Origin of the sequence: Pseudomonas sp. LjRoot277 (genome assembly GCF_964253845.1) — a bacterium.
Lineage (GTDB): Bacteria > Pseudomonadota > Gammaproteobacteria > Pseudomonadales > Pseudomonadaceae > Aquipseudomonas.
This window is the reverse complement of sequence record NZ_CAXURI020000001.1, coordinates 2,602,836-2,658,721: the sequence shown is the minus strand read 5'-3', so window position 1 is coordinate 2,658,721 and position 55,886 is coordinate 2,602,836. Positions and strand designations below refer to the sequence as shown.

The following is a 55,886-nucleotide window of genomic DNA, read 5'->3' as shown; positions in this document are numbered from 1 at the left end:
TGGAAGACGTGATCGAGCATTGCTACAAGAAGCTGCGCGATTCCGCCAATCAAAGTCAGATGGTGGCCTCTGGATGGATCGCAATTCCGGAGTCCTTGTCGCTCGACGAAGCTCATGCCGCGCGGATCTTTGAAGCGGTCGGGGCCTGGAATCAGGTCAAGGTAGCAGCGTGAGACGTTTCCGCACCCAACAACGAAAACGACAAACCTGGCTGGCGCTTCCGGCCAGTGGCATAGCCGAGGTAGACCATGGCAGCCGCGCAGAAAGACCGATCGGCAAAGACTGCGGCGAGGCGAAAGACTCGCGGCGAGGAAGAAATCAGGCTGCATTGCATGGCCGGCACACGACAAGCGCTGGCTGAGCTGATGGCCTGGAGCGGCATCGAGGAACAGGGCGAGGCGATCACACTGATGATTCACCATCTTCATGCGTTAGGGCCTCAAAAGTCCGCCCCGCTATTGGCCCCGCCGCGACACGAATACATCATCCCCGAAAACGTGTCGCGGAAGTTGGAGCTGGCGTATAGGCGCGAAGAGTTACGAATGATTGGCAGTGAGTGAAGCTTGTCTACGCCATCACTACCTTTGAGCTTTTGTTCCTGCGCTTCTCTATGACGACCCAATTCTCGTCAGTCAGGTGGACGTGAAAGGTGTCAATGCGAGGCACTCCGTTTACGTCTTCGTACATGATCACGAATTCACCTTCTTGAGGTTCCGAGAGAGGGGCGTGGGGTAGAACCAACTCCAACTCCACCTCAGCCCCTGCTCTCAGCGTTCCGTGCTTATTCTTTTGATTAAAGGGGAGGCGGCCGCTTATCTCGCTGGTTACTTTGTAAGCGACGTTCCGGTTATTTATTATTTTTATCCTATTTCGGAACCCTTCTGACCCGCCGCTTTTAGAAATAGCCCTGACTTCGAAATCGGCTATCAGTGCTCTCTCGGACTCCTGCATTTGCAGTTCAAGAGCTTGCCTTGCTGCGTCGATCTGGCGCACCGCCGCATCGGCCATTATCGACTGTTGCTCTACCGAATGTTTCAGCTCTTCCGCTTGAAGCTGTAAGGCATCGGTGCTCAATCTTAGCTCTCGGCCTTGCTGCAGAAAGCCGAGTACCAGCCAAAGGAAGGCGATCGGCCCGAATGCTCCTGCAAGGAAGTCGCCAAGTTCATTAAGTTCAAGAGCTAGAAACTTTTCAAACTTAAAGGCAACGGTTGCGGCAATGATTACCAGGTAAACGACTGTCCCTAGAATCCCCCAGAACTCTAATTTCTTCGCCACAGCTCACTCCCCTCCGGCCCCATGCCGGGCCGAACACAAATACCCCACTTCAACGCAGCAAGCCAGTTTTGCGACGCTTTGTCGCGCACGCCAAAATCACACACATCACTGCCGCATCCGGTCACGGAGGGCGGCGCCTGACTGGAGAACTCAAACGCCGACGACAAACATGGCTGGATCTACCGGTCCACGGAATTGAAGAGGCAGGCCATGGCTGAGGAACATCAGGAGCCGACGGAGGAAGCCATCAAGCAGAAGAAAAAGCGCGTCGATGCACAGAAGGCAGCGATCTGAGGCGGAGGCTGAGGCCACAGATAATGGAGAGAGTATAAAAATAAATTTAGTTGACCTTAAGCGCGAGACTATTAATAAGGCATCGCGCCAGACCACTTGCTATCTTAATGACCGCTTGACATTAGATAATCATCGACTGAAGTTATAAAATCCGCTCTAGAATTGTAAGGCCGCAAACTAATACTATTCTCAACAAATTTATAAAAAGGTTCATTACCTATCAAATCAACATTATTACCCGCCCATCCAAAGTTATGCTTATACATTTGAACCGCAGAATTTATATCATCAAACTTTTCATCACCTAATGTTATTTTTCTAGAATTGCTGGAATACGCAGCTCGCTTGAGTCTCGACACATCGCGTGATATATCCTGTAACATATCCAGCATTACCTGATCTGGAGTGCCTTCCGTTTGGTTCAAAGCGGCAACTTTGAAACTTCCAAAATTCTTTAGAAACGTAGAATGACTCGGGTCATTTACAGAAGCATGATAAGTAGCATAGAGTTTTTCCGCTAACGACTTCTTAAAACTAACAATACGAGAAAATCGTAGATCTCGTGGATACACAAGATGTTCTATTACACCAGTATCAAATGAGAAGTCTGTTTTATCATCTTTTATCAAGATTGTTGGCTTATCAAACGCCAACCGCATACCCAGTTCAAACATTACATTGGGATTTTTGCAGCTAACATCACATACAACTATATCCGAGGAGTAAATATTCTGAACAATCCTCTTCTGTATAACACCGACATCATCTTGCTCGCTCACCAACTTAGGAATAAAGGTTAACCCTTCAATCCCACCAACAGCGTCACAGATAATATTTTTCACTTCAACCCAATGCTCAGCACTGCATCCATCAATCATTGAGATAGGCATCACTAAACCACACGTCAGAGCTGCAGGCTCTGAAATTTCTTCGTTTTTCTTCGCCATGTAACTGCCGTCCTAGCCAACCAATAAAATGGCATAACGCCACCCCTGACCAAAAAATACCCCACATCAACGAATCACGCCAGCCGGCGAGGATCCCCTATGTTCACAGCAATTGATTTGTTCTCCGGTTTTGGCGGCTGGACCCGCGGCGGTGTCGATGCCGGTATGAAGGTCCTTTGGGCTGCGAACCACTGGGCCGACGCGGTCGAGTGGCACACCCGCAACAACCCGGACACGATCCACGCCTGCCAGGATCTGCACCAAGCGAATTGGGCGGATGTTCCCAAGCATGACGTAATGCTGGCCTCTCCCTGCTGCCAAGGCCACACGAGGGCGCGGGGAAAGGAGTCCGGCAACCCTCAGCATGACAACTCCCGCTCGACCGCCTGGGCACCGGTGGCGAATGCCGAGGTCAATCGTCCTGACTTTGCTGTGATTGAGAATGTGCCTGAGTTCATGAACTGGATTCTTTACCCGGCCTGGGCAGACGCCATGCGTTGTTTGGGTTACCAGTTGGCACCACACATCGTTGACTGCGCCGACCTCGGCGTGCCGCAGCACCGCGTGCGCCTGTTCATGGTCTGCTCCCGCAGCAAAGCGCCACTTCATTTGCAGCTGCCCCGCTACCAACACGTACCGGCCAGCCAGATAATCGACTTCGATGCCGGCAATTGGTCGCCGATCATCAAACCAGGCCGCGCAGAATCAACTCTGACCAGAGTGAAGAATGGTCGCGAGCGCTTTGGGGAGCGGTTCGTAATGCCCTATTACGGTTCGGGTTCGGGCCTTACAGGCCGCAGCCTAGATCGTCCAATCGGCACCATCACCACCCTAGACCGCTGGGCCGTAGTCGACGGCGACCGGATGCGCATGATCACCGCCAACGAGGCGATGACCGCACAGTCCTTCCCAGCCGACACCCTTCGCCCGGACAACCACCGGCTGACCATGCACATGACCGGCAACGCAGTGCCACCACTGGCAGGGCAACGTATCATTGAAGCGTTGTTACAAGCCGCGTGAGATCACCTCATTTTTGCGTCAAGCTTATCGTTAATCGGTGAAAATAATCTTTCCACATATTGTTCGGCATCCGCCCGTGTAAACAGTTTTGTTTCTGCAGCCCTCTCTCGAAACTTGATCAACGAGAAACGTGCGGCGATAGCAGTCACCGGATTAGTACTAGGATTAATAATCATCAGGTAGGTTTTCACGCAATTTGAACATGAATATTCAAATGCGATAGCCTTAGATAAATCATCATCAATTCCGTTGCGCCATATTGCCCGACACTCGACCAAAAGGTCTTGCATTTCCGAGCGAAGTTTTTGCGCTACATCGAGACGAGCCTCAACAGTGAACGTCACGATTTTTTTCATTCGGTCATCCATTGACTCGCCGCTTTTTTCTTGGAGCAAGCAGTTATCCGATGCCTCCCAAACATCAACAACGCTTTCTTTGTATTTCAACGCGACTACTGCTGCTTTCCGCGCATGCTCATAATCTCTTGACGAACCTAACTGTTTCTTCCAAGTGGCCGCAATGTAAACCGCGACAGATGTTGCAACGGCACCAACTATATCGAACAAGTCGTGCAAGTTAGATATTTTAAGAAAATCAATATTAATAGTTAGCCCGCCCCAAACAACGCCCGAAAAGAACAGCGCCACACAGCCGACCCAAACAACTCGATCCTTAAACATCCGACATCAACTCCTTAAGATTTATGGCGAACTATAGCCGCGAGGTATCCTCATGCCCACAGAAAACAAAATCGCTGAGCCTGCACCGAGCCTGGCAGCCGGCAACGGCCTCGACGCCGCGACTTGGGCCGACTTCATCCAGCGCCTGCGCTATGACTGCATCGGCCCACGGGTCTCTGACCACTGCACCAGCGCCGCGCTGTTCAAGGTCGAGAACCGCAAGATCATTTACGGCCTGGACATGGACTACACCGACAAGCTCGTCGTCTATTGCGATGACTGGAAGTGGTTTAGCCCACAGGAATACTGGAAAGATTGCGATCACCGCACCAAAACCAGATTGAACAAGCTCATGCAGGAATGGGCCAGCTGTCAGTTCATGAAGGCAGAGCTTAGTGATCAATGGCATTTGCTCGGCGAGTTGCCCCAACACACCGTCACCGGCTGGGAAGAGGAATGGGAGTACGTCAACTGCCACTTCACCTATGCCGCCGCCGAGGCGTTCCTCAAGCGCAAGAAGCACGACTACCGCGAACTTCGGATTTACGTCGATTCGCAGTACTGGTGCTGGGAGTTCGAAGCCATCAAGGCGGCAATTCTCGACGGCACGCTGACCTACACGCCGAAAGTGTCCTCATGCAGCGCATCTACCTCAGAGGCCCATGAATTCCCTGCCCAGCCGCAATAGTCACGCTCTCGCAATCAAGTATTAATTCTCGAATTTAAAGTAGCTCCAAACTCCATCAGATAAGTTACAAATTCCTCACTCCAGTCATTAAGCGTACAGTAAGCTTTTGTGAGCTCTAAATCTTGAGATCTGGCAACAATCACTTGGAGAAGGAAAAACACACATACGCCCCGACCAATATCCGAAAATGGCAACTCTGCTCTGGATTCCGCAACAATCTCAGCTCGCTGTAGTACAGCCGTTCGATTCTCGATTAAGTGTCGCCCCAAAACACCAAGCGTTGATATTTCCAACAAAGCGCAAACTGCTAAACACTTCTCAGTTTCAATAATCTCCACGAGATTATACCTGCAAGTCTTCGCTACCACTTCATCTAGGGCGCGACAATCGTCATTATTTAATACGTAGCTGGTATAAGTAATCTTATCAAGAAGAGCATCATCAGAACTCTCTTCAGCCTGAACACTGCTCTCATAAACATCCAAATCCGTTCGTATCGATACAAACTCCTGGTCAGCAAGTTCTAGCAGACCTGCAAGCCTGGAAAACTTTCTTCGAATATGACGCGGAACTTGAACTGTACTTTTATAACCTATATCGTGCTCAATTTCCGCCCAGGTATGTTGAAGAATGGATCTGACCTGAATCTCAACTTTTAGGTCCCTAAATGCAGAGTATTCTCTGAGCTTAGATCTGTCCGCATTCATAGACGCCACGTAATGTAGGGACAAGTAACCAAATCGATCTGGATCCAGCGCAATTCGTTTATCTATTGAGTTTTCAGCATCAATCGAAAACTCAGACTCAACCAATAATGCAACTCGATCTACATCATCTGAGTAGTGAGTTATAACTCGAACCCCTGCTAAATCGGTAATATGCGCGAGTGATGGATATGATGGTTTGGCAGTAATTTTTTTTTCGAGACTCGCAACCTCCTTACAGCGAAAAGATATCGAATGGACGCCTATTTCTTCTGCCTTTAGCAATCGTTCAAGCAGACCGCTAACGGTAGCAGCGAACGACTCATAACGCGCCCTATCGAGCTCAAAATCCTTTACCAGCCCCCCATCTTTCAGATCCATTTACTGCTCCAACGCTCCAGTCAAGTTCACAAATCATACAACAGCCGCGTACAAAGCTGCATTGATTGCAAAAACAGCGCGAAGGCTGTATTTGGCACAAAGCCGCCAGCCATGAGCGGTGGTTTGCCGCTTCACCCCGGGCGTCTGTCAAACTTTGGAATTAAACCGGCGAAGACTGGGATTCAAACCTGCCAAGGCATCGAATTCAAAGAGGTGACGCCATGATCCTGCTCACAGCGCCCGCCCTCGCCTACATGGCCTGGCTCATCTACTCGGGGCCACGGTGATGAAAGCCCGCATCGAGAAAAAGCTCAGCAAGCGCCTGGTAGATATTGCCTCATCGGTTTTCGTTGGCGTCTGGATCGACAAAGACGAGCCGAGCGAGCTTGCGTACAAGCAGCGCACCCGCGTTAGCCACGTATGGAGTGTCGGCGGCGGCACCGACTATTGGGGTGAAGGTCAGGACGCATACACCGTTTGGGCGGACTGGAAGAGTAATTGGCCCTGGCATGGTCCGTTCAATTCGTTCCCGGAAGGTCATGAATTTGAATGTTACCCGGACACCGGCAGCTTCAGGCCGACCACCCGCAGCCTTCTGAAGCTTGCCGCTGACTGCGAGCTGATCTCCAAAGCAACAGCCTAACCCCTCTTCCACCTACCAGCCTGCCGGTGAACGGCCAATAGTCATCGGCACCACTGCGTCTCACAGGGTATTCCGTCGTTGTCGCCGTCCATTTCCATTCCTGGACAATTTTGCAGAAACGTTTTGGCCTCCGCGCACGAGGTCATCTGCGAGCAATATTTGCGCCCATCACATTTGAATGGAGCCGCAACGGGCTTCTTCGCAATCACGACTGTGGAGGTTCTTTTCGGATTCGATAGCTGAGTCTCTGCCCAGGACTGTAATTCAGGGGAAAGCGCCCAAGCCAACAGACCAACAACAAGCACAACCAAAATCAGCTTCATTTTGATCCATCCATGATGAGAGACCGTTTGCACACTCACGTTGCCTGCTTTCCAGCGTAACCCACTAATCCACATACAGCCTGCCGGTGAACGGCGGGCGAGGAATTCTGTATGCCCGAAGAAATTGAAGTGCTGTACGCCGTGCACGCCCAGGGCCCCGACGATCTCTATGCGGTTGCCAGCAAAGAAGAGGCCGAGACGTTGGCTGCCAAGCAAAACGAATTGGTGCCGATGGCAAAGTGCATCGTGATCGTCAGCCCCTGGGCCCCGGTCGAGCACTGGAAAACCATGGCCGAGCAGAACGCTGAAGACGCCAAGTATCTGCGCTGCGGCTGGCAAGCGGACTTAAACCGCCTGAATGCCGCGAAAGCCGAAATCACCGCTCTCAGCAAAAACGTGATCGACATGACCCGCGAAGACTTCGACGCGACCCTCAACAACCTTCGCCGGATGGGCGCCAGCATCGACGGCGACAACGCCTACAAGCGTGACCTGTGCGATTCCATTGTCGGGGCGATGGTGTTCGGCGCGCAGAACAGCAGCCCGCCACCACCCGGGCAGTGGCAGCAACGCTTCTGGGACATCGCCCGAGGTGAAGCCGAGGCCCGCGAAGAACTGGTCGCCGCGCTGAGACTCACTCGCGAAAACCTCCGGGCCTGCCAAGCAACCATCCACCTGTGCGGCGGGTTTGATCCGGCCTATGTGAACGATGCCCAGGCAGCGATGAAAATCGCAGACACCGCACTCGCCAAGTTCGCCCGATAACCACCTTCTGCCGCCACGCGCGGCATGGAGTACCTCTATGGAAACTGAAATTCTCTCGGACGAAGAGCTGGCGGACCTCACCGGCTACAAGGCCCGGGCCTACCAGCGGCGCTGGCTGACAGATCGCCATTGGGTGTTCGTTGAAAGCCGAGGCAAGCGTCCACTGGTTGGGCGGATGTATGCCCGCATGAAGCTGGGCATGATCTCCCCCGCCATCGCTGACCCCAACCCACCGCCGGCAGCTCCGGCATGGACGCCCGACTTCTCGCGAGTGAACTGATATGCGCCCCCGCAAGACCGAAACACGTAATTTGCCGCCCCGGATGTACCAGTGGACGCGGCCACGGAAAAGCGGAAAGGACTGGATTGCCTATTACTACCTGGACCTGACCGGCAAGGCGATCCCATTGGGCAAAGACCTGGACCTGGCCAGGATCAAATGGGCAGAACTCGAAGCCAAGGAAAAGCCGCTCGATCTGCGCACCATGAAGGGCATCTTTGATAGGTACATCCGCGACATCGTCTCAAAGAAAGCGCCGCGCACCCAAAAGGACAATCTGTCGGAGATCAAGCAGCTGCGGCCGATGTTCGACAGCGCCCCAATCGACTCAATTACACCAGCTACGATTGCCGGGTACCGGGATGCGCGGACAGCAAAGGTTCGGGCGAATCGCGAGATCGCGACCCTCTCGCACGTGTTCAACATAGCGAGGGAGTGGGGCCTGACGACGAAGGAAAATCCCTGTCAGGGTGTTCGCAAAAACAAGGAAACGCCGAGAGACTATTACGCGAATGACGTGGTGTGGGATGCGGTTTACAAGAAGGCAGCTCAAGAGCTGAAAGACGCGATGGACCTGGCTTATCTGACCGGGCAACGGCCGGCAGATGTTCTGGTCATGAGGAAGGATGATGTCGAGGGCAAATATTTGGGTGTGCAGCAGAACAAGACGCACAAGAAGCTACGAATCCAGATGACCGATGGTGACGAGGCAAACAGCCTGGGGCTGCTGATCACGAAAATGGCTGAGCGCAATGCTCAGCACATCTGCAGCTACCTAATTGTGAGTGCGCGCGGTAAGCGCATGACCGCGAAGATGCTCCGCGATCGGTGGGATAAGGCTAGGGAAAAAGCCAAGAAAGAGGCTGATGAGAAAGGCGACACTCTGTTGGCTGAAAAAATCGGCAGTTTCCAGTTTCGTGACATCAGGCCAAAGGCTGCGTCGGAAATCATCGATGTCGCCGACGCGAGCCTGCTTCTGGGGCACACCAAGGGCGACATCACGGAACGCGTTTACCGCCGCATCGGCGCCATTGCAAAGCCGTCAAAATAGGCCAAAAACCTGTTACAAAACTCAAACTTGGCCCCTTGTAGAATGCGGCCTACAGAGGAGCCAAAAAACCAAAGTACTGTAACGAAAAAGGGCTACAGGCCCCGGTTTCAGCGGCTTTGAATATCGGTCTTGAAAACCGTCGACTGTAACAGGTCCATGAGTTCGAATCCCATCGCCTCCGCCATCTTTTTATACGACAAAGCCCTGATTTTTCAGGGCTTTGTCGTTTCTTGTTTCTGTAAAAAACCTCCCAGCCCATACCTTAGCCCTTGGCTTTTCGTAGTTCTACGTGGAACGGAAAAGCCAAAATATTTCATAACTAACTGCTTTTTAAACTATTTTTCGAGCTGAGCAGAATACTGAGTGCGACCACGATGCAAGCCTTGCGTCAGCCTGGACGTCATCGAACGCTGCCAAGAACTCTCAAATCGGTCATCTATACCATCATGGGTATAAAGGCCATGCCCTTTTTTGGTTGTTGCCTCCAACTCTGAAAGGGTTTGAGGACCACCTGGTGAAGCAAGCATCTCGGCAAATGCGAACGACATTGTGCCGTAATACAGATTGAGTACACGTTGACTGACATTTCTTCGATCAATGGCACTGAAATAATCGGTGGCATTTCGGAGCGCGAAAGCAACGCCCTCTCCCTTTGACACAATGGTCGACGGCTCAAGACTTAGGCTTTCAAGTTGAGCGCGACGGTCGACCATCTTTCGAGCAAGAGTCGCACTTTTTAACTGAGCAAGCCTCGCCCAGACTGCTTCTATCGGAGTTTCTGAAAGCAGCACTCGCCGCGGTGCCTGCAACTCTTCAATGCATCGCCGCCGCTTACGCTCTGCACCGCTTCGGAGCATCGGTACTGCTTAGCGTGATGTGCGGGTTTCTGTTGCTGTGCTTCGTCGCCACTTGGCGCCTGCCAAGTACGCAAAAAGGACAGTAATTACGATGTTCCGGTAGACGCAGTGTTGAGCGGAAAAAAAATCGATACCCGGCATCAAGCGAACACGGGGTGCGATGCATCGTGAATGAAGCGCATCAAGCTAGGGATGATGTGAGAAGCATCTGGCCCAACGCCTCTAAGGGTGGCCGAAGCAAAGTTGCGCTGCTTCGGTAATCCCACAAAATACAAACCCGGTACGTGCTCCGCCTTCCCGTTGCGCCGGGTCAGGCTTTCATTGCCTTGCGCTCAAAAATCCCCTGCTTTATAGCTCGACGATAGGTGCCATCATCCAGTACAGGGGTACTTTGGTCATTCAGCCAACGAGTCTTCTCCATCCATGTCCACTTGAGCCAAGCATGAAAATCCACACCGAGGATCTTTTGCGGAAAAAACCGAATCGATTCCCTTGTCGCCAATACGACGCTGCTGACTTGAGCCAACTCATGGGCAATTTGTACCGCTGAGTTGGCCGCACCTATGACCACTACTCGTTGATCACTGAAACCGTCAACATTTCGGAAATCAGCACTGTGTAAACGTTGCCCGTGAAAACTCTCCAGCCCCTGAATGTAAGGGATGAACGGCTGATTGAATCCGCCAGATGCCTGAAGCAAAAATAGTCCATCCTCCCTATACACTTTCCGGACTCGTATGTTCTGCCGAATGGGTAGCTGGAAAGCGTCCGCGTACTGCTCCAAATAACGTACGACTTCATCGCGTAGCGGATAGTGCTTAGCTTCAGCTGGAAACGGCATCCCAGGTATGGCTAAAGCTTTGTGGTCAGGTGAACGGCGAGAGGACGGGGTGGCGCCCTATCCACTAGGCTTGCTTGCTTATTCGCTGTTTCAGTTTGACCCGTATTGTCAGGACGGATCTTGAACCAGATGGAGTACATCGCGGGCAGGAACACCAGCGTCATGATGGTTCCGACGAACGTGCCTCCGATCAGCGTATAGGCCAGCGTCCCCCAGAAGACGGAGTGTGTCAGCGGAATGAACGCCAGGATTGCCGCCAGCGCTGTCAGCAGTACCGGGCGGGCACGTTGTACCGTGGCTTCGACCACTGCGTGAAACGGGTCCAGCCCTTCTTGCGCGTTGTGATGGATTTGCCCAATCAGAATCAGCGTATTGCGCATCAAAATGCCCGAAAGGGCGATTAGACCGACCAGAGCGTTGATACCAAACGGCTGCTGGAAGATAAGCAGTGTCGGCACCACACCAATCAACCCCAATGGCGAGGTGAGGAACACCATGATCATCGCCGAGATCGAACGGACCTGCAGAATGATGACCAGCAGCGTCATGGCAATCATGATCGGGAATAACGGCAACATCGCTTTACCGGCCTTGCCCGACTCCTCGATTGCACCTGCCTGCTCAATCCGGTACCCGCCAGGCAGCTTGTCTATGACCGGCTGCAGCTCCTTCATAATCACGCTCGAGACGTCCGGTGGCTGCAAGCCTTCGGCAATGTCGCCGCGCACGGTAATGGTCGGCGTGCGGTCACGACGTCGGAGGATCGGATCCTCCATACGAACATCGACCTCTCCCACCTGAGACAGCGGAATCCGCTGACCCGCCGTGCCTACCAGCGTAAAACCTTCTATCTTGGCGGGATCGAGCCTGATATCACCCGCTGCGCGACCAACAACCTGCACCGAGCGAATGTCCTCACGAACTGCGGTGATCGGTACTCCGGCCAGCAGGAACTGCAGTTGCTGCGCGACTGAGTTTGACGTCAACCCCACCGCCTCCAAGCGATCCTGATCCAGAGCGAAATGCAGCGTCGGCGTCAGCGGTCCCCAATCGGTGTTGACGGTTCTCATCATCGGGCTCGACTGCAACACGTCCTGTACCTGGCCCGCAATCTCGCGCAACGTTGACGGATCAGGCCCCATTACCCGGTAGGCAACAGGGAATGGCGAGTACGGCCCGAAAACAAGCTGAGTCACCCTGACACGCGCTTCTGGGGCAAGTCCCTCAGCCGCCGCTTCGCGGATACGGAACTTGAGGGTCTCGCGCTCCTCCTGGCTGTCCGTCAGCACCACAATCTTCGCGAACGACGGATCAGGGAGTTCCGGTGCCATCGCTAGATAGAAGCGCGGCGCGCCTTGCCCGATATAGGCCGTGACGATCTTTGCCTCATCCTGCTTTTGCAGCCAGGTCTCTATCTTGGCGGTGGTCGCGCTGGTCTGCTCAATGGAGGCTCCATAAGGCATTTGCACTTCAATCAATACCTCGGGACGGTCCGAGGTAGGGAAGAACTGCTTCTTGACCAGGCTCATACCGAGGATCGCCACGACAAACGAAGCGATGACAGTGCCAGCCACCAGCCATTTGCGAGCGATGACCCGCGTCAAAATCCGGCGGAAGCGGTTGTAGTTAGGGGTGTTGTAGATGGCCGCGTGACCACCCTCTACCTTCTTGATGTTCGGCAACATCTTCACCCCCAGGTACGGGGTAAAAGCGACCGCAACCACCCAGGAGGAAATCAGGGCAATGCCCACGATCCAGAACATGTTGCTGGTGTATTCGCCGGCGGTCGATTGCGCGAAGCCGTTGGGCATAAAGCCGATAGCGGTCACCAGCGTACCGGAGAGCATCGGCGCAGCGGTATGACTCCAGGCGTACGCGGAAGCTTTGATGCGGTCGTAGCCCTCCTCCATTTTCACCACCATCATTTCGATGGCAATGATGGCGTCGTCCACCAGCAGTCCGAGCGCCAGAATCAACGAGCCGAGGGTAATACGGTCAAAGTTCTTTCCAGTGGCCGCCATCACCACAAACACCACGGCCAACGTCAACGGCACAGCCGCGGCGACCACAACACCTACACGCCAGCCCATGCTGAGAAAGCAGACAAGCATTACCACAAGCAGCGCGACGAAGAACTTGACCATAAACTCGCCGACGGCCGAATCGATATTTACAGATTGATCGGTGACTTTGGAGAGCGTCATACCCAGCGGCATGCCTTCATTTATTTTGACTGTCTCCGCGTCCAACGCCTTGCCAAGGTCAAGACCGTTCCAGCCCTCACGCATCACGATCCCCAGCAACAAGGCCTCTTCACCGTTGTTACGCACGAGAAAGGTTGCTGGATCTTCATAACCACGTTCGATCGTCGCCACGTCAGAGAGTTTTAGCGTGCGCCCCTGGACCGCAATGGGTGTGTCACGAATCTTCTGCACTTTATCGAAGGCGCCATCCAAGCGGAGGAAGACCTGCGGCCCATTGGTTTCGATCGAACCGGCGGGCGTGAGCACGTTTTGATTATTCAGCGCGGCAAAGATGTCCTGAGGAGAGATGCCCAAGGTGGCCAACCGATCATGGGAAAAGGAAACAAAGATACGTTCGGGCTGCTCCCCAATAATGTTGACCTTCTTCACGCCCGGCACATGCAACAGTTGTTGGCGCAGCGACTCTGCATCACGTACCAACAGTCGCTGCGGCTCGCCTTTGGCTTTCAGGGCGAAAAGCGCAAATGTCACGTCCGAAAACTCGTCGTTGACCATCGGCCCGATGACACCCGCCGGCAGCTTCCTGGCCTCGTCGTCGAGCTTTTTACGCGCCTGATAGAACTCCTCCTGCACTTGCGAGGGCGGCGTGCTATCGAGCAGTGACACCATCGTGAAGGCGAGGCCAGGACGGGTGTAGGTTTCCGTGCGGTCGTACCATTTCAGTTCTTGCAGTCGTTTTTCAAGTGGCTCTGCTACCTGATCCTGCATCTCCTGCGCCGTGGCGCCCGGCCACGCGGTAATGACCGTCAACTGCTTGACCGTAAACGGAGGATCTTCCGCACGCCCCAGCTGAAAGAACGACAAGATGCCCGCAACGGCAATCAGGAAGATCAGAAACACCGTGATAGAGCGCTCTCGAACGGCGATCGCGGAAAGATTGAAGCGACCCTCGCTCATGGACGACCCCCGGCAACTTTGGCGTCATCCTGTTGAGGCAATCTTACCTCTTCACCCTCGCGCAACAGATGTGCGCCTAACGCTACGATCGGCTCACCGACCTTGAGATCGCCAGCGACTCGCGCTGAGTCGTCGCTCAAGCCCAGGACTTGAACAGGTCGCCAGGCCACCTTCGCCGGTGTACCGGCGATGACCCACACGCCAGCGCCTTGACCTGGGTCATAAACGGCAGCGATCGGTACTTGCAGCCCCTGCCCTTGCGTGGTGCTTTCAGCGATCCGAAGCGTGACGGTCGAACCTATCGGTGCATTGGCCAGCGCGCCCTCAAGCACATACCGCGCCTCGAAGGTGCGTGTCATTCGGTCGGCCGAGTCAGAAAGCAGCCTCAGCTTCGCTGTAACTGCACCCGTGGTATTGCCATAAAGCGTCGCCTGCGCGGTGGATCCTGCTGCGGGGCGCAACGTCTCGGGCAGGTGCACGATCGCTTCGCGCTGCCCTGCCCGCGCCAGTCGAACCACGGGCTGTCCCGGGCTGACAACTTGTCCGGGCTCGGCGAGCGTCTCCACCACAACGCCGTCGGAATCCGCAAACAACACCGCATAACCAGAAGCATTGCGGGCTACATCAGCCTGCGCTTCAGCGGCGCTAAGCTGCGCCTTTGCGGTATCCGCTGCGGCTTTGATCTGGTCATAGGCCGATGCAGAAATAGCGCCTGCGGCAACCAGACTGCGGTATCGCGCCTCGTCATCTGCTGTCTGCTTGGCTCGGGCTCGCGCGGCTGTGACCGACTCTTGCTGTGCTCGCGCCTGCAACCCTAGATCGATTGGGTCGAGGCGCATGAGCGGCTGACCACGTTTAACGGTTTGACCGGTATCAACCAGACGCTCAAGCACCTTGCCTGATACCCGAAAACCCAGGTCGCCCTGGACGCGGGCAGCCACTACACCAGTGAAGGAACGCGAGACGTCGGACGAAGCCTGAACAGCAGCGGACCTCACCAAAGGGGCATGCGTGCGCGGATCTTCAGCGATGGATGAATCACCGCACGCTGTCAGGACGAGAGGCAACAAGCAAGCGGCAATGGGGAAAGGTCGAAGCCGGCGCATAGGTTCCCTTACTTAAAAATAGGACGAGCGTCATATTCTCTGCCCAGTGACTATATGTGTCAATGGTCACAAACCATGAAACATCCAACTTCTCAAGCTCAACACAGAAACCACCGTTATCAATGAGGAAAACCAAAAATTCGCTCAAAACACCTCAATTGACAGGGTGTGACTATTGAGTAATATGGTCACAAATATCCTCTATTGAAGGAATCTCAATGCCTCCCCTCCGTCCAATTGCTCTCTTGGTCAGCGCCGGCTTATTGGCAGGTTGCGCGGTCGGTCCGGACTACCATCGTCCAGACGCTCCGCTTTCGGATCGTTACTTGGGTCAGCCTTCTGTCGAACAGCGGCGTGTAGCGACGCCGACCAGCCTTGTAGCTTGGTGGGAAGGCTTTGGCGATCCAGTGCTAACCGACTTCATCTCCAAGGCGCTTGAGCAGAATCTGGACCTGGCACAGGCGTCGGCGCGAGTCACACAGGCGCGGGCCGGACTAGGTGCTGCAAATGCCGCTTTACTCCCCTCAGGGAACATCAGCGGACAGGCCGTGCGCTCCTACCAGTCAATCGAGACGCCGCTCGGCCAGGTGTTGAACTCAACGCCTGGCTATGATCGGTACGGAAGTTCCTACGAGGCCAACATCGATGCCAGCTGGGAGGCAGATGTCTTTGGCGGCATGCGCCGTGGACGCGAGGCAGCTCTGGCCGAGTATCAAGCATCCCGGGCGGGCGTCGCGGCCACACGATTGGCTATCGCAGCGCAGACCGCCGATATCTACATCACTGTCCGCGGATTGCAGGCCCGGCTGGACATAGCGAATCGACAAGTCAAAACGCAGCAGGAGCTACTAGAGAAAGTCCAATTGCTCTACAGCAAGGGGCTCGCCGCCAACTATCAGGTTCGTCAGACCGAGGGGACCTTGGCGCAGGTCCAAGCGACAGTACCGGCCCTGCAGACCGGTCTGGATGCGGCCATGAATGCACTGGATGTCATGCTCGGCACACCACCAGGCACTCACCGCACGCAACTGGCAAGTGCGGGGAGCATTCCTGTAGCGCCGCAGTTGAAGGCGATGGGAACTCCGGCTGATTTGCTGCGCCGCAGACCGGATCTGATTGTGGCTGAGCGCCGTCTTGCGGCCTCAAACGCACGCATCGGGGAGGCTATTGCCGAGTATTACCCGAAGTTCTCCCTTAGCGCATTGCTGGGGAGTGCCACCGCTGTATCCGCAGGCAATCTTTTTACCAGTGGCGCCAGCCAGTCGGCGGGCGTACTGGGACTGCGCTGGAGACTCTTCGACTTCGGTCGCATAAACGCCCAGATCGACCAGGCCAAGGGGCAGGAAGCCGAAACCCTGGCCGCTTACCGTCAATCTGTATTGCGCGCCACCGAGGATGTCGAGAACGCGCTCTCCTCACTGGTGAATCGCGAAGCTCAAGCAACCACCCTCGCTGGGGGAGAAGCGTCTCTGACACAGGCTCGACAATCGTCGTTCATCGCTTATGAGAAAGGCACGGCCAGCCTGATCGATGTCCTGCACGCTGACGAGACACTGCTGCAGGCTTCCGATGCGCGGGCACAAGCACGAACGGAATCTGCACGAGCAGCGGTAGCGGCATTCAAATCACTCGGTGGTGGCTGGCAACCTTGGGATGTCACGGTGACGACTCGATGAAGCTTGAGGGGGAAAGGTCCGAGATGTGTTCTTAAAGGTCGGGAGGCAACGCGTACTCCCGACCGGACATCTATCGTGTAACAGCACTCAATTAGAAGCGGTAACTCACAGAAGTCCCAAGCCCGCTCGCACTGTTTTTATAGTTGGCACTGTATGCACCTCTGGTCGCCGAGGTGTCGTTGATCTGAACGCTCTCCTCCCACAGGTAGGAATAGGCAACATCGATCGTGACATTGTCCGCCGGCGTCCAGCCAGCACCGAAGCTGACAACCTTCCGGTCGCCCGTGGGAATACGTGGTCCCCGGTTGGTGTTGTTGGCGGGCGACTGATCAACCGACAGGCCTGCGCGAAGTACCCATTGGTTATTCAGTTGATACGCCGCACCGATAGCGTGAGCCCACGTATCGTGCCAATTCTGCTCTTCGGTAATGGTGCCCAGCGCGCCGCTCAACACAGGGGGTAAACCGGTGTTCTCGATGGTTAACTCTTTGAAGCGACTCCAGCGAGTCCAGGTGCTCCCCACGTAAAGGGTCCAGTCATCATCAAGCTGATGAGTCACCGAGAAATCCACTGACTCTGGGGTATCCACATCCAGCGAAGCGTCATAACTCCGGCCACTGACCCCCAACACGCTAAAGGTGCCGTCAGTGACCTTGGTCTTGGCATCCAATTGATAACTGACCTTGGAATGGTAGGTCATGCCCAAACGGGTTCGGTCTGTAGCCTGCACCAGGATACCGGCGTTGAAACCGAGGGCCGTGTCGTCACCAGTGCTTTTGAGTTTTCCGTCATTGCGACCAGGACTGAGTGGATTGGGCACCATTCCTGATATCTCACCGCTGATACGGTTGATGGTCGGACCGAACCCGATCGAAACTTTTTCGTTAAAGGCATAGCTGATGGTGGGTTGAAACGTAAGGGTCGTGACCTCGCTTTTGTTGGCGTAGTAACGCCCGGCAAAACCACTGCCATAGTCCGTCATCAGACCGAAAGGTACATAAAAACCCACACCGAACGCCCAATGCTCATCGATCGGTTTGACGTAGTAACCCATAGGCACAGTGGTGGTGGGCACCATGTCGCCGTCTTCCTGGCCTCCGAATGTACTGCGGGTGTGGCTTATGTCGGACTTGGCGAAAAGAGTCGCCGCCCCCACGCTGACCTGCTCCCTTTTCAAGCGAGACATTCCCGCGGGATTACCGAAGACCGTGCTTGCATCTTCAGCGGAGGAGGAACGACCGGCAAACCCGGATCCCATCCCACTGATGCTTTGTTCATTAAGAGCGAAGCCGCTTGCAAAAACGTTTGAGGATGCGAGCACGACAGCAAGGCCAAATGGGCTCTTGAGCACTATTTTTTTCATTGTTTGAACTCTATGGGTATCACTGAGATGAAACAGTAGAAGCGACACCGCCATATTTATTCATGTGACCATTTCAGTCAACAGTCACTAAGCAGATAAATAAAATGCCCTTCGACGGATGGGAAGAAGGGCAAAGTGAAAAGCCGTTTTGGTGATCTGGTGCTTACCCGGGTATGCCGTAAACCTTTAAGCCGAAGGTCAAGGCATGAGGCTACGCAAGATGAGGTTGGAGGTAAGCGTGGGCGCCTCCTCGACGAAATCGAGGTTGTACTGCAGCAGCAAAGGATTGACGAATGGCCGCAGCGCGAGATGTATCGATTCTACTGTCTCGTCCAGTGGAGTCTTGCGTTCAAATTCGCCAATCTCTCGCCCTTCCCGCACGATTTGTAACACGAAGCCTTTGATCTGTGCGTCATAAGCCTGCGTACTGGGCCAGCTTTCCGACGCCGCGAACGCTGCAATGTCATAGAGTTTTCGGTCGTTAAAGAACAGATTCACACCTGTGGCGATCACCGTTTTGACCAGACGTCGAAAGCGCTCCGTCGGCGACAGGTCTTCTACATTGATAGCCTGCGCCACCGCAGCGACGATTTCTGCCAGACAATTTGCGCAGATGGCTTCACCGATCGCCTGCTTGGAATCAAAAAATTTGTAGATGTAGGCCTTGGAAAACCCGATGGCCTTGGCCAGGTCGGAAACCGTGGTTTTGGCGTAGCCGTACTGACTGAAATGTTCATTGGCCGCCGCGACAATCTGGTCTCGAATGTCGTGATCGACTGGGCCACGTGGGCCGGGCGAAGATATTGATGGCTGATTCATGGGAATAGCTTACTCACCCTATCGAGGACTTACAAATTGTGACCAATGATATATATAGTCACAAATCAAACATTTGGAAACCACAGTTGATCAGATTTGAAACGGGCTGACTTTTTGAGTACGTCCAACATGGCGCATTAGCGTTCCAAAAGTTCATTGTCGCTAACGCTAGACCGTTCCATCCCCTTTGCCTCGTGCTGGTGACGAAGCTCAGCCCAGTCTATAAGGGCCGTCATAGCCGGGCCGAGTGCATGACCCAGCGCCGTCAGCGCGTACTCCACTCGCGGCGGTACCTCTGGGTATACGGTGCGCTGAACGATGTCGTCCTGCTGAAGCCCTTTCAACTGCTGAATGAGCATCTTCTGCGTGACATCGGGAATGAGCTTCTCCAGTTCGGAGAACCGAAGCGGTCGGCCTTTAGCGGCCATCAGCTCATTGATGATCACAATTTTCCATTTGCCCTCCAGAACGCGAAGCGTAGCGTTTATAGCGGCAGACCAGGCCTGCCGTCGTAAAGGGTTCTCACATTCCCACTCGCGCTCCATCGACACTTACCTTTTGGTGGGTTACAGACTAAAACGTCGGTTCTTGCGGATATTGCAGTGCTGATACTAACGTATTCGGACTTTGAATCCCTGGAGGCATTATGAAAATTGCGATCGTTGGTATTGGATCTATCGGCGGAACCCTTGCCCGCCGGCTTGTCACTGCTGGCCATGAAGTCAGTGTGGCCAACTCTCGTGGAAAAGAGGCGGTGAGTGCCTTTGCCAAGGAAGCAGGTGCCGTTCCTTGTGACTTGAAAGATGTCTTCGACGGCACCGATGCTGTGATTGTTTCCATTCCCCAGCCGGCTATGGCGGCTCTCCCAAAGAACCTGTTGGCCGCACTGCCATCCTCGGCTCCAGTGGTCGACACCAGTAACTATTACCCAGGTCTGAGAGACGAGCGCATCGCCGCTTTGGAAAATGGTCAAACGGAGAGCGTCTGGGTTAGCGAGCAGCTTGGCCGACCGGTAATCAAGGCCTTCAACAATATTCTTGCTTATTCGCTAGAGAATCTTGGTAAGCCAAAAGACGCCGAAGGCCGCCTGGGCGTAGCCGTTGCGGGGGACGATGAAAATCATAAACGTCTCGTAATGCAACTTGTCGATGAAGTTGGATTCGAGCCGGTCGACAGCGGCAGCCTGGAAGACTCGTGGCGTCAACAACCCTGCACGCCAGCGTACTGCTGCGATTACACCGCTGAAGAGATGCGCCCGGCGCTGAATGCCGCAGTCAGGGGTGCCGCCGCGCAGAAGAGAGAGGCGTTCAATGCGCAACTCCCTGCACTATTCGCCAAAAACCCTACTCATCATGACGTCGTTGAATTTAATCGAAGCTTCAACGCAGCCAGTTGAACTCCTCGTCCTACCCCTGCCCTCGCAACGCCGAAATATCCCGTTTGGGGGGGACGCCAAACAGACGGCTGTATTCACGGCTGAACTGAGACGGGCTTTCATATCCGACCTTGAAAGCCGCACTGGATACGTCCAGGTGTTCATTGAGCATCAATCGCCTTGCCTCATTCAGTCGCAGCCACTTTTGGTACTGCAACGGGCTCATTGTTGTGAGTTGACGGAAGTGGTGATGGAAGGTCGGAGTGCTCATCTGCACTCGGGCCGCCAGTTCATCGACGCGAAGCGCCAAGGCGTAATTCAACTTCAGCCAATCGATGGCTTTGGCGATCCGATAGCCTTGGCCATCGACAGACGTAATTTGTCGAAGTCGGCTCGCCTGATCACTCTGCAAGAGACGGTAGTGAATCTCGCGCTGGATCAACGGGGCAAGAACAGGGATGGACTCCGGCTCATCGAGCAGTGCCAATAAGCGCTCGAAAGACGCCAACAGTGCAGGGGTTACTGAACCAATTCCTACCCCCTTCGCAACTGTTCGATCACGGGTTGGCGGCAGGTCACTTTGCGCTATCAGCTCAGCCAGCATGCGCAGATCGAGTTTCAACGTCAGCCCCAGGCATGGCTGTTCCGGGCTTGCCGCTAGCACTTCTGAATTGGCAGGTAAGTCCAACGAGGTGATCAGAAATCGCGACGTGTCGTAGGGGTAGCCCTCGCCACCTACCCAGAGCTGTTTCTTACCTCGGGCGATGAGGATGATGCTTGGCTCGACCATGCAGACGATGGGCGGTGCTGGATGTTCGCGCCTGAAGAAGCCGAGGCCTGTAATGGCCGTTGTGGAATCACCTGGTTTCGAGATCTGCGCGCCGATGATCTGCGCAAGCCTTTCTTGTGGCGATGTCTGTTGAGGATTGGTGTTGGGTTTGTTCGTCATATTCGTCTTGTACCTCTTCACTGAACTCTAACTCGCCAACTCCCAACCGTCCTGCCAAAAAACAGAGACTCATAGAATCAGGCAAGTAATCCAGCGAAATGCACTACAGAGAGCCTTGGCAGACAGGGAAAATGTCCATCCGACAAATCCTTTGAGGTCTCTCCCATGCTTGTACAAGCCTATGGCGCTCACGCTGGCGACAAACCCCTTGAGCCGATGCAGATCAATCGCCGCGAGCCGGCAGCCCATGATGTTCAGATCGATATCGCCTTCTGTGGCATCTGCCATTCAGATTTGCACCAAGTGCGCGCCGAGTGGGCAGGCACGCAGTTTCCCTGCGTACCAGGTCACGAAATTGTCGGCCGTGTATCGAAGGTGGGCTCGCATGTTGCGGATTTCAAAGTCGGCGATCTGGTCGGTGTCGGCTGCGTCGTCGACAGCTGTAAACACTGTGACGACTGTGAGACAGGCCTGGAAAACTACTGCGACGGAATGGTCGGCACCTACAACTTTCCGACACCGGACGCACCCGGCTGGACGCTGGGCGGCTACTCGCAAAACATCGTGGTGCATGAGCGCTACGTGTTGCGCATCCGCCATCCCGAGTCACAGCTGGCTGCCGTCGCTCCGCTGCTTTGCGCGGGCATCACTACCTACTCCCCTCTGCGCCACTGGAACGCCGGTCCAGGCAAGAAAATAGGCGTGGTCGGCATCGGTGGCCTAGGCCACATGGGCATCAAGCTGGCTCATGCGATGGGCGCCCACGTCGTGGCGTTCACCACCTCTGAATCCAAGCGCGAGGCGGCAAAGGCATTAGGCGCCGATGAGGTCGTCGTATCGCGCAACCCTGAAGAAATGGCTGCACATACCAAAAGTTTCGACTTCATTCTCAACACCGTCGCAGCCCCCCACGATCTTGATGCGTTTCTGGTGCTGCTCAAGCGTGATGGGGCGTTGACGCTGGTCGGGGCACCGGCCTCGCCGCATCCCTCACCCAACGTTTTCAACCTGATCATGAAACGCCGAACGATTGCTGGCTCGATGATCGGTGGCATCCCGGAAACACAGGAGATGCTGGATTTCTGCGCCGAGCACGGCATCGTCGCCGACATCGAACTGGTTCGAGCAGGCCAGATAAATGAATCCTACGAGCGAATGCTCAAGGGTGACGTCAAGTACCGCTTTGTGATCGACAACTCCACATTGGTTGATTGAGCGCCTCAGATTCAAGAACGCAAATGGACACCATCCAAAAGTAAGGAATATCGAATGAACAGATTCTTTCTTGCCCTGGGGCTGCTTATCGCCTCTTTCTCATCAATGGGGGCTGACATGTCTAACGGTGCTGACAACTTCTACAAAAGCGAAAAGGTAATCGCAGAAAAGATCACCTTTAAAAATCAATACAAGATGAACGTTGTAGGGAACCTCTACATTCCTAAAGGAATGGATCCCAAGACCAAGAGCCCCGCGATCATCGTAGGGCACCCAATGGGCGCGGTGAAGGAGCAAAGCTCCAACCTGTATGCCCAGAAGCTCGCCGAGCAAGGTTTCGTGACATTGGCGATTGATCTTTCGTTCTGGGGTGAAAGCGAAGGGCAGCCCCGTCAAGCGGTGTCGCCGGACATCTATGCAGAGGACTTCAGCGCAGCGGTGGATTTCCTGGGCACACGGCCTTTCGTTAACCGTGAGCGCATTGGCATCATCGGCATTTGCGGCAGCGGCGCCTTTGTTATCAGCGCGGCCAAGATCGACCCTCGACTGAAGGCAATTGCAACAGTCAGCATGTACAACCACGGCGACCTCTATCGCAAAGGTTTGGGTAATTCGACGACCCCAGAGCAGAAACGCACGGCACTCGCAGAAGCTGCAGAACAACGCTATGTGGAATTCACGGGCGGCGCTACCAAATACACCGCCGGTGCCCCGTTGAAGCTGACAGGCAATGCGATAGGCGATGAGTTTTATGATTTCTACCGCACTCCTCGCGGCGAAGTAACCCCTGCCGGCGCATCGCCGCAGACTTCCACCATGCCGACGCTGGCCACCAATGCGAAGTTCTACAATTTCTACCCATTCGAAGACATCGAGACCATTTCGCCACGTCCGCTTCTGTTTATCACCGGCTCCGAGGCTCACTCCCGTGAATACAGTGAAGATGCATACAAGCGTGCAGCGGAGCCTAAAGAACTGGTCATCATCCCTGGCGCTAACCACGTCGATCTCTACGACCGGGTCAACCTCATTCCTTTCGCCAAGTTGACTACCTTCTTCAAAAGCAACCTGAAGTAGCCTGATCGGTGTCCTGACAGGGCATCGCTTCTCTCGTAGCCTCGTTCTCGGGGCTACGAAGCTTCGCGCAATACAGGATTCAAACAATGACTGATCACACCCTCCCAGTGCCCCATAAATCATGGGGCGCCGTATTTGCCATGTCGCTCGCCGCCTTCGTGCTGGTGGCATCAGAGTTCATGCCTGTAAGCCTGCTTACACCGATTGCCGCAGATCTGCATATCACTGAGGGGCAAGCCGGTCAGGGAATCTCCATCTCGGGACTGTTTGCCTTGTTCACCAGTCTTCTGATCGCATCGGTGGCTGCGCGGGTCGACCGCAAACCGCTGCTTCTTACACTGACACTGCTTATGATCCTTTCTGGAACAGTGGTCGCGTTCGCCCCGAACTACTGGGTGTTCATGATCGGGCGCGCGCTGATCGGTGTTGCGATTGGTGGCTTCTGGTCACTGTCGGCGGCAACCGCCATGCGCCTTGTGCCTGATGACCAGGTCACACGCGCCATGGCAATCGTCAACGGCGGCAACGCTTTGGCGACTGTGATTGCAGCACCATTGGGCAGTTTTCTCGGCGCCCTGATTGGCTGGCGCGGCGCATTTTTGTGCGTCATTCCAGTCGCGATAGTTGCTTGTGTCTGGCTGTTGTTAAGCCTTCCAGCGATGAAATCGCAAAACGATTCAGGCACTGGCAACGTCTTCAAGCTAATGAAAAGCACGCCGGTTGCGTTAGGCATGGTGGCGGTCAGCGTATTTTTCATGGGCCAGTTCATGCTGTTTACCTATTTGCGCCCGTTTCTTGAAACGGTCACGCACGTCAATGTTTCCATGCTGTCGTTGATGTTGCTCGTCCTGGGCCTGGCGGGCCTCGCAGGAACCTTCCTGATTGAAGCGTTCTTGAAAAATGGCCTGCATCGAACCCTCATCGTCATCCCGATCTTGATGGCAGTAATTGCACTGGCGCTCGTTTCATTCGGTAGCTCGGCGGCAACCACGACTGTCTTGCTTGGCCTGTGGGGACTGGTAGCCACTGCAGCGCCCGTGGGATGGTGGACATGGCTGGCGAGAACGCTGCCAGACGCTGCTGAAGCGGGAGGCGGCTTAATGGTGGCGATCATCCAACTCGCTATTGCGTCTGGCGCAACCGTTGGCGGGCTGGTCTTCGACTCGAGCGGCTATCAAGCGACCTTCGAATTGAGCGCCACTTTGCTAGGCGTGGCGGCCGTCCTTGCCTTCCTGGCTGCACGCGCAGCATCGCGGGAGCCTGTTGCATCGGTAAGCATTGCTTGAAAATAACCACAAGACACGCCAAGGCATGTCTTGTGGTTTCGGTGGAGAATACACTCGGAAGTGGGACGTGACCGTCAGCGTGCGCTGTCGATGATTTGGCCACCGTCCGGTGTCAGGCTGTACCCCGTCAGGAACTGTGCATCCTTACTGGCGAGGAACAGCACGACCGACGCAATATCCTCTTCGGGCGATCCATAACGGCCAAGTGCGTTGGTAGGCGCTGGCACATCTGCCGCAGCCCCCCAAGTGTCTGCCACCGGCATGACGTTGTTTACCGTGATCTTGTCAGCGCCCCACTCCCTTGCCGCCGAGCGAGTCAAGGCACGCACCGCCTCCTTTGCCATGTTGTAAGGGGCATAACCCTGCAAGCCGATGACACCGGCCAACGATGCAAAGTTGATGACTCTACCCTCCCCGCTGGCTTTCAGGTGTGGGTAGCAGGCTTGCATCGTCCGCAGATAGGCAATTGGCCCCATTTCCAGATTGCGTTGCAATTGCTCGGCTGACAGATCGAGAACCGATGAGAAGACGGCGGAGGGATCAAAGGCATTGTTCACCAGAATGTCGATCCGGCCATATTCAGCAACGACCTTTTCCACCGCGCTTTTGATCTGATCCGGGTCGGCGATATCACACACCACTCCGAAAGCGATGCCGCCCGCTGCCTGGATCTCAGCGACGACACCGGCGACATTTTCAGCCGTCCGTGAAACAACGGCCACTTTCGCGCCTTCTCCTGCAAAAAGCTTGGCAGTAGCGCGGCCGATGCCACGGCCGGCGCCAGTGACGATGGCTACTTTTCCATTGAGTCGGGACATGTTGATCTCCAATTATCGACCTAGGCCAACGATGGAGGCACTCGCGTTATGGTGGAGCGAGTATGGGAAAAGCGTTCCGGTGAAGCCAAGCTCGCGTGGTCGTAAACCCAGAAGCGGTTAAGCATTGAATGTTGTTGCCCGATTAATCGCTCCCGAGCAGGCGACAACTATCCTGACACCGGGGGCTATCACGCAAAAAAATAGCGGGTGATGACGTTTCAGAATGACCCGATGCGCAGATGTCATTACCCATACTTGAGGGATGTTTTTCGAGCCTGGGAGCTTAGATCAACTGGCTGTTTTGCCATGGAGATCGCGGGAAGCGCCTTCGAGGGTTTTCCATAAGTTGCGCATCGTAGGGTTCTCATTGGTGATGGAGCAGTAGGAGCGTATCTCCAATCGCGTGCTCCATTCATCACCACCCGTTTTCACCAACTGACCTCGTTGAAGCTCGTCAATGACAGCGCTTTGTGGCAACCATGCCACCCCATAACCCTCGACTGCCATTCGCATCAGTAACATTGTCATATCCGCCTCGTAGCACCGCTCCAACATGCATGCAGTCGGGCCATTCTTTATTACGATGTCGGCAACACGACCTAAAAAAGTCGTAGCTGTATAAGCGAGGTGAGGAACTGTTTTACTGGAGGTGCCCGGTAAGGGATACAGCGGATTCCCATCGCTGTCAGGTGCGCACACAGGAATAAACGCGTCATGACCCAATGTCAAACTCCCGAACTTTTCCGAATCGAGAAGAATGGGTGCCAAGGGGTGATGATAGACAATCATCAGATCACAACTCCCCTCCTCCAGAGATATGACCGCGTCGTGGATGTTGGCGGCAACGACCCGCGCATTGAATTGCTCATTGTGCTGCTGAAATTGCTTCAGCCATTTCGGCAGGAATGTCATCGACAGACTGTGGCCGGCAGTGACCTGGATGGATCGCCCGGGCATCCGCTCTACCTCGCGAAGGCTTGAGCGCAGCATCATTAGCCCCGCCAAAGCTTCGCGGCTTTCTTCACAAAATGTGCGGCCAGCAGAGGTCAGTTGGACAGGATAGGTGCCACGATCCACCAACTCTGCACCTACCCATTCTTCAAGTGACTTTATACGCCTCGACAAAGCCGACTGGGTCACACAGCGAACCTCCGCAGCCCGAGAAAAATTCTTCCACTCCGCGACCGCCAGAAGATCATCCAGCCATTTGATTTGCATACCGACACCTCATGTCCCGAATGAGCAGTTTACTGCGCCTCAGTCGGGATGAAGCAGCAGTTTCGAAAACTATTCCAAAAGCGCATGACGCTATCGGGATTACTCATCACGACCTTTCAAACCCGCCCCTAGAATCGAAAACGTTGGAGCGAGGCCACAGCGCTTCGACCGAATGACACTTGTCTCCTGCCAAGTAAAAAAAGCAAAAAAACCACTTGAGGAAAGCTCCGTGAAGAAAAATAAACTTCCGCGTCGGATCGCAATGGGCATCGCCTTGGGCGTGCTTGTCGGTTGGGCGTGCCATCACTTCGCAGGGAGCGAACAAAGCGCCAAAGAGATCGCGTCTTACTTCTCGATGGTCACCGACATTTTTTTACGCATGATCAAGATGATCATCGCGCCCCTGGTATTCGCGACACTGGTCGGTGGCATTGCCAGCATGGGAAACTCCCGCTCCGTTGGACGCATTGGCCTGCGAGCCATGGCCTGGTTCGTCACCGCGTCGGTAATCTCGCTGGCAATCGGCATGGGCCTGGTCAACCTGTTCCAACCCGGTGCGGGACTGAATATGGAGGTCGTCCAGCATGCGGCGAGCCCCGTGGTGAACACCGGGGATTTCAGCCTCAAGGTTTTCATCAGTCACGTGTTTCCCCGCAGCATTGCTGAAGCCATGGCCAACAACGAAATCCTGCAAATCGTGGTGTTCTCGTTGTTCTTCGGGTTTGCCCTTGCAGGTGTGAAGCGAGCGGGTTACACAACGATTGTCGATGGCATCGAAGAGCTGGCCAAGGTGATGTTCAAGGTCACTGACTTCGTCATGGCCTTCGCGCCAATCGGCGTTTTCGCAGCCATCGCATCGGCGATCACCACCCAAGGTCTTGGCTTGATAGTCGATTACGGAAAGCTGATTGCCGAGTTCTACTTGGGCATTGTGATTCTGTGGTGCGTGTTATTCGGTGCCGGCTATCTGTTCCTCGGCCGCTCGGTGTTTACCTTGGGCAAGCTGATCCGCGAACCTGTTCTGTTGGCATTCTCCACTGCCAGCAGCGAGTCCGCGTATCCGAAAACCATGGAGGCACTGGAGAAATTTGGTGCGCCGAAACGCGTATCCAGCTTCGTTCTACCGTTGGGGTACTCATTCAACCTTGATGGCTCGATGATGTATCAAGCGTTCGCCATCATGTTCATTGCACAGGCCTACAACGTCGACTTGAGCTTCACACAGCAACTGCTGATCTTGCTGACGCTGATGATCACCAGCAAGGGAATGGCGGGTGTAGCCCGAGCATCGGTGGTTGTGGTGGCGGCTACGTTACCCATGTTCAATATTCCCGAAGCCGGTATTTTGCTGATCCTTGGCATTGACCAATTCCTTGATATGGCCAGGACTGCCACCAACGTGGTTGGCAATAGCATCGCGACGGCTGTGGTGGCCAAATCAGAACCACATGAAGAAGCTGAAGACGCGCCCGGCACTGAGTCTCCGCTCCCAAATCACACTCTGACACCAGCCTGAGAACCTAATCATGAAAGGTAAATCGAAGCCGTCCAGCGGGTCATCGTTTGCTCGCAAACTAGGTATCGTCGGCGGGCTTGGCTCACTGGCCGGCGGCGATCTTTTCTACAAGTTGGTGAAGTCCAGAGCTGTTCTGGAGGATCAAGGTCGCTATCACTTCCTGTTTGAACAACACCCCTTCAAAGACGTCCTGATGCCCCTGGATCGGGGTGCCAATATGACCTCCAGGAAGTTCTATGTTTTCCAGGTTTGTCAGACATTCGAGGCCAGCGAAGTCAATGCAGTCTTACTGCCTTGTTTTGCCAGTCACACCTTTCGTGACGAGATCCAGGAGGAAATTGGCATACCCGTTCTGGATATGATGGCGGCGTTACGCAAGCACATTGATCATGTCGCTGAACGCGGCAGTACGTTGGGAATCATTGCGTCTGACTATGTTCGGCACTCAGGACTGTTTGAGCGCTATTTCGGCACTGATTTCAAGATCGTTTATCCAAACGATAACGAGCAATCTGGGTTGATGGACGCCATGTACGGGGTTAACGGTATCAAAGATGGATTCCTTGACGGTGTACCGCTCGAATGTGTTTATCAAGCCTGCCTTTCGCTTCAGGATCAGGGGGCCACAATCATCCTGCCTGGCATGACTGAGCTCTCGTTGGTCTGTGGTGATCTGCAACGGCGTGGCGTCACTGTCCTGGATATCAATGAGATCTATGCCGCTTTCGCTACCTTGGAGAAAGGTCAGTCGACCCGTCCGCCATTCAAGCTTGGGATAGTGGGTGGAGTTGGGCCAGCGGCAACGGTCGACTTCATGGGTAAAGTCGTTGCGCATACACCGGCAGGTCGCGATCAAGAGCACATCAAAATGGTGGTGGAACAAAACCCGCAGATCCCTGATCGCACAGCCAACTTGCTGAATGACGAAACTGATCCGACGATGGCGATGTACGCAACGTGCAGGCGACTGGAAAGCGCCGGCGCCAATGCCATAGCGATCCCGTGCAATACAGCTCACGCATTTGTTGAGCGCATCCAGCCGCACCTGCGTGTACCTATTGTGAATATGCTGACTGAGACGGTAGAGGCTATCGTGCAGAGGTATGGCGCTGGCAAAACCGTCGGGCTGCTAGCGACCTCCGGCACAATAAAAAGTCAGGTGTATCACGAGGCAGCTCGCCGAGCTGGGCTGCAGATAATTGCTCCCGGTATGGATTACCAGACGTTGGTGATGGAGTCGATTTATGGAGACCACGGAATTAAAGCGGGTTTCACAGACGGCATCTGTAAAGACCAGCTCTTGATCGCAGCAGAGCACTTGTGTGAACTGGGTGCAGATGTGCTCATCCTGGGGTGCACAGAACTACCCCTGGTGCTAGAGCATAGCGAATCCTACATGATCAAAAATCATGAGGTCGCATTGGTCGATCCAACAACCATTTTGGCATTGAAATGCATTGAGCTAGCCCGGCGTTTTTCAAGGTAGTTGTCGCGTCTACCGTCTCGCTACGCGACTTTTACCACTACGGTCATAAGCCCAAACACCGTATCAAGCCTGCTGGGGTAAAACCCTCGCAGGGAATGCTTCCTCTTTGAGCTTCTCCATTACCAATCCAATGAATGCTGATACCGCCAACGGCAAATGTTGCCGACTAGGGTAAAGCACATGCAAGCCGTAACCAGTGCGATGGTAATTCGGTAGCACAGGCACAAGGCGGCCAGCCTGAAGATCGAATTTAGTGATAGTGGGCGGCAGCAACGCAATGCCCAACCCAGCCAACGTAGCCTTGCGCAAAGCCTGAGCGGTGTTGCCATTAAATCGGCTGGTAATCTGCACCTCTTCCTCAGCGCCGTTTGGCCCATAAAGACGCCATGTGGTAACGCCGCTAGGATGACCGAAACTCACACAGTCGTGATTGACCAGATCCTCTAGCGTAGTGGGCACACCTCGTTTACTCAGGTATTTAGGGCTGGCGACCAACCCTTCATTACCTGCGCCAATGAGTTGGCGACCGACGTATCCGGAGTCTTGTAAAGTGCCGCCTCGAAACGCGATGTCGATCCGATCAGCGATCAAATCGGCACGTGCATCACTCAGCACGAAGTCAAGCTGCACCCGTGGATACTCGGCTAGAAAATCGGCCACCCACTCCATAGGGAAAAAGTCGAAAAAATCAGCCATCGCCGCAATACGCACGATGCCACTCGGCTCCTGACTTCCCGTCATTAACTGTTGCCCGGCATCGATCAGGCCTTCTACGGCGCCAGAGCACCTGTCATGAAAAGCCTGACCTGAATGGGTAAGTGTGAGCTTGCGTGTGGAGCGCTGCAGTAACCGCGTGCCGAGCTGAGCCTCGAGTTGTTGAACGCGCCTGCTTAAGGTGTTGGAGGGCATTCCAAGCTGCCGCGCCGCTTCGGCAAAGCTGCCATTGCGCACCACTTGTACAAACAAAGCGACGTCGTTCAGGTCAAGCATGGTATCGCCACCACATCGTAAAATGGATTAGTCCAATCCAATTATGCCATCTAATAAAGCAATGAATGGGCGCATATCATTCAGGCATAGCTGCAGTGACCTGCAATCTGCCGGAACAACCTATGACCTCCCCCCTCACCCTCACCCTCATCGGCATCGTAATCAGCTCGACCCGTGAAGCTCGCTTCGGTGAAAAGCACGGGGTCTGGATCCACGAGATAGCAAAGCAGCGCAAAGATCTCACCATCGAATTGATCAACCTGCGGGATCACTCGCAGCTCTTCTTCGACGAACCGCAATCTCCAACCTCGCCTGACATTAAAAGTCTGAAGGGGCAACGCTGGGCCGACAGGCTCGCACCGATCGACGGCCTGATCGTGGTCACACCAGAGTACGACCAGGGTACAAGCGACGAGCTGAAAATAGCCTTCGATAGCGCTGGCCAGAAGCTCAGCCGCAAGCCGGTCGGCTTCGTTGGTTATGGCGGCACTGGTCGCGTCATCGAACAGTTACAGCTGGTAGCCATTGAGTTGCAGATGGCCCCGCTAAGCAATGCCGTGCACATAGACATCGCTGAATTCATCGGTATCTGGCAACAGGGAAAGAACTTCAACGATTACCCGCATCTGGCCCAGGCAGCCACAAAACTGCTCGACGATATTGTCTGGTGGGCCCAAGCACTCAAAAAACCGAGAGCAAAGATATGACCACCGCCGTCGCTATTCTGCAACGCGCCATAGTTCATCGCACCAAGGGCAGCACACATGGCCCGATAACGCGGCTTATGAGCCCGGGCGATCTGGGCGAGCTTTTGAAACCTTTTATTTTCCTGGATATTTTCAGTTTGAACGCCAGTCGAGGTAAGTCGAATTTCGGCATGCACCCGCACTCAGGGATAGCGACGGTTACCTTCATGAGCAAAGGCGACGTCGCCTATGAGGACACCACTGGCGCGACAGGTGTATTGCTTGCCGGTGGCGTTGAGTGGATGCGCGCCGGCAATGGGGTGTGGCACGACGCTACGCTGGCCAACGAGTCCTCAATGCAGGGATTCCAGCTCTGGGTAGCGCTACCACCGTCGTTAGAGAACGCTCCCCCGAAGAGCGTCTACCTGGCGCCCTCCCAAGTTCCGCAGGAAGGCCCCGCGCGCGTGCTCCTGGGACGCTACGGTGCTGCGCAGAGCCTGATTGAAGCTCCGAGTGATATGAACTATCTCGCCGTGAATCTGAAAGACGGCGAGCGCTGGCGGTACACCCCGCCGTCCGATCACACCGTTGCCTGGCTCGCGGTTAATGCAGGACGGCTGGACGCAGGGGGCCTGATTAATACCGGCGAGCTCGCCGTATTCGAGGAGTCCGAGCAACACATCGATTTCGTGGCTCAAGGCGATTGCTCATTCGTACTGGGCTCAGCAGTGAAGCATCCGCACGAACTGGTGACGGGCTACTACTCGGTACACACGAGCAAGGCAGCTCTGGCACAGGGCGAAACTGAGATACAGCGTATCGGCGAACGCCTGCGGCAGGAGGGACGACTGAGCTAGCCCCTGAGGCGCGCCTTCAGTCGATACGACTCCCCGCTAAACATATCGCCAACCCCGAATATTAATCCTCAACTTACAGAGATACATCATGACCACGAGCAATCTCGACCTGCTTTTGTCCCCTGCACAAATCGGCTCTCTCCCTCTGAAAAACCACATGATTATGGCGCCTTTGACGCGAAGCCGCGCCGGAGAAGGTGATGCTCCGACGCCCACCGTGGTTGAGTATTACCGCCAACGCGCCGGAGCCGGCCTTATCATTACCGAAGGCTCTCAGGTTTCGGCGCAGGGCAAAGGCTACATGCGAACGCCGGGCATCTTTACCACTGAGCAAATAGCGGGCTGGAAAGAAGTGACCGACGCTGTTCATGCGGAAGGTGGACGTATATTCCTGCAACTCTGGCATGTCGGACGACTGTCGCACCCGCTGGTGCAGATCGACAGTGAACGGCCAGTAGCCCCATCAGCGATCAAGGCTGATGGCGAAATTTACACTCCTGAAGGACTGAAGCCTTATGAATTGCCACGGGCTCTAGATCTCGATGAGATTCCTGGCGTGATCGCTGATTTTCGCCAAGGTGCTGAAAACGCGAAACGTGCTGGATTCGACGGCGTAGAAATCCACGGTGCAAACGGTTATCTAATCGACCAGTTCCTGCGCGATGGCACCAATACCCGAAACGATGCCTATGGTGGTTCCATAGAGAATCGCGCTCGATTTCTTAAGGAGGTAGTCGAGTCCGTCATTGAGGTCTTCGGGGCAAGCCGTGTGGGTGTTCGCCTGTCGCCAATCTTCAATTATTTCTCCATGAGCGACAGCACTCCCCAAGCGACTTTTAACTACGCAGCCAAGATGCTCAGTCGCTATGGTTTGGCCTACATACACGTGGTTGAACTTGGAGAAGGGCAATTCGATTTCGTAGAACTAAAGCGTCGTTTCGGTAGCACCTACATTGCCAATGGTGGTTATGACGCAGAGCGAGCCGGAACGGCGATCAGCTTAGGCGATGCTGATCTGGTGTCGTTTGGCACCGCGTTCCTGGCCAACCCTGATTTGGTAGAGCGATTCAAACACGGCAGGTCCCTGAACGAAGCAGACCCGACGACGTTCTACCAAGGTGAGGATCGCGGTTACACGGACTATCCGACCATGGCGGAATCCCGATAGATACTCAATGACAACGCTCACATCTTCGGCGACCACCGTGCTGGTCTGGGTGGAAAAAATTCAAGCATGCTGAGCCAGACCGCGCGCCCAGGCAGGCAGATGCCATCTGCCTGCAGCGATGGCATCAGGTGCTACCCACACGGTTAACATCATTCTGCCGGTGGTTTGTATCCCGCAAGCATTTTCAATACCTCATCATGTGAACCGCTCGCTTCAGCAAACCGTAATGGCTTGGCGCGCTCGACGACAAGTTCGTGTGGGGTCGGAGTGATCTCGAGCAGTTCGAATATTTCATTCAAAAACTCGTCCAAGGGCATGGCGTGCTCGTCATTTTCCTGCCCAAGCAAAGAGGTACGCACACCCGGTGGCGCAAGCTCGATAACCTCGACTGACGAGGCCTCTAGCTGCACTCGAAGACTTTGAGTGAACGAATGAACTGCCGCTTTGGTTGCGCTGTAGGTCGGTGTAGCAGGCAGCGGTACGAATGCCAAAGCCGAGCTGACATTCACAATCGTTGCACTGGGCTGCATGATCAGATGGGGAGTAAATGCGTACACCATTCGAATCGTGCCAAGTAAGTTCGTTGTCACGATATCTTCGGCTGTGCTCAGGCTTTCCGGATCAGTCAGATCCTCCCAATGCATGATGCCAGCGTTATTTATGAGAACGTTCAGATTCGGGTGGCTGATCGCAAGCGTTTCACTGTTGCGTTTGATGGATTGTGGATCGGAGACGTCCAGCAACACTGATTCAATACCTGGATGTTCCGACACAATCTTGTCGAGCAGAGCCTTGCGACGTCCCGCGATAATTACTTTGTTGCCCGCCTTGTGAAGCCTAAGTGCCAGACCAAGGCCGATGCCTGAGGTGCCGCCAGTAACCAGAATCGTGTTGCCAGTGCTGTTCATAGTAAACTCCAGAAACGTTGCGTAAGCGGACAAGTGTCCACTTGCAAACCGTAACGGACAATTGTCCGCTTAGCAACATAATGAAGGAAAATTTTGCTCATGACTGACGAGTTGGTGATGCGTTCTGACGCCAAGAAAAACCGTGAACGGATACTGGAGGTCGCGGTGGTAGAGCTGACTAGCGATCCTGCGGTTCCGTTGAGTACGATTGCGAAGAAGGCTGGGGTAGGACAGGGCACGTTCTATCGCCACTTCCCTACCAGAGAGAAGCTGGTATTCGAGGTCTATCAATTCGAAATGCAGCAGGTAGCCTCGTTGGCGGAAGAGCTCCTCGCGACAAAACCACCTAAGGAGGCCCTCCGAGAATGGATGGACTGCCTCGCTGAATATGCAATGACAAAGGCAGGACTCGCTACTGCGATACAACAAGCTGCGTCTATTTACGAGTTCCCAGGGAAGTCGGGATACGCTCCAGTCCAGGCAGCAGCCGAGTCGCTTTTGAGGGCAAATGAAAAGGCCGGAACGATTCGTAGCGGGATTACTAACGACGACTTTTTTCTAGCCATCGCCGGAATTTGGCAAATGGATTCCCAGAGCGAATGGCGCTCGCGTCTCGCCAGATTGATGAACTTGGTGATGGATGGTCTATGCGCTGGCAGCCCCGAAAGCCTTAAGAAAAGCGTGTAGCCTAAAAAACCAGATACCGCGTCGTGGCTAAAGGAATCGGAGCTCAGGGCCCTTTAGCTAAAGGCTGATTTATCTTGGATGCGGCTTGAGTAGGTGCACCAACCTATAAGCCGCGCTCCATCCAGTAAGGCGACCATACTGCCAGCGCCCTTCTGGTCACTCCGTCCACCTGTGTCCTAGCCCGTGGACATTCACGAGGTCTCTCGGCCGCCGTCCTTCGAGACCCATCAGCAAATTTTCCAGAGCACGCTGTGCCATTGCATTGCGCGTATCGGTTGAAGGCCAGGACTGTCTTTTTCATGACGCTTTATTTCACCTGTTCAAACTCAATTCGAATCGTGCTCTGACTTCAAATAGGTCTTTACCCACTCTCGGTAATTGTCCGAGAGTGTGTATTTAGAAAGCAGCTCGGGGAGAGAAAGCTCGCTCCCCTCTGTGCCGCTTTGTTCGCGCAGCGCCTCGTAGGTCGCTTTGATTGCGGACAAATACGGGGCATGCCCATTGACCACAATCCGCACATTGGCTGCACTCAGTTTCTCAACATCGCTCAGAGCAGGGTTTCCATAATTGATCAGCATGATCGGTACGGAAAGATGCGAGGTGAGTGCTTCCAAATGTTGGAAATCCTTTACTCCAACAAGGCAAATCGCGTCGGCCCCAGCTTTTTGATAGGCCGTGGTGCGTGCAATGGAATCTCCCAAAGTGCTAACGGCCACATTCGTCCTGGCGATGATGCTAAGTGCATCATCTGACCGAGCAAATCGTGCAGCGTAAATCTTGCTCGCGGCCTCCTCCATATTGATGAGCACGTTCGATTGCTCGTCGTATTTGGCCGGTAGGTGAGTGTCTTCTAGCGTAAGCGCGGCAACACCGGCCTTCTGCAGCTCGGTGACCGTTCGCATTACATTGAGCGCGTTGCCAAACCCGTGATCAGCGTCTCCAATGATTGGGATTTGACTGGCCCGTCCGACCCTGGAAACTTGCTCCGCATACTCATCAAGAGTGAGCAACGAGATATCTGGGGCACCGAGCACTTGAAGCGAGGCGACGGATCCACCTTGGATGGCGACCTCAAAGCCAAGGTCAGAGGCCATTCGAACCGAGATCGGATCGAACACTGATGCGGCAAATTTACAGACTGTTCCATGAAGTAAATCACCGAACGCCTTACGTAATTCGTGATGGGATCGCTCAATCATTTTTTCGGCTCCATCGCAATTCTACTGAGAACTTCGCTGAATGGTTCTGTGTGAACGAGGCATCGAATAGCTACCGGTCATTGCGCCCTATCCGAAGAGGAATGACCGGGTAATCGATGTTGATTACTTTTGCGTTGCTAACGCTCTACGCTCCGCCTTTGCGTTTTTCATCGCGGCAATTTCACGCTCACAGGCTTCTACATCGAACGAGTTGTCCCACTTGGCAATGGCGATAGTGCCGATACCGTTGCCAATCAGGTTGGTAACAGCTCGCGCTTCATTGAGGAACCGGTCGATGCCCAAAAGTAGTACAAGGCCCACCAACGGAATGGAGTGGATGGTTGTAAGCGTTGCCGCGAGTGTTATGAACCCGGCACCCGCCACACCAGCCGAGCCTTTCGAGGTCAACAGGAAAACACCCAACAGAATCATCTGATCCATAATCGTCAGCGGCGTATTGGTTGCCTGCGCGATAAAAATCGCCGCCATGGTGAGGTAAATGCAGGTGCCATCCGCATTGAAGGTGTATCCAGTTGGCAGCACCATGCCCACCACCGACTTCTTGCAGCCCAGCTTTTCAAGTTTCACCATCATTCGCGGAAGCACAGCCTCAGTCGAGCAGGTTCCGAGCGTGATGAGAATCTCGTCCTTGAAGTAGCGGAGAAACTGAAATAAAGGCATTCCTGACCATCGAGCAACCGTTCCAAGCACCACCACAATAAAGATCAGGGTGGTGACATAGAGCGCAATCAGCAACTGGCCGAGTGACAGCAGCGTACCGATCCCGTATTTGCCAATCGTGAACGCCATACCGGCACCGGCACCAATTGGAGCCAGCCGCATGACCATTGCGACGATCTTGAACAGGCCTTGCAGGAACAGGTCGATGGTATTGATCAGCGGTTTGCTGGTTTCACCCATTTGAACCAGGGCAACACCCATCAAGACTGAAAGCAGGATGACCTGGAGCATGACGCCATTCGAGAACGCGCCGATAAATGTTTGTGGGATGATGTTCATGAAAAAATCGACGGTACCACCCTGCTCAGTGGCAGCTTGGCTGTACTTGGCGATAGCACTGCCATCCAGTGTGTCGACGTTGATGTTCATCCCAACGCCTGGCTTTACGACATTGACCACAATAAGGCCGATGACCAGCGCGATGGTTGAAAGAATCTCGAAGTAGAGCAGCGATTTAACGCCAATTCTCCCGACCTCTTTGATGCTGCCCATTTTGGCGATACCGACAACCACGGTGCCAAAAATAATAGGGGCCAACAGCATTTTGATGAGTCTGATAAAGCCGTCGGCAAAAGGTTGAAGCTTGGCTCCGAATTGCGGTTCAAAGTGACCGATTGCTGCACCGACTACGATACCGATCAGCACCTGCACATACAGCTGGCTGTACCAGCGGGACTTGGAGATTTCCACGGAAGCACCTCATTTTATTTTTGTGATGGGCGTGTGGCGTGGCGTCAGTGGGTGACGCCTGATAACTGCGGCCTCTTGAAAAAAAGGCCGCAGTTCAAGGGCTATTAGCCTTCGCCCAGCTCACGCATCACTGCGTACAAAGCTGACTTGGCTTCGAAGCCGACACCTGGAATATCCGGCAGACCGACATAGCCGTTTTCCACACGAATCCCGTCAGCGAACCCGCCGAAAGGCTGGAACACGTCTGGGTACGATTCGTTACCGCCCAGGTGTAGACCCGCTGCGATGTTCAGGGACATCTGGTGACCACCATGCGGAACTACGCGGCGGGAAGACCAACCCATTTCTTCCATCACCTTCAGGGTGCGCATGTACTCCACGAGTCCGTAAGACAGGGCGCAGTCGAACTGGAGGTAATCGCGATCAGGGCGCATACCACCGTGGCGAAGCAGGTTTCGAGCATCCTGATGGGAGAACAGGTTTTCACCAGTAGCCATGGGCAGTTCATAGTGGTTTGCAAGCTCAGCCTGCAGTTCATAGTCCAGCGGATCGCCAACTTCTTCGTACCAGAAGAGGTTGTACTTTTTGATGGCCTCCGCGTACGCAATACCTGTCTTCAGATCGAAGCGGCCATTGGCGTCGACCGCCAGGCGACGACCATCACCTACCACTTCAAGTACCGCTTCGATACGACGGATATCTTCGTCCAGTGGCACCGCACCAATCTTCATCTTGACGACGTCGTAGCCACGATCCAGATAGCTCTGCATTTCTGCTTTGAGCTTGGTCTGATCTTTGCCAGGGTAGTAGTAGCCGCCCGCCGCGTAGACCCAGACCTTGTCATCTGCCACGCCGTCGCGGTAACGGTCGGCCAGCAGGCGATACAGGGGCTTACCTTCAATCTTGGCAACCGCATCCCACACAGCCATGTCGATGGTGCCAACCGCGACTGAGCGCTCGCCGTGACCACCTGGCTTTTCGTTGGTCATCAGGGTTTTCCAGATGGCGAACGGATCCAGGTTATTGTTTTCATGATCGACGAGAGTATCTGGATCAGCTTCCGTGATACGCGCCAGGAAGCGATCACGCATCAGAGCGCCTTGGCCATAGCGACCGTTGGAGTTGAAACCGTAGCCGATGACAGGTTTACCATCGCGAATCACATCCGTGACGACAGCGACAACCGAGCAGGTCATTTTCGAAAAATCGATGTAGGCATTGGCGATTGGGGAAGCGATAGAGACGGTTTTTTCACGGATGTCTACGATACGCATGACGGGTTCCTCTTGTTGTTGGTGGCCCCACGTTATGCTTTGCGGTGACACCCGCCCAATGCTATTAATGCCGCGCCCTATGCACAGGAGGCATTGCCCTTGGAACTCGTTTGGCTCGAAGACTTTTCAGCGTTGGCGGAGTACGGCAGCTTTGTTCGCGCGGCTGAAGCGCGCCACGTTACTCAGCCTGCGTTCAGCCGCAGAGTCCGTTCACTGGAGAACTGGATGGGTGTTGAGCTGTTCATTCGCACGCCACAAGGTGCAACGCTGACAGAGGCTGGGAAGCAGATATTGCCAAGTGCCCAAGAGACTGCCAGGCGCTTGTACAGAATGCGAAGTGAAGCCCAGGAAGTAGCGGGAATGGCTGCTAAGACTCTGCAATTCGCTGCGACCCATTCGCTATCATTCACGTTCTTCCCGAGGTGGCTAAGAAGCACGGAAAACGGCGCCCCCATTGAGGCTGTGCGACTGCATTCCGATAGCATGGCGGTCTGTGAGCAGATGCTGACTCAGGGCCAGGTGCAGTTCCTGCTTTGTCATCGCCACCCGGATGTTCCACCGCTGTTGGCCCCTGATCAGTTCATAGGCAAAAAGGTCGGCGAGGATGTTCTCGTTCCACTGGCGAGCGCTTCTGCCGACTTTGGAAGTGCGCCCGCATCGCTGCCGTACTTGGCGTATACCCAAGAGTCCGGATTGGGCCGCATCGTGGCTCATCGACTTAATGGAAAGGAGGATTTCCTTCACCTCAAGCCATTATTCAGTAGTCACCTCGCTGCGGTACTGATGTCCATGGCCCTGGAAAACAAAGGTGTGGCCTGGCTACCAAGGAGCCTAACCGAACAGGAAGTCACCGACGGACGTCTTGTACGAGCTCTTGATGAAAGCTGGGATATCCCCTTGGAAATTCACCTCACGCGTCCAACGGCTCCTATCAGCCAATCCGCTGAAGAATTTTGGGCGAAGTTGAGAGACTGCTGAATATCGTTCACGGAAGAGGGTGCCTACTTTCCGGGGCAATGCTGAGCCAGGACGCTACGAGTCAGAGCCGTAGCTCTCCACCAACTCTTTCAAGGTTCGGTGATTCCCACCCATTGTCTCAACGACAACATTTCTCGCACCACTTTCAATGCCTGGCTAAATGATCAAGATCTGCACTGCACGTCTTAGGCAACTTGATCTAATCGCCAATGGAGCCAACACCCTATTTAAGTGCGTCCATCTATGCGTTCCCCTGCGGCTCACTGACTGGCGACAACGGCAATGACGCAATTAACTCAGCGTGGCAAACCTCTAGTATTTCATCAGCCAGAGAAGAATCATCTGGGCAGGCGCGCGACAACATGACTGCACCGATTGCATGCGCCAGCATGTTGATCATTTTTGCCCGTCCCCCATCCTGCGGCGCGTCTTGCCTCGCTTTGTTCATTTCTTCGAGCGCTGCCAGCGTGCTTTCTACCCCGCTGGCAAAGGTGGCCTTCAACTCATCTGATTGACGCGCAGCGTCTCCACAAAGGGCCGCCATGGTGCAACCGCTACCCCTGCCGTCTCGGTGATCCCTCGATACATATAGATCGACGAATTCAGCAACGTCGAGACCTTCGGAACTGGTCAGCGAATGCGAAAGACTGTTCGCTGCCGCTTCAGCCATCAGATCAGCCTTGGAGCCGAAATGCTTGTAGAAACCTCCTTGCGTAAAACCGGCTGCAGCCATTAGCTCCGCCACCCCCACGCCATCGTAGCCACGCTCGCGAAACAGCTCTGAAGCCGTCTCAACGATGTGAGCTCGATTGGCGAGTGATTGCGCCTTGGTGATCTTCATTTCCTGTGCCTCTGCATCTCAAAGCAATGCCCTCATCATACTCTGATGTCGATCATAATCAAAAGCGTTGACATCTTTGAGTATGATCGACATCATAAATACGCCAACGCGAATCTTCCCTGACACGGCGCATGTCGCCCTCATTAATCAACGAGTATGGAAACGATATGAACGATAAGACGTTATTTGAGCCGTACACGCTCGGCTCGCTGACACTTTCCAACAGAATCGTGATGGCTCCGCTGACGCGTAACCGTGCGGGAGAAGGCTTCGTCCCGAGCGAGTTCGCTGCAACCTATTACAGCCAAAGAGCCTCTACAGGCCTGTTGATCTCCGAAGCCTCGCAGATCTCGCAGCAGGGACAGGGCTACCAGGATACGCCCGGTATCTACACGCAGGCGCAGATTGATGGCTGGCGCAAGGTCACCGATGCCGTCCACGCAAAAGGCGGACGAATTTTCCTGCAACTGTGGCATGTCGGACGCGTATCGCACGTTGACCTGCAGGAGAACGGTGCCGCTCCGGTAGCACCCTCCGCTCTCCGTCCTGCAACAAAAGTATTCGTCAATAATAGCTTCGTGGACGTTTCAGAGCCGCGAGCGCTTGATATCAGCGAGCTTCCCGGGATCGTTAATGATTTTCGCCAAGCGGCGGCAAATGCCATCGCTGCGGGATTCGATGGCGTAGAGATCCACGGCGCAAACGGCTATTTGCTGGATCAGTTCGTCAAGGACGGTGCCAATATCCGCACCGATGCCTACGGTGGCTCGATTGAAAACCGCGCTCGCCTACTGCTGGAAGTGACGGCGGCGGTAGTAGCCGAGGTCGGTGCAGAACGCACAGGCATCCGTATATCGCCAGTTTCGCCAGCCAATGGTGTCTCCAGCAGCGAACCGCAGGCCCAGTTTGACTACATTGTCGACCAACTCGATGCCTTGGGCATTGTGTACCTCCATGTGGTCGAAGGCGCGACTGGCGGGCCACGCGATATTGCGCCCTTCGACTTTGGTTCTTTGCGCCAACGCTTCAAAAACACTTACATCGCGAACAATGGCTACGACGTGAATTTGGCCACCTCTCAACTCAACGATGACAAGGCTGATTTGTTCGCCTTTGGACGTCCCTTCATCGGTAACCCGGACTTGGTGGAGCGCCTTAAAACCGCTGCCTCTTTGTCGGCATTCGATCCTGCGACCCTGTATGGCGGCGGTGCAGAAGGCTACATCGACTACCCAACCCTTGCTGAATCCAGTACCCGGCACGGCTAAAAATCAGGTCTGCGCACGTCCTCCGGACACCACGCATGACTCGCCTATCGATATCCGAAACTGAGGATCAATTCATGAGCATCCCTACCACCGTTCTCATTACCGGCGCCTCCACTGGCATCGGCGCTACCTATGCCGAGCGCTTTGCACAGCGCGGGCACGACCTCGTACTGGTTGCCCGCGACAAAGGGCGGCTGGATGCTCTTGCAGCGCGGCTGCGTGAGAAACACAACATCACCATTGATGTTCTCCAGGCTGACCTGACCCAAATCAGCGATTTGACCACGGTCGAGGCGCGCCTGCGCGACGACGCCAGTATTGGCATCCTGGTGAACAATGCAGGTGCCGCACAATCCGGCAGCTTTATCGAACAATCCACCGACAGCGTTGCTCAGTTGGTCACGCTCAATACTACCGCTCTGGTACGGCTTGCCAGCGCCATCGCCCCACGCCTGGCACAAGCCGGGGACGGAGCGATTATCAACATAGGCTCGGTTGTTGGCCTGGCACCTGAGTTCGGCATGACGGTCTACGGCGCGACCAAGGCGTTTGTACTGTTTCTTTCTCAAGGTATGAGCCTGGAGCTGTCGCCCAAAGGCGTCTATGTGCAAGCCGTTCTGCCGGCAGCCACTCGCACCGAAATCTGGGAGCGAGCGGGCATCGACATCAACACCCTCAGTGAAATCATGGAAGTGGGTGATCTGGTCGATGCGGCGCTGGTCGGTTTTGATCGTCGCGAGCCCGTGACCATTCCACCCTTGCAGGACGCCGCCCGTTGGGATGCATTGCAGGGTGCACGTCAGGGCTTGCTGTCGCAGATCAGGCAATCCGATGTCGCCGAGCGTTATCAAGCCAAAGCGTAATCATCGTGCAGCAGGCGCTGGTACGCAGCACTCGATTTAAAAGCGCCTGCAACACAGTCTCACTTGCAGCTTTTCGACCCGCATCACGGGACAAACATGAATATTCAAGACACCAAACTTCATCCCGGATCGCGCACAAAGTTCGTAAATGCAGCGAACGAATGGATCAAGGTCGAAGGAGCAGCGTTCGCTTACCGTGACATAGGCCCTAAGGGTGAGTTGCCGCTCGTTCTGCTTAACCATTGGGGCGCAGTGCTGGACAACTTCGACCCACGGATCATGGATGGGCTCGCAAGCACCAGGCGCATCATCGCCACTGACTATCGGGGAATCGGTGCCTCAGATGGCATCGCCCCTGCGACGGTCAGCGAAATGGCAAACGATGCCATTGCTGTGATTCGTGCGCTGGGGTTCGAAAAGGTCGACCTGCTGGGTTTTTCACTCGGAGGATTCGTGGCCCAGGAAATTGCTCTGAGCGCCCCTGACCTGGTGCGCAGACTGATTCTGACCGGTACAGGGCCTGCTGGCGGTAGCGGCATCGACAAGGTCTGGTCCGTGTCATGGCCATTGATGCTTAAAGGTTTGCTGACGTTGCGCGATCCAAAGACCTACCTATTCTTCACCTCTACGGTCAATGGCCGGCGAGCCGCCAAGGACTTTCTGAATCGCCTGAAGGAGCGCAGGAAAGATCGAGACAAAAATCCAACGCCAACCGCTTTTTTGCGGCAGTTGAAAGCCATTCACGCATGGGGCAGACAACCCCCACAAAATCTCAGTCGCATACAGATACCGACGCTAATCGCGAACGGTGACAACGACATCATGGTGCCCACGAAGAACTCTACCGACTTGGCAAACCGGATCCCGAATTCACACCTGATCATTTACGAAGACGCAGGGCATGGCGGAATTTTCCAACATCATGCCGACTTCGTGGCCAAGGCAACGGTATTCCTGGATGCCTGAGCGTGTTCGGCCATTCCCATTTGAAACTATGAGAGTTGAATCAACATGAAGGCATTTCTAATCGACCGTTACGGCAAGAATAATGGCCGTATCGCCGAGGTGCCCGCGCCAGAGGTGGGTGCACATGACGTCCTGGTTCAAGTGCATGCCACAAGCGTCAACGTGCTTGATTCAAAGATCAGTACAGGCGAATTCAAACTGATCTTGCCGTATTCATTCCCTTTGATACTGGGCAATGACCTGGCTGGGGTGGTGGTTGGTGTGGGCTCAGCTGTGCGGCGCTTCAGGCCAGGTGACGAGGTCTACGCACGCCCTCCTCAGGAGCGCATAGGCACGTTCGCCGAGCTGATTGCGGTGCACGAAGACGCACTCGCGTTGAAACCTAAAAACATAAGCATGGAAGAGGCCGCATCCCTCCCACTGGTTGCGCTGACGGCTTGGCAAGTGCTGGTTGAAACCGCCAGGCTGAAAAAAGGCCAGAAGGTCTTTATCCACGCCGGCTCAGGTGGTGTCGGCACCATCGCCATCCAGCTCGCCAAACATCTGGGCGCCTTCGTTGCGACTACCACGAGCACAAACAATGTTGAATGGATTAAAGCGCTGGGAGCGGACGTTGTCATCGACTACAAGAAGCAAAACTTCGAAACCGTTTTGCAGGACTACGACGTCGTATTGAACAGCTTGGGCGCTGATGAACTGGAAAAGTCGCTCAACATTCTGAAGCCTGGGGGACAGCTCATTTCCATCTCGGGGCCGCCGACTCCACAGTTCGCTGAAGAGCAAAAACTGTTTTGGGGATTGGGTTTGGTGATGCGTTTATTGAGCAGCGGTACCCGCAGAAAAGCTCGCAAGCGTAACGTCAGCTACGCGTTCGTATTTATGCGTGCCAGTGGTGCCCAGCTGGATGAGATAACGGCGCTCATCGAGTCCGACATTATAAAGCCGGTGATCGACCGAACTTTCCTTTTCGAATCGACAGCCGAGGCGTTGAGCTATGTCGGGCAAGGGAGATCAAAAGGCAAGGTCATCATTAAAATACAATAACTAACTGCCGCCACTCTGTGACGAGAGTTTAGGTTGAGCAGCATGTCTTGGCATTCCGATGCTGTTCCAGAACTAACCCGCTTTTACCCTCCTCCGGCGTCCTGCCGATCGTTAAACATCCTTCATGTAACGCGATGCTACGCTGTCCTCAAAACAGAGGAGTTGCGATTCCACATTCAGACCTGCTCCCCTCCCTGCTGTACAAGATCAACGAAAACCAACTCGCGCTGGAGGCCGCCATCCTGGAGCTTTCCGATTGGGTTGAGCAGCGCGGATCGGCCGATGTCGCCGACAACGTGCGCGGAGCCCTGGAAGCCATCGACAAGAACGAAGAGTTCATCAAGATGACGCTCGCGGTGATGATTGCGCCGGGATGGTTGCTATCGACCGAGGTTGTGTAAGAACGGTATGGAGCAGGTTTGATGGTCAGAACCAGAACGAAAATCGTGTTCCTACGCCCCATTGCCCAAATGGTTAAGAATGCCAAATATTGCCGCCAGGAGAGCGAGAGGCTGCTCCAACAGCTACGTGATTCGGAAACTAGGCTTCTTTTGAACCCAGCCATTGACCCCATTCCTCCAAGCAACCATAAAAAGCTGAAGAACTGTAAGACCTATCCGCTAAGGCGATGCTGCAACTATGGCGAGAATGAGCAGGCACGTTGGAAAAGGTGCGAGTACATGGAACACAGTAAATCGCCATCGGATCTTCACCCATGGCATTGTTTGGCTCCAGACTGATGATACAAGATGCCGCGAATAGTTTGCTCCTGACTGTTTTCTGCCAAGTACCACGCTGGCCTTAATGCACTAGTACCCCATGCTGGGGGCTGTGGCAGTCTAACCTATTGTTTCTAAACGAATAGAGCCACTTATAAGGGTAGCAAAACACCCGCTTTTTTGTGCTTATGCAAACGGAAACACGCGGCTTCCAGAGGAGGTTTTGCGCAAGCCGACCCAACAAAAGCGCCTCCAGGCTTACTAGGCATAAGCGGACACCACATTCGCACCACTCATACGGCCGGGAGAGAAATGTCACCTTCTCGAATTATGGACGAGTCGGTCAACGAAGAACTCCATATGCCCTCTGGGGGTAGCCAGCAAAGGCCAAGCGTCGACCTTTAAAGCGATTTCCTGAAATGCTTGGGCGCACTTGGAGCGCGGAAAGTGTTCGTAGACTGCTCGCTGCTTCTGCACTGCCCTACGCGCACATTCATCGTACGGAACCGCTCCCACATACAGCAGGGTTACGTCGAGGAAGCGATCGGTGACTTTGGCCAATTTAGCGAACAGCGCGCGACCTTCCTTCGGGCTCTGCGCCATATTGACCAGCACCCGGAAACGGTCCATTCCGTAATCACGATTAAGCAGTTTGATCAGTGCGTAGGCATCGCTGATCGAGGTCAGTTCGTCGCAGACCACCAGCAAGACTTCGTGGGCCGCCCGGACGAAACTGACCACCGACGAGCCGATGCCCGCAGCTGTGTCAATCACCAGCACATCGAGACTGTCACCGATTTCACTGAAGGCCTGGATCAGGCCTGCGTGCTGAGCCGGAGACAAATGCACCATGCTCTGGAAGCCTGAAGCCGCGGGGACGATTCGTATCCCGCCCGGACCGCGCAAAAGTACATCGGATAGCTCACAGCGACCTTCGATTAAATCGGCAAGCGTGTACTGTGGGGAAAGCCCCAACAGGACATCGATATTCGCCAAGCCAAGATCGCCATCAAGCAATACGACTTGCCTTCCAAGTTTCGCCAGCGCCAATGAAAGATTCACAGCCACAGTCGTCTTACCGACGCCGCCCTTTCCGCCGGTCACGGCGATAACTTGTACAGAACGCAAACCATCCATGTTTTTGATTCCCTTCCATGTGCAACGCTTGCAAGTAGTCGCTAACTATTCCTGGATACGCAACTGTAACTGAAAAGTACAGACACGTAGCCCCTAGCTGTAGCACAGAATCACCAGAAACGCTGTAACCCACTACATGGCAATCACGCGAACCAGAACGGCCACTGCTGCGATGCCCTCATCCTCCGAGTAATCGCCTATGCCGAATTCAGACCTGTTCCCTTCCCTGCTGTTCAAGATCAACGAAAAACCAGCTCGCCCTGGAGGCTGCCATCATGGAGCTTATGTTTTAGGTCGAGCAACGCGGAGCAACCGAGGTCGGTGGCAATGTGCGTGGCGCCTTGGAAGCGATCGACAAGAATGAAGAGTTCATCAAGATGACGCTCGCGGCACTGATGACGCCGGAGTGATCGCTCACAGGCAGAAATCGGCCAGCAACAGATATGAGCGGGCTCACTACCTTTGTGACAAAGGCGATCAGCTAGTTTGTTTCAGCGTTTGCCAAGTAAAAAGACACATGATACCTGCCCATCGGCGCCCAGAACCAGCTCACGCCTAAACTGCGGGTGAACATTGGTGTGGCCTATGATTCATCGGCGGTGGACGACAAGGACCGTACGGTTGACAACCCAATGGGCGACACTTGGCGTCTGGCGCTTTTAACCGGTGCGACTGTCAGATTCGAGCGTGCTGATTTCTGCTATCAACGAACGCTTTGAATCTGAGACCGGATGAATGGTCGGGCAAAATACGGCGAAGCAATCATGATGCGACTAGCGTTATGTATTCGTACTGCCACCCCGGCATACATATAGCGGTGACTTGCAATGGATAAGATCGCCCGAAAATTGATCATCCCCTCCGTAGCCCGCATTACTGGAGCAGGACTTGCCCTAATCGCCGGATTGGGCATAACTCAAGCGGCACATGCCGATGAGGCCTATGCCAAAAGCCAACTCAAGAACATGTCCGACTACATGTCAGCGCAAAAAAACATATCGTTCAACTATGACACCATTCTTGAAGTGGTCACTAAAGATCAGCAAAGACTGGCCCTGGCAGGCTCCGGTGCTACGTCGATCAACCGGCCTGACAAGCTGCACACTACACGTTCCAGCGGCTTTGCAGACATGGAAATGTTGTTTGATGGCAAGACGCTCACGTTGATTGGTAAAGGTAAAAACATTTACACGCAGATCGAAGTTCCGGGCACGCTTGACCATCTGTTCGATGTACTGCGGGATAAATACGACAGGCCACTTCCCGGCGCTGACCTGTTCATGTCAGACCCTCAAGATCAGTTGATGGCAGACGTGACCAACATCAAAGACTTGGGCAGCGGTGTTATTGGCGGTGTCGAATGCGATCACCTGGCTTTCAGGAAGAAAGAGGTGGATTGGCAAATATGGATTGCCCAGGGCGAGCGGCCCTACCCTTGCCGTTACTCCGTTACGTCAAAAAAGGTTGCCGGTGGTCCGCAGTACAGCATTCAGCTAAGCGACTGGAAAAGCGGCGATGCCGTTGCACCTGAAGATTTCGCTTTTAATAACTCAACGAATGCCAAAAAAATCGAGTTGAAAGACCTGCCCAACGCCGAGGACTTACCGAGCAACTTTGTGCGAGGAAAAACCAAATGAACCTCTTGATGAAATCATGCGGCTTTCTTCTGGCTGGATTCGTTCTGATGTGCGCGCTGGAGCTGGGAGAGACCTTGTCGATCCCTGGAGTACACAGTTTGATTCCCCAGGCAGAGGCTGTGGTCGGGCGTCCACTCACACCCGTAAGTGTTGCCGGCGTAGCGAGGCGCACAGCACGGCGAAATTAAGACACGTTCCAACGGGATTCCTTCTCGTCGAGCCCTGACAAAAAAGGGGGACCATCAATGATGCCCCCCTCTAGGGAAACCCTGAAGAAGACTTCCTGATTTTGGCAAAATACCCAGACTCCACCCGCCGAGTTTCCCGATGAAGCAAATGACTTTCGCCGATGCCGAGTACGCCGGCAAACGCAAGCAGGAAATAGTGTTTCCATCAGACAAGTAAAAAAGTTGAAGGTGAACAAATTGCTAATGTTAACCACCTACAAACGCACCGAAATTTCGGATTAAATGCCCGTATTTATTGGTCGAGAGTGGCTTAGCCTCGTGCCCGTGAGCTGTTAAGTTTGGTTAAGCCTCCTTTTCCCATCTGAGAGCGGGAAGCCAAGGCGCGGTAATCGCTTCGGTTCAGATGCTCAACGAGGACTCCAACCGCCAGCATTACGCGTCACGATCCATTGCAGCAATGTGATTTGAGGCTATGGCCGTAGGAACGCTCATCACGGGGAATTTTTATTGCCTGACACGGCACTGCAGCCAGCAGCGTGTATGCCCCTGTGTATGCCTTGAGTCAATGACGCACGTCAATCCCAATGATTACTGGGGAAATACAGGCCAGTTCAAACGCGCCCGGCCCATTTGAGACAACAACGAAGCCCGCCCAGTGCGGGTTTCGCTGCATCTGGACCTTGGAATGTTGCTGAAGGTTGTTGTGGATTCATGTCGCTTCGCGCACGCTTCAGCGACTTTTCAGCAGCATCCCTCTCCGGTGTCCTGCCGATCGAACACAATTCCCTGTTTCTGATTCACCAAAGCATCATAGGCCGCCGACTTCGCGGCCCACTCGGCCTGCTCCAGCAACTCAGGCGTGCGCAGCAAGCGGTATTAATCGCGTAGACGGCCCTTCCGCCAACATAGGCAGAGCACCACTAGAAACCCGCCTGGCCAGCGCAGGAATCGGCGCAAGCCATATCAGCAGCATGCCCACGGTCTGTATAAGCAGGCAGCCACCCACCACCTTGTAGCCTCTGAATCGCAGCAGTATTCCGCTGGAATAGGTCAACGACAGCGCAGTGGCCAACGATTGATCCCCACCATTTCCAACCCACCCACGGCTAGAGTGATCAGGCGCAGATGACGAACGAGGTCAAATGCCTGGTCGAGAATTTTGACTGATTCAGAAGGTTCACATGACAAACTCGATGTATTGGCAGTAATGAAATAAAAACCGACCACTACCGCGAAAGTATTCGTGCTGACCGCACCGCTGGGCCTGATTGGTGTAGTGCCGGCGCTGCTGGTGTTCCAGTCGCCGCTGGGCTTCGTCGCAATCCTGGGCATCATCGCACTGGGTGGCATGATCATGCGCAACTCGGTGATCCTGATCGATCAGGTACAAACCGAGATCGCCGAAGGGCGTGACCCGTGGAATGCTGTGCTGGATGCCGCCATTCACCGAGCCCGTCCGGTGATGCTGACGGCGCTGGCTACCGTGCTCGCAATGATCCCGCTAACGCGCAGTGTGTTCTGGGGACCGATGGCAATTGCGATCATGGGCGGCCTCACCGTGGCGACGCTACTGACGATTTTCTTCGTCCCGGCGTTGTACGCCGCATGGTTCAAGGTGGGTCGTCAGACGGCCGCTGGCACCCTGCCGGTGAGCTTCGCTGTATGACGTTTTGTCAGTCAATCTGTATCTAACGCTCTCCCTTTGGCCGCCCTACTATCGTCCGCTCCATCCAGGTTCATACCTCAGAGATCGCGAAAACCGTTTTATGCAGATTTTGCGGAGCTTCCAATACGTTATCTCTTCCTTCAGGAGTTACGCCATGCCCGAACTGTCCAACCTGCTTGCCTTCGGCCTGATTTCACTCGGCATGGTGCTGACTCCCGGCCCGAACATGATCTATCTCATCTCGCGATCGATCTGCCAGGGACGAATGGCCGGACTGATTTCCCTGGGTGGCGTGGCGTTGGGTTTCGTCGTTTATATGTTTTGCGCCGCATTGGGCATCACAGCCCTGGTCCTGGCGGTTCCCTATGCGTATGACGCCCTGCGACTTGGCGGCGCACTCTATCTGCTCTACCTGGCCTGGCAAGCGGTCAAGCCCGGCGGCCGTTCTCCATTCCAGGTGCGCGACCTGCCCAAGGACAGCCCGCGCAAGCTGTTTATGATGGGGTTTGTCACCAACCTGCTGAATCCCAAAATCGCAGTCATGTATTTGTCGCTGCTGCCCCAGTTCATCAACCCCGCCGACCACGGCAGCGTGCTGGCGCAATCCATCGTGCTTGGCTTTACGCAGATCGTCATTAGCGTGAGCGTCAACGCCCTGATTGCCGTCATGGCTGGCTCCATTGCGACATTCCTCGCAAGCAGGCCCGTGTGGCAGACCGTGCAGCGCTGGCTGATGGGGACGGTCCTCGCAGGCTTGGCCACGCGCATGGCCGTCGAAGGGTAACGCTAAACCGGGCCGTTTTCGGTTGGCGCATCGGGTGCGCTGGAAAAAGATCCGGGTGGGTTAGCGAAAGCCCCCGCCGGATCGGGATGGGATGAGGACGACCAAATCTGTATCACCTATGTCGACACCAGCCTGTGAAAGCAGCGTAGTAACCTGGCCACGATGATGAGTCTGATGGTTGAAGAAATGCATCACCAGGCTGTAAAAGTCCTTGTCGGACACTACACCCTTCAAGCTGGCGTAATGGAGGGTATGGTCTAGATCGGACTCTGTAATAGAGTTAGCCCACTCGACGATTATCTGATCAAGCCTCTCTCGATACACTGAGAGTTCTCGAATAGTAGAGAACAACGCTTGGTCAAGGTTTTTCGGATCAGGAAGTCGCCTCACCGGTTCCAATGCCGAGTGGTTCGCTGGATGTTTGGCGAATCGCTTTAACCACACAGTGTCTCCGGCTGCCACGTGGTTTAGCGTCCCGAGAATCGACCTGAAGAACGCTTTTCTATCAGCTGAGAGCTCATCATCGGACAAGCACCTGGCTGCTCCATAGATCTTTTCGTTCATCCATTTGTTATAGGTTGCCATCAGGCAGATATGGCCGGTACGGCTCATGTGCTCATCCTTTGAGTGGGTCTTTGACAAGCGCTCCACGCTCATCGCAAAACCCAGTCTATTGCCGGGTATTGAAAAAGTGTTTTCTCATAATCAGAGCCACGACTGGCACTTCTCCGCCAGAGGAGTGCATCAGGGTAACTCGTGCCCGCAAGTGCTAAGTCCTTAGCTGCTTAATCCAGTCAAGGCTCGCAACGGTAGAGCCGGAAGGACGGTATTCACAGCCGATCCATCCTGGGTAGCCACGCTGCTCCAACGCCGCGAACAAGGCAGCAAAGTTGATGCTCCCCGTTCCCGGTTCGTGACGACCCGGACAGTCAGCAATTTGCACATGGACAGTTCGGTCATAAAATCGAGCCAGAACATCTGCTGCGTCTCCGGTCAAAAGCTGGGCATGGTAAAGATCGAGAATCAGCCCAACACTCGGGAAGGTCTCCAGCACCTGTTGCGCCCTGCTGAAGTCAGACATGTAATAGCCCGGCATCTCCTTCGAACTGATCACTTCGATAAGGGGCCGCAACCCCTGATCTTCGAAGTACTTGACTGCATACTCCAGGTTGCTCCCGAAGATAAGCGCAGCCTCATCCTGCGTCGTAATTCCAGACATGATGTGGACATCCGAACAAGCCAGCACCTTTGCATAACTGGCGGCCTGGACCAGGCCAGCGCGAAACTCTTCTTCCTTGCCTTGCAGGGCAGCAATGCCTTTAGTGACACCCGCCGGTGCGGCGAACTGAATCAGAGGAAGAGCGTATTGAGCCAAGTGGTCGGCCAGGAGACTGGCGTCGAATTCATAGGGCGACGGAAACTCCACCGCCCGAAATCCAGCGGCAGCGGCGGCTTCGATGCGTTGAAGAAAAGGCAACTCATTGAATTGAAAACCGAGATGAGCATTGAACTTGAGCATTGGGTAAACATCCATCCTGGAAAGAAACGAAAAGCCTGGAACATCCTTTGTAGCTCCAACACTACACTATCGGAAGTGGTCCCCCTAAACCTTCGACATTTTCCATGGACAGGGCTTCGAGCAGCACCTGCTCCAGGATGGCAAAAAAACATTTGATGTGGGCCTGCTTTAATGCCTGAGGCCGGGTCACCAGATAGACCTCCATATCTGGAAGGTGTAGTTCCGGGAACAACCCGATCAGATCCTTCGCCAGTAGACGGGGCAGTACGGCCACCCCCATACCTCGCCTCACCGATTCGAGCTGCACGGCGAACGAGTTCACGCTGATCTGCGCGCGGTCCAGACCACCGGCCCTTGCCGCACGCATTTGCGGCAACATGTCCAGCGGGGGAAGCAAGGCAATATTGACCGCCGTGGCCGGGGTCACCCCTGGAAACCGCTTCAGATAACCTGCATCAGCGAAGACACCGTAGGCGAGCCGGCCTATTGGTCGATAAATCAGCGACGGCTCACCCAGATGAGCTGTACGTACAGCAATGTCTGCCACGCCGCGGACGATCTTGTGAAAGTCGGCTGTTACCATCAACTCCACCGAGCAACGCGGGTGCAGAGAAGTGAAACGACTCGCGGCCTCCAGCACGCAAGTCGAGAACCCCTCTCCTGCACTGACCAGGACACTGCCAAATAGCGCTGTGTGTAGCTCGGATAAGCCAGCAGCGGTTTGACGCCTCAAGCCAGCTTCCGCAGCCAGGGCAACTTCCACGAGGGATTGGCCCCGCGAGGTCAACCAGCATCCTTCAACGCCCCGCTCGACGAGTGGCTCGCCCAGTGCGACCTCAAGTTGGGTCAGGCGGCGGGACACGGTAGACGCCGCGATACCTAGCAACTGGCCAGCTTGAAGGAAGCTGCCACGCCGCGAGACTGCCAACAGCAGACGAAGATCGTCCCAATTTGCTTGCAACGCCATGCGTCCTGTCCTCCCTGGTCTGCATATGTGCAAAGCCATTATGCAGTAGTCGCTGTTTTTCGGGAGAGGCCTCAAAGGTATATCTACAGGCCCTCGAAACGAATGGAATGGACTGCATGACTACTGGACCCAAAGACTATGCGGAACGCGCCGCCAGTGCCTTCAATCGCCGTGATGTGGAGGCGATGCTTGCGCTGGTTTGCGAAGACTTCATCTACCTCGATGGCACGGGGATACAAACCGGTCGCGAAGCCATGCGCAAACGAGAGATTGCATTGTTCGAAGCGCTCCCCGATGCCCAAGTAATTTTCAGCCCATTCGCCGTCGGTAACGATCGTTTGGCGCTGACTGCCTTCCTGACCGGCACATTCGCCGCACCCTTGGTGCTGCCAGGCCGGGTGATTCCACCTCATGGACGCCATATTACCGCGCACTACGCCGCACATTTCACCTTCAAAAACGGCCTGGCCATTCGTGAAGAGGCCTTCTTCGACAGTGCGGTGCTGATGCCGTTAGCCTATCCGGCTGAGGGTTGAGCCATGCACAGCGCATTCGTTACTGGTGCAACCGGCTTGTTGGGCAACAACCTTGTGCGTGAATTGGTCGCTCGTGGCTACGCGGTCAAAGCCCTGGTCCGTTCAAGAGCCAAGGGTGAACAGCAGTTCAACAATCTGCCAAGTGTGGAGCTGGTCGTTGGTGACATGGCCGATGTCGACGCATTCGCAGCATCGCTGCAAGGCTGCGATACGGTGTTTCACACCGCGGCGTTCTTTCGCGACAACTACAAGGGCGGCAGCCACTGGAAGGAACTCGAAAAGATCAATGTCGCCGGTACGCGGGACCTGATCCACCAGGCTTACCGCGCCGGTATACGACGATTCATCCATACGTCTTCCATTGCCGTGCTTGACGGCGCACCTGGCTCGTCCATCGATGAGACATGTCTGCGGGCCGACGCCGACGCGGATGACTACTACCGCAGCAAGATCCTCGCCGACCGTGTCGTCTTGTCGTTCCTGGAAGCACATCCCGAGATGCATGCCTGCATGGTCCTGCCCGGTTGGATGTGGGGTCCTGCCGACATTGGCCCGACCTCCTCGGGACAGTTGGTCAACGATGTCGTGAACGGCAAGTTGCCCGGGCTGATCCCTGGCAGCTTCTCCGTTGTCGATGCCCGTGATGTGGCATGGGCGCTGATCGCGGCCGCCAAACATGGCCGACGAGGTGAGCGCTATCTCGCGGCGGGCCGGCATATGACGATGCGTCAGCTGGTCCCTGTTCTAGGACGTATAGCGGGCGTCAAGACACCCGTTCGACAACTACCGCTCCCCTTTCTATACACCTTGGCGGCTGTGCAGGAGATCTATGCGCGCCTTACCGGCAAGCCTATTCTGCTGAGCATGGCCACGTTGCGCCTGTTGATACGAGAGGAGGACCGCACCTGTTTCAACCACCGCAAGAGTGAACAGGAGCTTGGCCTGAGTTTCCGGGCGCTAGAGCTGACAATCACTGATACCGTGGCGTGGTACCGTGATCACGGCTGGTTTGAAAACCACAGCACGCGTGCCTCGAAGAAAAAAAGCTCATCCGTCATGCTCGACAACTGAAACCGCACCTTTTGGTCATTTACCACACACCAGAACAAGGACGTAAAGTTTTGAACAGGGAAATAATCCTGATGCGTCACGGCCAGCCAAAACTGGCCGCAACCGACAAAATCTCAGCGCTCGAAATGAAAGACTGGATCGAGCAATACAACCGATCCGAAATTACCCACCACCCGGTTCCGCAAGCCAGTATGCAACTCGCCGCAACCGCCACGGTGATTGTTTCAAGCAGCGCGCCTCGTGCGCTGACCTCCGTCCAGGCGCTCGGCCTGAAGCCTGCACTGGTCGACGCACTTTTCTGCGAAGCACAACTACCTTGGGGTCATTGGAAACTGCCACGGCTATCGCCGTTTACCTGGGCATTTATCCTTCGGGTCTTATGGCTGTGCGGTTACTCACGCAATGTCGAATCCGCCGGCACTGCGAGGATCCGCGCCAGCACGGCAGCTAAACGATTGCAGTCCCTTGCCAGCGATGGACCGGTTCTGCTGCTCGGTCATGGCTTTATGAATCGAATGATCGCCAATCAACTGGTGGCCGACGGATGGGCTCGCCAAAAACGTAACGGCAGCCAGTATTGGAGTGCGACCGTGTATCAGTACGGCGGTGTGTAAGAGGCGCCAGACGCTTTCCTGGCGATTATCAGCTCAGTGGCAATATTCAACTTCTTCTTTCTCCCCCTTCA

Annotated in this window: 55 protein-coding genes and 5 pseudogenes (1 of these 60 only partly in view); 34 read left to right on the top strand and 26 right to left on the bottom strand. The window is 54.7% G+C overall.

Annotated features, from left to right (window positions below):
- On the top strand, window positions 1-173 hold the final stretch of the coding sequence (locus ACSQ87_RS12620; RefSeq protein WP_134420190.1) for a hypothetical protein. Its footprint begins 289 nt before the window's first position; the window shows 173 of its 462 coding nt (coding positions 290-462); the start codon falls outside the window, past its left edge; the stop codon is at window positions 171-173.
- Window positions 174-248: 75 nt separating this feature from the next.
- Window positions 249-560: a hypothetical protein gene (locus ACSQ87_RS12615; protein ID WP_436273619.1), complete on the top strand. Its 312-nt coding sequence runs from the start codon at window positions 249-251 to the stop codon at window positions 558-560.
- A gap of 7 nt (window positions 561-567) precedes the next feature.
- Here the strand turns inward: ACSQ87_RS12615 and ACSQ87_RS12610 are convergent, their stop codons facing one another.
- On the bottom strand, window positions 568-1,275 hold the full coding sequence (locus ACSQ87_RS12610) for a hypothetical protein (RefSeq protein ID WP_436273618.1): 708 nt from the start codon (window positions 1,273-1,275) through the stop codon (window positions 568-570).
- Between the two features lie 398 nt (window positions 1,276-1,673).
- Window positions 1,674-2,516 carry a hypothetical protein gene (locus tag ACSQ87_RS12605; protein WP_436273617.1) on the bottom strand — a complete coding sequence of 281 codons (843 nt, stop codon included), beginning with the start codon at window positions 2,514-2,516 and terminating at the stop codon, window positions 1,674-1,676.
- Between the two features lie 99 nt (window positions 2,517-2,615).
- Here ACSQ87_RS12605 and ACSQ87_RS12600 point away from each other — a divergent pair, with 99 nt between their 5' ends.
- Window positions 2,616-3,539, top strand: coding sequence for a DNA cytosine methyltransferase (locus ACSQ87_RS12600; RefSeq protein ID WP_436273616.1), 924 nt, complete (start codon window positions 2,616-2,618; stop codon window positions 3,537-3,539).
- 2 nt (window positions 3,540-3,541) lie between these two features.
- On the opposite strand, the gene ACSQ87_RS12595 is transcribed toward ACSQ87_RS12600, so the two are convergent.
- A complete protein-coding gene (locus ACSQ87_RS12595) occupies window positions 3,542-4,219 on the bottom strand; it encodes a hypothetical protein (protein WP_436273615.1) in 678 nt (225 codons plus the stop codon).
- A gap of 52 nt (window positions 4,220-4,271) precedes the next feature.
- On the opposite strand from ACSQ87_RS12595, the gene ACSQ87_RS12590 reads away from it, so the two are divergent.
- Entirely contained in the window at window positions 4,272-4,907 is a 636-nt protein-coding gene (locus ACSQ87_RS12590; protein WP_436273614.1) for a hypothetical protein, read from the top strand.
- A gap of 14 nt (window positions 4,908-4,921) precedes the next feature.
- Here ACSQ87_RS12590 and ACSQ87_RS12585 read toward each other — a convergent pair whose 3' ends face one another.
- Window positions 4,922-5,992, bottom strand: coding sequence for a GTP pyrophosphokinase (locus ACSQ87_RS12585; protein WP_436273613.1), 1,071 nt, complete (start codon window positions 5,990-5,992; stop codon window positions 4,922-4,924).
- Window positions 5,993-6,278: 286 nt separating this feature from the next.
- Between ACSQ87_RS12585 and ACSQ87_RS12580 the strand changes: the two genes are divergently transcribed.
- Entirely contained in the window at window positions 6,279-6,635 is a 357-nt protein-coding gene (locus tag ACSQ87_RS12580) for a hypothetical protein (RefSeq protein ID WP_436273612.1), read from the top strand.
- Between the two features lie 41 nt (window positions 6,636-6,676).
- Here ACSQ87_RS12580 and ACSQ87_RS12575 read toward each other — a convergent pair whose 3' ends face one another.
- Window positions 6,677-6,958 (bottom strand): excalibur calcium-binding domain-containing protein, encoded by a 282-nt coding sequence (locus ACSQ87_RS12575; protein WP_150659097.1) that lies wholly within the window; start codon window positions 6,956-6,958, stop codon window positions 6,677-6,679.
- 405 nt (window positions 6,959-7,363) lie between these two features.
- Here ACSQ87_RS12575 and ACSQ87_RS12570 point away from each other — a divergent pair, with 405 nt between their 5' ends.
- The 3 genes from ACSQ87_RS12570 to ACSQ87_RS12560 are packed head-to-tail and all read left to right on the top strand — an operon-like array spanning window position 7,364 to window position 9,054.
- Complete coding sequence (locus ACSQ87_RS12570) at window positions 7,364-7,723, top strand: hypothetical protein (RefSeq protein WP_436275086.1); 360 nt, start codon at window positions 7,364-7,366, stop codon at window positions 7,721-7,723.
- A gap of 37 nt (window positions 7,724-7,760) precedes the next feature.
- Complete coding sequence (locus ACSQ87_RS12565) at window positions 7,761-8,003, top strand: DUF4224 domain-containing protein (RefSeq protein ID WP_123368031.1); 243 nt, start codon at window positions 7,761-7,763, stop codon at window positions 8,001-8,003.
- A gap of 1 nt (window position 8,004) precedes the next feature.
- Entirely contained in the window at window positions 8,005-9,054 is a 1,050-nt protein-coding gene (locus tag ACSQ87_RS12560) for a tyrosine-type recombinase/integrase (RefSeq protein ID WP_436273611.1), read from the top strand.
- A gap of 335 nt (window positions 9,055-9,389) precedes the next feature.
- Here the strand turns inward: ACSQ87_RS12560 and ACSQ87_RS12555 are convergent, their stop codons facing one another.
- The 4 genes and pseudogenes from ACSQ87_RS12555 to ACSQ87_RS12540 form a co-directional block, all read right to left on the bottom strand.
- The gene (locus tag ACSQ87_RS12555; protein ID WP_223431552.1) at window positions 9,390-9,845 is read right to left on the bottom strand and encodes a hypothetical protein; all 456 of its coding nucleotides are present in this window, start codon (window positions 9,843-9,845) and stop codon (window positions 9,390-9,392) included.
- Between the two features lie 206 nt (window positions 9,846-10,051).
- Window positions 10,052-10,764: pseudogene (locus tag ACSQ87_RS12550) on the bottom strand (NAD(P)-binding domain-containing protein); the annotation flags it as partial.
- Window positions 10,764-13,913 (bottom strand): efflux RND transporter permease subunit, encoded by a 3,150-nt coding sequence (locus tag ACSQ87_RS12545; protein ID WP_223431550.1) that lies wholly within the window; start codon window positions 13,911-13,913, stop codon window positions 10,764-10,766. The pseudogene ACSQ87_RS12550 and the gene ACSQ87_RS12545, both read right to left, overlap by 1 nt.
- Entirely contained in the window at window positions 13,910-15,019 is a 1,110-nt protein-coding gene (locus ACSQ87_RS12540; protein WP_223431549.1) for an efflux RND transporter periplasmic adaptor subunit, read from the bottom strand. The genes ACSQ87_RS12545 and ACSQ87_RS12540 overlap by 4 nt, the downstream gene beginning before the upstream one ends.
- A gap of 218 nt (window positions 15,020-15,237) precedes the next feature.
- On the opposite strand from ACSQ87_RS12540, the gene ACSQ87_RS12535 reads away from it, so the two are divergent.
- The gene (locus ACSQ87_RS12535) at window positions 15,238-16,695 is read left to right on the top strand and encodes an efflux transporter outer membrane subunit (protein WP_223431548.1); all 1,458 of its coding nucleotides are present in this window, start codon (window positions 15,238-15,240) and stop codon (window positions 16,693-16,695) included.
- Between the two features lie 91 nt (window positions 16,696-16,786).
- On the opposite strand, the gene ACSQ87_RS12530 is transcribed toward ACSQ87_RS12535, so the two are convergent.
- The 3 genes from ACSQ87_RS12530 to ACSQ87_RS12520 form a co-directional block, all read right to left on the bottom strand.
- Entirely contained in the window at window positions 16,787-18,058 is a 1,272-nt protein-coding gene (locus ACSQ87_RS12530; RefSeq protein WP_223431547.1) for an OmpP1/FadL family transporter, read from the bottom strand.
- Window positions 18,059-18,256: 198 nt separating this feature from the next.
- Window positions 18,257-18,877: a TetR/AcrR family transcriptional regulator gene (locus ACSQ87_RS12525; protein WP_223431546.1), complete on the bottom strand. Its 621-nt coding sequence runs from the start codon at window positions 18,875-18,877 to the stop codon at window positions 18,257-18,259.
- Between the two features lie 137 nt (window positions 18,878-19,014).
- Complete coding sequence (locus tag ACSQ87_RS12520) at window positions 19,015-19,422, bottom strand: winged helix-turn-helix transcriptional regulator (RefSeq protein WP_263288617.1); 408 nt, start codon at window positions 19,420-19,422, stop codon at window positions 19,015-19,017.
- Window positions 19,423-19,523: 101 nt separating this feature from the next.
- Here ACSQ87_RS12520 and ACSQ87_RS12515 point away from each other — a divergent pair, with 101 nt between their 5' ends.
- Window positions 19,524-20,273: an NADPH-dependent F420 reductase gene (locus ACSQ87_RS12515; RefSeq protein WP_223431544.1), complete on the top strand. Its 750-nt coding sequence runs from the start codon at window positions 19,524-19,526 to the stop codon at window positions 20,271-20,273.
- Between the two features lie 10 nt (window positions 20,274-20,283).
- Here the strand turns inward: ACSQ87_RS12515 and ACSQ87_RS12510 are convergent, their stop codons facing one another.
- Complete coding sequence (locus tag ACSQ87_RS12510) at window positions 20,284-21,201, bottom strand: AraC family transcriptional regulator (RefSeq protein WP_223431543.1); 918 nt, start codon at window positions 21,199-21,201, stop codon at window positions 20,284-20,286.
- A gap of 165 nt (window positions 21,202-21,366) precedes the next feature.
- Here ACSQ87_RS12510 and ACSQ87_RS12505 point away from each other — a divergent pair, with 165 nt between their 5' ends.
- From ACSQ87_RS12505 to ACSQ87_RS12495, 3 genes are all read left to right on the top strand, one after another.
- Window positions 21,367-22,416 carry an NAD(P)-dependent alcohol dehydrogenase gene (locus ACSQ87_RS12505; protein WP_436273610.1) on the top strand — a complete coding sequence of 350 codons (1,050 nt, stop codon included), beginning with the start codon at window positions 21,367-21,369 and terminating at the stop codon, window positions 22,414-22,416.
- Between the two features lie 54 nt (window positions 22,417-22,470).
- Window positions 22,471-23,493 carry an alpha/beta hydrolase gene (locus ACSQ87_RS12500; protein WP_223431541.1) on the top strand — a complete coding sequence of 341 codons (1,023 nt, stop codon included), beginning with the start codon at window positions 22,471-22,473 and terminating at the stop codon, window positions 23,491-23,493.
- Between the two features lie 86 nt (window positions 23,494-23,579).
- Window positions 23,580-24,779 carry an MFS transporter gene (locus ACSQ87_RS12495; protein WP_223431540.1) on the top strand — a complete coding sequence of 400 codons (1,200 nt, stop codon included), beginning with the start codon at window positions 23,580-23,582 and terminating at the stop codon, window positions 24,777-24,779.
- A gap of 74 nt (window positions 24,780-24,853) precedes the next feature.
- Here the strand turns inward: ACSQ87_RS12495 and ACSQ87_RS12490 are convergent, their stop codons facing one another.
- Window positions 24,854-25,597: an SDR family NAD(P)-dependent oxidoreductase gene (locus ACSQ87_RS12490; protein WP_436273609.1), complete on the bottom strand. Its 744-nt coding sequence runs from the start codon at window positions 25,595-25,597 to the stop codon at window positions 24,854-24,856.
- Between the two features lie 25 nt (window positions 25,598-25,622).
- Between ACSQ87_RS12490 and ACSQ87_RS12485 the strand changes: the two are divergent.
- A pseudogene (locus ACSQ87_RS12485) lies at window positions 25,623-25,718 on the top strand (winged helix-turn-helix transcriptional regulator); the annotation flags it as partial.
- Between the two features lie 167 nt (window positions 25,719-25,885).
- Here ACSQ87_RS12485 and ACSQ87_RS12480 read toward each other — a convergent pair.
- A complete protein-coding gene (locus tag ACSQ87_RS12480) occupies window positions 25,886-26,815 on the bottom strand; it encodes a LysR substrate-binding domain-containing protein (RefSeq protein WP_223431538.1) in 930 nt (309 codons plus the stop codon).
- Between the two features lie 229 nt (window positions 26,816-27,044).
- Here ACSQ87_RS12480 and ACSQ87_RS12475 point away from each other — a divergent pair, with 229 nt between their 5' ends.
- Both ACSQ87_RS12475 and ACSQ87_RS12470 read left to right on the top strand, forming a co-directional pair.
- Window positions 27,045-28,331 (top strand): dicarboxylate/amino acid:cation symporter, encoded by a 1,287-nt coding sequence (locus tag ACSQ87_RS12475; protein ID WP_223431537.1) that lies wholly within the window; start codon window positions 27,045-27,047, stop codon window positions 28,329-28,331.
- A gap of 10 nt (window positions 28,332-28,341) precedes the next feature.
- Entirely contained in the window at window positions 28,342-29,817 is a 1,476-nt protein-coding gene (locus ACSQ87_RS12470) for an amino acid racemase (RefSeq protein WP_223431536.1), read from the top strand.
- 63 nt (window positions 29,818-29,880) lie between these two features.
- Here the strand turns inward: ACSQ87_RS12470 and ACSQ87_RS12465 are convergent, their stop codons facing one another.
- Window positions 29,881-30,807, bottom strand: a complete 927-nt coding sequence (locus tag ACSQ87_RS12465; protein WP_436273608.1) for a LysR family transcriptional regulator — start codon at window positions 30,805-30,807, stop codon at window positions 29,881-29,883.
- 122 nt (window positions 30,808-30,929) lie between these two features.
- Here ACSQ87_RS12465 and ACSQ87_RS12460 point away from each other — a divergent pair, with 122 nt between their 5' ends.
- The 3 genes from ACSQ87_RS12460 to ACSQ87_RS12450 all read left to right on the top strand — a co-directional run bounded on the left by ACSQ87_RS12460 (window position 30,930) and on the right by ACSQ87_RS12450 (window position 33,518).
- Entirely contained in the window at window positions 30,930-31,514 is a 585-nt protein-coding gene (locus ACSQ87_RS12460) for an NADPH-dependent FMN reductase (RefSeq protein WP_436273607.1), read from the top strand.
- Entirely contained in the window at window positions 31,511-32,350 is an 840-nt protein-coding gene (locus ACSQ87_RS12455) for a pirin family protein (RefSeq protein WP_223431533.1), read from the top strand. The genes ACSQ87_RS12460 and ACSQ87_RS12455 overlap by 4 nt, the downstream gene beginning before the upstream one ends.
- Window positions 32,351-32,438: 88 nt before the next feature.
- Window positions 32,439-33,518 (top strand): alkene reductase, encoded by a 1,080-nt coding sequence (locus ACSQ87_RS12450; RefSeq protein ID WP_223431532.1) that lies wholly within the window; start codon window positions 32,439-32,441, stop codon window positions 33,516-33,518.
- A gap of 149 nt (window positions 33,519-33,667) precedes the next feature.
- On the opposite strand, the gene ACSQ87_RS12445 is transcribed toward ACSQ87_RS12450, so the two are convergent.
- A complete protein-coding gene (locus ACSQ87_RS12445) occupies window positions 33,668-34,426 on the bottom strand; it encodes an SDR family oxidoreductase (protein WP_223431531.1) in 759 nt (252 codons plus the stop codon).
- A 99-nt stretch (window positions 34,427-34,525) separates the two neighbouring features.
- Between ACSQ87_RS12445 and ACSQ87_RS12440 the strand changes: the two genes are divergently transcribed.
- Window positions 34,526-35,113, top strand: coding sequence for a TetR/AcrR family transcriptional regulator (locus tag ACSQ87_RS12440; protein ID WP_223431530.1), 588 nt, complete (start codon window positions 34,526-34,528; stop codon window positions 35,111-35,113).
- Window positions 35,114-35,439: 326 nt separating this feature from the next.
- Here ACSQ87_RS12440 and ACSQ87_RS12435 read toward each other — a convergent pair whose 3' ends face one another.
- The 3 genes from ACSQ87_RS12435 to ACSQ87_RS12425 all read right to left on the bottom strand — a co-directional run bounded on the left by ACSQ87_RS12435 (window position 35,440) and on the right by ACSQ87_RS12425 (window position 39,017).
- The gene (locus ACSQ87_RS12435) at window positions 35,440-36,312 is read right to left on the bottom strand and encodes an isocitrate lyase/PEP mutase family protein (protein ID WP_223431529.1); all 873 of its coding nucleotides are present in this window, start codon (window positions 36,310-36,312) and stop codon (window positions 35,440-35,442) included.
- Window positions 36,313-36,435: 123 nt separating this feature from the next.
- Window positions 36,436-37,743, bottom strand: coding sequence for a C4-dicarboxylate transporter DctA (dctA, locus tag ACSQ87_RS12430; RefSeq protein ID WP_223431528.1), 1,308 nt, complete (start codon window positions 37,741-37,743; stop codon window positions 36,436-36,438).
- A gap of 104 nt (window positions 37,744-37,847) precedes the next feature.
- Window positions 37,848-39,017 carry a mandelate racemase/muconate lactonizing enzyme family protein gene (locus ACSQ87_RS12425; RefSeq protein ID WP_223431527.1) on the bottom strand — a complete coding sequence of 390 codons (1,170 nt, stop codon included), beginning with the start codon at window positions 39,015-39,017 and terminating at the stop codon, window positions 37,848-37,850.
- A 99-nt stretch (window positions 39,018-39,116) separates the two neighbouring features.
- Between ACSQ87_RS12425 and ACSQ87_RS12420 the strand changes: the two genes are divergently transcribed.
- Window positions 39,117-39,995 (top strand): LysR family transcriptional regulator, encoded by an 879-nt coding sequence (locus ACSQ87_RS12420; protein WP_223431526.1) that lies wholly within the window; start codon window positions 39,117-39,119, stop codon window positions 39,993-39,995.
- A gap of 54 nt (window positions 39,996-40,049) precedes the next feature.
- On the opposite strand, the gene ACSQ87_RS12415 is transcribed toward ACSQ87_RS12420, so the two are convergent.
- Together ACSQ87_RS12415 and ACSQ87_RS12410 are read right to left on the bottom strand one after the other, a co-directional pair.
- Complete coding sequence (locus tag ACSQ87_RS12415) at window positions 40,050-40,145, bottom strand: hypothetical protein (protein WP_436275085.1); 96 nt, start codon at window positions 40,143-40,145, stop codon at window positions 40,050-40,052.
- Window positions 40,146-40,236: 91 nt separating this feature from the next.
- Complete coding sequence (locus ACSQ87_RS12410; protein WP_223431525.1) at window positions 40,237-40,836, bottom strand: TetR/AcrR family transcriptional regulator; 600 nt, start codon at window positions 40,834-40,836, stop codon at window positions 40,237-40,239.
- A 167-nt stretch (window positions 40,837-41,003) separates the two neighbouring features.
- Between ACSQ87_RS12410 and ACSQ87_RS12405 the strand changes: the two genes are divergently transcribed.
- The 5 genes from ACSQ87_RS12405 to ACSQ87_RS12385 all read left to right on the top strand — a co-directional run bounded on the left by ACSQ87_RS12405 (window position 41,004) and on the right by ACSQ87_RS12385 (window position 45,378).
- Window positions 41,004-42,104, top strand: a complete 1,101-nt coding sequence (locus tag ACSQ87_RS12405) for an alkene reductase (RefSeq protein ID WP_223431524.1) — start codon at window positions 41,004-41,006, stop codon at window positions 42,102-42,104.
- Between the two features lie 74 nt (window positions 42,105-42,178).
- Window positions 42,179-42,967, top strand: coding sequence for an SDR family NAD(P)-dependent oxidoreductase (locus ACSQ87_RS12400; protein WP_223431523.1), 789 nt, complete (start codon window positions 42,179-42,181; stop codon window positions 42,965-42,967).
- Window positions 42,968-43,063: 96 nt separating this feature from the next.
- Complete coding sequence (locus tag ACSQ87_RS12395) at window positions 43,064-43,933, top strand: alpha/beta fold hydrolase (RefSeq protein ID WP_223431522.1); 870 nt, start codon at window positions 43,064-43,066, stop codon at window positions 43,931-43,933.
- 45 nt (window positions 43,934-43,978) lie between these two features.
- The gene (locus ACSQ87_RS12390; RefSeq protein WP_223431521.1) at window positions 43,979-44,977 is read left to right on the top strand and encodes an NADP-dependent oxidoreductase; all 999 of its coding nucleotides are present in this window, start codon (window positions 43,979-43,981) and stop codon (window positions 44,975-44,977) included.
- Between the two features lie 167 nt (window positions 44,978-45,144).
- A complete protein-coding gene (locus ACSQ87_RS12385; RefSeq protein WP_223431569.1) occupies window positions 45,145-45,378 on the top strand; it encodes a hypothetical protein in 234 nt (77 codons plus the stop codon).
- A 633-nt stretch (window positions 45,379-46,011) separates the two neighbouring features.
- On the opposite strand, the gene ACSQ87_RS12380 is transcribed toward ACSQ87_RS12385, so the two are convergent.
- Window positions 46,012-46,833, bottom strand: coding sequence for a MinD/ParA family protein (locus ACSQ87_RS12380; RefSeq protein ID WP_223431520.1), 822 nt, complete (start codon window positions 46,831-46,833; stop codon window positions 46,012-46,014).
- A gap of 199 nt (window positions 46,834-47,032) precedes the next feature.
- On the opposite strand from ACSQ87_RS12380, the pseudogene ACSQ87_RS12375 reads away from it, so the two are divergent.
- The 5 genes and pseudogenes from ACSQ87_RS12375 (at window position 47,033) to ACSQ87_RS12355 (ending at window position 51,108) form a co-directional block, all read left to right on the top strand.
- A pseudogene (locus tag ACSQ87_RS12375) lies at window positions 47,033-47,243 on the top strand (hypothetical protein).
- Between the two features lie 120 nt (window positions 47,244-47,363).
- A pseudogene (locus ACSQ87_RS12370) lies at window positions 47,364-47,489 on the top strand (transporter); the annotation flags it as partial.
- Window positions 47,490-47,660: 171 nt separating this feature from the next.
- Entirely contained in the window at window positions 47,661-48,470 is an 810-nt protein-coding gene (locus ACSQ87_RS12365; RefSeq protein ID WP_223431519.1) for a DUF2092 domain-containing protein, read from the top strand.
- Between the two features lie 1,431 nt (window positions 48,471-49,901).
- Window positions 49,902-50,324, top strand: a pseudogene (locus ACSQ87_RS12360) (efflux RND transporter permease subunit); the annotation flags it as partial.
- Between the two features lie 154 nt (window positions 50,325-50,478).
- Window positions 50,479-51,108: a LysE family translocator gene (locus ACSQ87_RS12355; protein WP_150655587.1), complete on the top strand. Its 630-nt coding sequence runs from the start codon at window positions 50,479-50,481 to the stop codon at window positions 51,106-51,108.
- Window positions 51,109-51,168: 60 nt separating this feature from the next.
- Here the strand turns inward: ACSQ87_RS12355 and ACSQ87_RS12350 are convergent, their stop codons facing one another.
- The 3 genes from ACSQ87_RS12350 to ACSQ87_RS12340 all read right to left on the bottom strand — a co-directional run bounded on the left by ACSQ87_RS12350 (window position 51,169) and on the right by ACSQ87_RS12340 (window position 53,594).
- Window positions 51,169-51,720, bottom strand: a complete 552-nt coding sequence (locus ACSQ87_RS12350; protein WP_223431518.1) for a DinB family protein — start codon at window positions 51,718-51,720, stop codon at window positions 51,169-51,171.
- 157 nt (window positions 51,721-51,877) lie between these two features.
- Complete coding sequence (locus ACSQ87_RS12345) at window positions 51,878-52,627, bottom strand: hydroxypyruvate isomerase family protein (RefSeq protein ID WP_223431517.1); 750 nt, start codon at window positions 52,625-52,627, stop codon at window positions 51,878-51,880.
- 61 nt (window positions 52,628-52,688) lie between these two features.
- A complete protein-coding gene (locus tag ACSQ87_RS12340) occupies window positions 52,689-53,594 on the bottom strand; it encodes a LysR family transcriptional regulator (RefSeq protein ID WP_223431516.1) in 906 nt (301 codons plus the stop codon).
- Window positions 53,595-53,710: 116 nt separating this feature from the next.
- Between ACSQ87_RS12340 and ACSQ87_RS12335 the strand changes: the two genes are divergently transcribed.
- The 3 genes from ACSQ87_RS12335 to ACSQ87_RS12325 all read left to right on the top strand — a co-directional run bounded on the left by ACSQ87_RS12335 (window position 53,711) and on the right by ACSQ87_RS12325 (window position 55,815).
- Complete coding sequence (locus ACSQ87_RS12335) at window positions 53,711-54,130, top strand: ester cyclase (RefSeq protein ID WP_223431515.1); 420 nt, start codon at window positions 53,711-53,713, stop codon at window positions 54,128-54,130.
- Between the two features lie 3 nt (window positions 54,131-54,133).
- Window positions 54,134-55,201: an SDR family oxidoreductase gene (locus tag ACSQ87_RS12330; protein WP_223431514.1), complete on the top strand. Its 1,068-nt coding sequence runs from the start codon at window positions 54,134-54,136 to the stop codon at window positions 55,199-55,201.
- Between the two features lie 71 nt (window positions 55,202-55,272).
- Entirely contained in the window at window positions 55,273-55,815 is a 543-nt protein-coding gene (locus ACSQ87_RS12325; protein WP_223431513.1) for a histidine phosphatase family protein, read from the top strand.
- The last annotated feature ends 71 nt before the right edge of the window (window positions 55,816-55,886 follow it).

Coding starts and splice junctions, on each gene's coding strand:
- ACSQ87_RS12445 (WP_223431531.1), bottom strand. CDS start 34,426: ATGAACAGCACTGGCAACACGATTCTGGTTACTGGCGGCACCTCAGGC.
- ACSQ87_RS12335 (WP_223431515.1), top strand. CDS start 53,711: ATGACTACTGGACCCAAAGACTATGCGGAACGCGCCGCCAGTGCCTTC.
- ACSQ87_RS12500 (WP_223431541.1), top strand. CDS start 22,471: ATGAACAGATTCTTTCTTGCCCTGGGGCTGCTTATCGCCTCTTTCTCA.
- ACSQ87_RS12510 (WP_223431543.1), bottom strand. CDS start 21,201: ATGACGAACAAACCCAACACCAATCCTCAACAGACATCGCCACAAGAA.
- ACSQ87_RS12470 (WP_223431536.1), top strand. CDS start 28,342: ATGAAAGGTAAATCGAAGCCGTCCAGCGGGTCATCGTTTGCTCGCAAA.
- ACSQ87_RS12440 (WP_223431530.1), top strand. CDS start 34,526: ATGACTGACGAGTTGGTGATGCGTTCTGACGCCAAGAAAAACCGTGAA.
- ACSQ87_RS12565 (WP_123368031.1), top strand. CDS start 7,761: ATGGAAACTGAAATTCTCTCGGACGAAGAGCTGGCGGACCTCACCGGC.
- ACSQ87_RS12585 (WP_436273613.1), bottom strand. CDS start 5,992: ATGGATCTGAAAGATGGGGGGCTGGTAAAGGATTTTGAGCTCGATAGG.
- ACSQ87_RS12490 (WP_436273609.1), bottom strand. CDS start 25,597: ATGTCCCGACTCAATGGAAAAGTAGCCATCGTCACTGGCGCCGGCCGT.
- ACSQ87_RS12330 (WP_223431514.1), top strand. CDS start 54,134: ATGCACAGCGCATTCGTTACTGGTGCAACCGGCTTGTTGGGCAACAAC.
- ACSQ87_RS12380 (WP_223431520.1), bottom strand. CDS start 46,833: ATGGATGGTTTGCGTTCTGTACAAGTTATCGCCGTGACCGGCGGAAAG.
- ACSQ87_RS12615 (WP_436273619.1), top strand. CDS start 249: ATGGCAGCCGCGCAGAAAGACCGATCGGCAAAGACTGCGGCGAGGCGA.
- ACSQ87_RS12575 (WP_150659097.1), bottom strand. CDS start 6,958: ATGAAGCTGATTTTGGTTGTGCTTGTTGTTGGTCTGTTGGCTTGGGCG.
- ACSQ87_RS12400 (WP_223431523.1), top strand. CDS start 42,179: ATGAGCATCCCTACCACCGTTCTCATTACCGGCGCCTCCACTGGCATC.
- ACSQ87_RS12535 (WP_223431548.1), top strand. CDS start 15,238: ATGCCTCCCCTCCGTCCAATTGCTCTCTTGGTCAGCGCCGGCTTATTG.
- ACSQ87_RS12355 (WP_150655587.1), top strand. CDS start 50,479: ATGCCCGAACTGTCCAACCTGCTTGCCTTCGGCCTGATTTCACTCGGC.
- ACSQ87_RS12365 (WP_223431519.1), top strand. CDS start 47,661: ATGGATAAGATCGCCCGAAAATTGATCATCCCCTCCGTAGCCCGCATT.
- ACSQ87_RS12545 (WP_223431550.1), bottom strand. CDS start 13,913: ATGAGCGAGGGTCGCTTCAATCTTTCCGCGATCGCCGTTCGAGAGCGC.
- ACSQ87_RS12390 (WP_223431521.1), top strand. CDS start 43,979: ATGAAGGCATTTCTAATCGACCGTTACGGCAAGAATAATGGCCGTATC.
- ACSQ87_RS12590 (WP_436273614.1), top strand. CDS start 4,272: ATGCCCACAGAAAACAAAATCGCTGAGCCTGCACCGAGCCTGGCAGCC.
- ACSQ87_RS12455 (WP_223431533.1), top strand. CDS start 31,511: ATGACCACCGCCGTCGCTATTCTGCAACGCGCCATAGTTCATCGCACC.
- ACSQ87_RS12405 (WP_223431524.1), top strand. CDS start 41,004: ATGAACGATAAGACGTTATTTGAGCCGTACACGCTCGGCTCGCTGACA.
- ACSQ87_RS12505 (WP_436273610.1), top strand. CDS start 21,367: ATGCTTGTACAAGCCTATGGCGCTCACGCTGGCGACAAACCCCTTGAG.
- ACSQ87_RS12340 (WP_223431516.1), bottom strand. CDS start 53,594: ATGGCGTTGCAAGCAAATTGGGACGATCTTCGTCTGCTGTTGGCAGTC.
- ACSQ87_RS12495 (WP_223431540.1), top strand. CDS start 23,580: ATGACTGATCACACCCTCCCAGTGCCCCATAAATCATGGGGCGCCGTA.
- ACSQ87_RS12525 (WP_223431546.1), bottom strand. CDS start 18,877: ATGAATCAGCCATCAATATCTTCGCCCGGCCCACGTGGCCCAGTCGAT.
- ACSQ87_RS12540 (WP_223431549.1), bottom strand. CDS start 15,019: ATGCGCCGGCTTCGACCTTTCCCCATTGCCGCTTGCTTGTTGCCTCTC.
- ACSQ87_RS12520 (WP_263288617.1), bottom strand. CDS start 19,422: ATGGAGCGCGAGTGGGAATGTGAGAACCCTTTACGACGGCAGGCCTGG.
- ACSQ87_RS12350 (WP_223431518.1), bottom strand. CDS start 51,720: ATGAGCCGTACCGGCCATATCTGCCTGATGGCAACCTATAACAAATGG.
- ACSQ87_RS12595 (WP_436273615.1), bottom strand. CDS start 4,219: ATGTTTAAGGATCGAGTTGTTTGGGTCGGCTGTGTGGCGCTGTTCTTT.
- ACSQ87_RS12410 (WP_223431525.1), bottom strand. CDS start 40,836: ATGAAGATCACCAAGGCGCAATCACTCGCCAATCGAGCTCACATCGTT.
- ACSQ87_RS12560 (WP_436273611.1), top strand. CDS start 8,005: ATGCGCCCCCGCAAGACCGAAACACGTAATTTGCCGCCCCGGATGTAC.
- ACSQ87_RS12515 (WP_223431544.1), top strand. CDS start 19,524: ATGAAAATTGCGATCGTTGGTATTGGATCTATCGGCGGAACCCTTGCC.
- ACSQ87_RS12530 (WP_223431547.1), bottom strand. CDS start 18,058: ATGAAAAAAATAGTGCTCAAGAGCCCATTTGGCCTTGCTGTCGTGCTC.
- ACSQ87_RS12395 (WP_223431522.1), top strand. CDS start 43,064: ATGAATATTCAAGACACCAAACTTCATCCCGGATCGCGCACAAAGTTC.
- ACSQ87_RS12605 (WP_436273617.1), bottom strand. CDS start 2,516: ATGGCGAAGAAAAACGAAGAAATTTCAGAGCCTGCAGCTCTGACGTGT.
- ACSQ87_RS12435 (WP_223431529.1), bottom strand. CDS start 36,312: ATGATTGAGCGATCCCATCACGAATTACGTAAGGCGTTCGGTGATTTA.
- ACSQ87_RS12460 (WP_436273607.1), top strand. CDS start 30,930: ATGACCTCCCCCCTCACCCTCACCCTCATCGGCATCGTAATCAGCTCG.
- ACSQ87_RS12600 (WP_436273616.1), top strand. CDS start 2,616: ATGTTCACAGCAATTGATTTGTTCTCCGGTTTTGGCGGCTGGACCCGC.
- ACSQ87_RS12465 (WP_436273608.1), bottom strand. CDS start 30,807: ATGCTTGACCTGAACGACGTCGCTTTGTTTGTACAAGTGGTGCGCAAT.
- ACSQ87_RS12345 (WP_223431517.1), bottom strand. CDS start 52,627: ATGCTCAAGTTCAATGCTCATCTCGGTTTTCAATTCAATGAGTTGCCT.
- ACSQ87_RS12580 (WP_436273612.1), top strand. CDS start 6,279: ATGAAAGCCCGCATCGAGAAAAAGCTCAGCAAGCGCCTGGTAGATATT.
- ACSQ87_RS12480 (WP_223431538.1), bottom strand. CDS start 26,815: ATGCAAATCAAATGGCTGGATGATCTTCTGGCGGTCGCGGAGTGGAAG.
- ACSQ87_RS12570 (WP_436275086.1), top strand. CDS start 7,364: ATGACCCGCGAAGACTTCGACGCGACCCTCAACAACCTTCGCCGGATG.
- ACSQ87_RS12325 (WP_223431513.1), top strand. CDS start 55,273: ATGCGTCACGGCCAGCCAAAACTGGCCGCAACCGACAAAATCTCAGCG.
- ACSQ87_RS12450 (WP_223431532.1), top strand. CDS start 32,439: ATGACCACGAGCAATCTCGACCTGCTTTTGTCCCCTGCACAAATCGGC.
- ACSQ87_RS12425 (WP_223431527.1), bottom strand. CDS start 39,017: ATGCGTATCGTAGACATCCGTGAAAAAACCGTCTCTATCGCTTCCCCA.